Genomic DNA, 57671 nt, shown 5'->3' with positions numbered 1-57671 from the left:
GGCAGAGATGATTTAGTGGATATCAATGGTTTTTCATCAATCATGACAAAAGGAGCCAACGCTTGAAATTTCATCAAAAAAGCACTTTCTATTTCATCTAATTTACCCATCATTTTACAACCGCGTTTAAAGACTACTACGCCATCACTAGTATCAATGACACTAATATTGTGGTCCGCAAAAAAAGGTAAGATAGAATTAGTGGTGATGCTGTATTGCATTCTGTCTTTTGGAATTTCAACTAAAACAGGATTATCGGTTTTTGATGTATAACCAAAAAAGGAAGCTTTTAGGGAATCTTGTTCAACACAATAGGTTTTATCAATATAAATTGAATCGGCATTAAGAAGATAAGGGAAGATAAGAGAAAAGAAAAAGAAGATGGAGCGGGAAACGAGGTTCGAACTCGCGACCCCAACCTTGGCAAGGTTGTGCTCTACCACTGAGCTATTCCCGCAAAACGGACGGAATTTTAGCAAAAAAAACCCTTTATGTCAATCTTTATAGCAACAATTGTAGCACAAATAGATTTCAAAGGGCTTAGGATGCGTTATTAAACTTTGAAAATATTGATCTCTTTTTCCAATTCCGCCGTTGCAAAATTTAAATTATTGGAGACACCCATCAAATTATCAGCAACTTGCTTGTTTTCATGTGCAAGCCCCGTTGCCTCTTCGACGCCATTGGTGAGTTGATCGATCTCTTTTGAAATACTAATGGCTTTTTCATACGCTATGTTAGTGATTTCAAGACTTTTTGATGTCTTCACTTTGGTCTCATTGGCCATTGAAGAAATTTTAATCGCATTTTCATTCAAATCAATGACTTTTTGACTGTTGTCTTTAATGTTTTCACTTGCACTAGAGACACTTTGAACGACGACACTAATGGTCACGTCAATTTCAGAAAGAGATTTTTGCGTGCGTTCAGCTAGTTTTCGCACTTCATCGGCAACCACAGCAAATCCTCGTCCGTGTTCACCCGCACGTGCTGCCTCAATCGCAGCGTTTAATGCAAGTAAATTTGTTTGATCAGCAATATCTTTAATCATCTCAAGCACAGACTTAATTTGTGTTGTTTGTTCTGCTAAATCATGCATTTTAGAAGATATATTCTGTTCTTCTTGGCTAACACGATTAATACTTTCAACGATTTCATCGAGCGTTTCAATCATAACATCTAACATCGCATAATCTTCTTTCATATACGTTGCTGACGTTTCAGAGATATCGCGTGATTCTTGCAATTCACGATTAATTTTGGAGGTAAGTGTTTTAACATTATCGACAATGCGATCTTGCTCTTCTGCAACACTGGTAATTTTATGTGAAAAGCTTTGCATGCTTTTATTGATTTCGGAGTTAGAAGCCATCGTTACTTTTGCTTTAATTAACGCCTGTTGCAGTGTAGAAAGAAGAGAATTCAAATTCTCACTAATATGCCCAATTTCATCATTATTTACAATGACAATGGGGCGATTGAGTGCTAAATCTTGGGTAATCAATGAGAGATGTTCACCAATTCGTCTGATGCGATTCACAATATAGCGGCTAATCGCAAGCAATAGGCTTGACGTAATCATCAAAATGAGTAAGGAAACAACAATAACGATATAAAGATTATTGTGAAGCTTTGCGCTAATTTCAACACTTATATCTTTCACCCGCTTAGTGGTAAACTTGGAAATATTGGCAAAGCGCTCGGAAATATATTTGCAATCTGCTTCAATTTCAACTGCCATATCGCCAATATCTTCACGATTATCTTTTACGTAAAGCTCATGGATGCGCTTGAGTTTAGGAGCAATTTTTTGAGTATAACGTTCATATGCCTCATTAAGATTTTGTTTCAAGACAGGTTCATCGTAAAAATCACTTTTAAGCGCCTTTGCAAAAAATTCATTCATCTGTTTTTCAATAATAGGCAGACGTTCTTTGGCTTGACCTGTGGGAAGGAATTCACTGGTAACATGAATAAGGTCATTTAAAATCATCTCGAAGTTTGTACGAGCCAATGTAATTTCACTATCGGGAACAACATTTTTTTCATAAATGGTTTCAAGCGAATTTTTACCAATGATGCTTGAATTGATGCTTATGTAAGAAAGGATGACTAATCCTAAAACAGTCACAATGGAGATAATTAGAAGCTTGGTCGAAATCTTTACATTACCGAACATAACCTACCTTTATAGTTGCAATTGTCATATTTTGGGTCACCATACTATCTAAAATCATATAAAAGGTCAAGTTTTTTGAACTATTTGTGAAAAAAGAAATAAATCCTCATAGTCTATCATTTAAAGTAATAGAATGTTGATTCGTTCTCCCATCTCAACCTTCTGCGTTCCTTCATCGCTAATCCAAAGCGCATTGCTGTCTTTTAATGGTTTTATCATCCCTGATCCATATTTATTTTTGCCAAAAACCTGAAATTTTCCTTCGTGATAAAAACCTAAAACAAAATTCACACGACCTGATTTTACGCTGAATTCTTCCTGATTTATAGCACTAATTGCTTCATAATTAAACTTTTTTTGACCTTGTAGTTTTTTTAATAATGGCACTAAAAAAACAAATGCATTGACATAAGCTGCCAATGGATTTCCAGGCATAGATGCAACAATGGTATTGCCCATTTGCCCCATCATAGTTGGCTTGCCTGGTTTAATATTGATACCATGAAATTGTGCGCTAAAACCATTTGAAAGCAAGGCTCGCTCTACAAAGTCTGCTTCTCCCATACTTACTCCGCCACTGGTGACTAAGACGTCATATTGTTTCATTTGGGCAAAATAGTTGGTTGCGGCTTCTAAATTATCGGGGATAACGCCGCAATACGCTGCTTCAAAACCGTATTCTGCAAATAAAGATATGAGCGCTAAGGCATTAATATCATAAATTTCATCTTCACTGGCAACATCCCATGGCGATTTGAGCTCATCTCCTGTTGAAAAAACAGCAATATGGAGTTTTTTATACACTTGCACCATGCTAATACCTTGCGATGCAAGAATAGCAATTTCACGTGAGCCAAGAACATCTCCCGCAGATAATAAAACTGTACCGACTTTTTCTTCTTCACCCTTAAGGCGTAACGCATTGCCAGATCTAAGAGAGGAGGGGAGCTGAATAGTGTGTGTGTCATAAGAGACACACTCTTCAAAAGGGATAACCGTATCCGCATCATTAGGAACTTTTGCGCCTGTCATTATTTTGTAGCAGTCATGTTCGCCTAGGCAAGGCTCAATAATATCGCCTGCTAAAATTGTTGTTTTAATCTTTAATGTTTCTAAATTTGGCGCGTATTTAAATGCAAAACCATCGAGTGCCGCATTATTATACGAAGGGAGATTCTTTTTACATGTAATATCAGCGCACAAGGTTCTTCCAAGTGCGTGGAAGATGCTCACCCATTCAGAGTGAGGCTTTTGTATCACTAGATTTAATGTTCTTTGTACGGCTTCGTTAAAACTGACGCTTGTCTCTTTTGGCATTATCTATTCCTCTAATCGTTCTATTTTCGCACCTAATTTTGAAAATTTACCTTCTAAATCTTCATAACCTCTATCAAGATGATAAATACGATGAATTTTCGTAACTCCCTCTGCTACAAGCGCCGCTAAAATGAGTGCAGAACTTGCGCGAAGGTCGGTTGCCATAACATCAGCGGCATTGAGTTTCATTTTACCTTCTACGGTTGCACTGTGTCCTTTCAGTTTGATACTAGCGCCCATACGCCCAAGCTCACTCACATGCATAAAACGATTTTCAAAAAGTCGTTCATCAATAATACTCGTGCCTTTTGCTTGCGTGCATAATGCCATAAATTGCGCTTGTAAATCGGTAGGAAAACCAGGGTATTCTGATGTTTCGATATCAGAAGGTAAAATTTTCTCCGCAGGATGTAAGGTAAGGCTATTTTCAGTCTCATCAATTTTAAAGCCCATCTGTTCAAGCTTGAGAATGACGGCATCTAGATGCCTTGGATAGACGTTTTTGAGCGTAATTTTTGATTTGGTGATAGCGCCTGCACATAAGTAGGTTCCAGCTTCAATACGATCTGGAATCACACGAAAATCATGGATGTCAAGCAGTTTTCCTCCACTTCCTTCAATGATGAGTTTTGAAGTTCCAACACCATCTATTTTGACACCAGCTTCGAGCAATACTTCACAGACTTGAACGACTTCAGGCTCTTTTGCCACATTCACCAATGTCGTCGTCCCATGCGCAAGAGCCGCCGCCATAATGATATTTTCACTGCCTGTGACGGTCACTTTATCAAAAATAATGGTCGCACCTTTTAAGCCTTTAGGAGCTCTTGCTAAAACATAGCCTTGCTTGATTTCAATTTCCGCTCCCATTTGCTCCAATGCTTTTAAATGCAAATCAATCGGGCGCTGACCAATGGCACAACCACCGGGCAGTGAGACTTCACAATGTCCAAAACGTGCGAGCAATGGTCCTAAGGTTAAGATAGACGCACGCATTTTACGAACAATGTCATAATTCGCACATGCTGAATTGACTGTAGTTGCATCGACTTGAACGACATTTTTATTGGTAAAAGCAAATGTTGCGCCCAGATTGGATAAAAGTTGTAAAAGGGTTTTAACGTCTGCAACTTCAGGAATATTGGATATGGTTAATTTTCGTTTTGAAAGAAGTGTCAGTGCTAAAAGAGGAAGAGCAGCATTCTTAGCCCCTGAAATAGAGACCGAGCCACTTAATTTTTGTTTTCCTTGAATAGCCAAATAATACATCATTTTAGAGTTCCTTGTAAAAGATGCATCTATTGTAGTCAAAAAATGATTAAATTTTCTATGAATTCTGGTAGAATTAGAATTGATATGATTGTGAGGGAATCCAATGGTTTTAGAACAGTTTTTGCTCGAAACACGGTATTTGACAATTGCGCATCTTTATTTTTCTGAAAAAAAATTAACGCTTTTTGACTCAATAAAAGAGGAACATTCACATTTTTCTACGTACGACCTCACTCAAAATACACATTCTATTCCTGCAACCGATATTTTATTTATTGAAATTGGCGATAGTTCCAAAGAAAAACTCAAATTACTCCTAGGGATTTTTACAAGACATAAACCTATTATGGCGTATATTTTTGCGGACGATGTCGAAAATAGGCTTTTGCTAAAGTTTGCGTTGCATTTTGGTAGTGCCGATGTTTTGCCACTCAAAAATGACGAAGCGTTACTCTTTTCTATCTTCACTAAAAACGCCAATAAACTGGATGAAAAACTCTATACCTTTCAAAAGATAGAACTTGAAAAAAAGATAGAGCATTTTTTTCCGTTTCTTGTTTTCCAAGGAGAGACGCTTACGTATGCCAATGGGCAGGCAAAAAAGCTCTATGAAACCAATAATCTCAGCGAGATACAACGTAAAATTAATCGTGATGAAGAGTTAGGTGAAGCCTTGCGTGCAAATGAAGATGCAGAGGGAAGTGTTGTTATTGAAAATGCGGCCAAAGAACGCGATGTATACTTATGCATTATCAAATCCTTTCCTAAAAGCAATGAAAAGATTGTTACCTTAATTAACTACGATCCCGAAAGTGAACAAAAAAATTGTTCTACTATTTTGAACCGTTTTGATTTTGTCGATAGACTTAAAGACCGTCTTGCCCAGCAAAGTGTCACCAATGCGGCTATTTCGCTTATTTTAGTCAATATATCCAACCTTGATAAACTCAGCAAAACCTTTACGAGTTCAACACTTTATGAAGCCTTTAAAAATTTGATTTCACATCTGTTTCAACTCAGAGAAGAGGGGCAAGAGATTGTTCAGTGGAGTCCAAACCTTTACATCGTTTTAGGTGAGAACAAGACGTTTGAGCATACCTGCGAGCAAACACGCCATATTCAACAAGAGCTCATCAACGCAACCATCCATGAAAAAATCACGCCTATCATTCTCTCATCAGCATTTCAAGTTGAATCAAGTGATTTAAATGAAGTCATTGATTACATCGAAAAGATAAATGCGAAAAATCTCTTACCTAATGACATTGAAAAAATCAAATATTATGAGTTAGAATACCTAGATAACGTCATTGAAGAGAGAGAACAAATCGCTTATTTGATGCACAATTGTGTCAATAATAAAATTCCTATCAAGCTCTTAAATATCTACAAAGGTCTTTGTATCAATACCAATTCATACATTCTGAAGATGAGTGATGACAGCTACTACCTCAATTGTGAAAACCTTCAAGGCTATGCAATGCAACTTGAAGGAGAAACCGTGCTTCAAGCACCCAATTTCCCAAAAGACATTAAAGCAATTGTCTCTTTAGTGGATATCAAACGCTCTTTGGTTATCATCAAAAACCTCTCATTTATGAGCAACAGTGCCAATAGTAGGCAACATACGCGTGTTCAAACCAGCATACGCACACCCGTTCTCATTAAATACGCGCATCGTTCTTCCGCACAAGGGGATATTCTTGATATATCGGTGAATTCCATCGCCATTAAGGTCAATAAAAATTTTAGAGAAGAAGAGATATTAAACCAGCATATCAGGCTGAATTTTTCACTTCCGAATGAAGAGGGCGAGCATGGATATGTCATTATGGATATTGCAGCCAAAGTCACGTCGCTCATCCAAAAAGAGGACTACACCAAAGTGGTGGTCTTACTCGATAATTTACCGAAGCCTTACGATGATTATCTGCTTCGTTACATGTATAACCGTCAAAAAGAGCTCATCGCTGAAATCAAACGGGCTACCAAAGCCTACAATTAATGAACCAACGCTACTTTTAACGCTGGTTCATTTTCATACTTAAAGTTCTTCCGCTTCAAAAACCCAAGAAGGATGAACCAACTCCTCTTGCGCTTTAATCAGTAAAATTTCTCTTGAGTGTGCATCTTCTGTTTTTTTCAGCAGACCGTAAACCGAAGAAGCCGCTTTAGCAAGCGCAGTTTTAGCACACTGTGTTTGTAGATAATGGACAAAAAAGAGTGCGGCTATGGCATCGCCTGCACCATTAAGCTCCACACTAAGCTTTGGCGTGCGAACTCTCCAAAATGCTCCTTTTTCAGCAACAACCAAGTCTAAAGCATCTTCGGGCGTTTCATCAAGATGCACAGATGTCACTAAAACGATGCGAGGACCTTTTTGGTGCACGGTTTTGATAGCTTCTTTAAACGCTTCTTTTGTAAATGCTTTTTGATGAGATAGGTACTCTAATTCAAAATGATTTGGGGTGATAATATCAGCTACGCTGAGAGCGTGTTCTACCATAAATTCTGGAATACCAGGGCGTACGAAAATACCACGTCCCACATCGCCAATGACAGGGTCACAACAATAAAGCGCTTTTGGATTGGCCTTTTTCACCTGTTCCACAGCACCTAAAATCGCATAACCCAAATCGGGTGAGCCCATATAGCCAGAAACAACACCGTCACAACGACTTAACACGTCTCGTTGCACAAGGCCTTCTAACAATTCGTCAATAAAACAGCCATCAAACACGCGTCCTTTCCATGAACCATACCCTGTATGATTTGAAAACTGAACGGTGTGCAAAGGCCAGACCTCAACACCCAAGCGTTGCATCGCAAAAGTCGCGGAGGCATTACCGACGTGACCGAATACAACGTGAGATTGGATGGATAAAATATTCATAATAAAATGCCTTTTAAAAAATTCGAAGTATTGTAACAAATATAGAGTAAATAGTATCCGATTTTTTGGGTGAAATTTTAGCGTTTTTGGAATTTACATGTAAAAAAATCAAACCGATGATGTGAGATGTTTTTTTACATGTAATGCTTCACTAAAGATGGTTAATGATACTCGCGTTATACGCCACGCCAAAGCCATTGTCGATATTCACAACACTGACACCACTCGCACACGAATTGAGCATCGAAAGCAGTGCGGCAACACCGCCAAAACTCGCACCATACCCCACACTCGTTGGTACGGCAATGACGGGTTTATCGACCAAGCCTCCCACAACGCTAGCCAGTGCGCCCTCCATTCCAGCAATCACAATGACCACTTTGGCATTTTGGATAACTTCTAAATGTGCAAACAGACGATGAATACCCGCCACCCCCACATCAACAATTTTTTTAACATCATTGCCTAAAATCTTTGCTGTCTCATACGCTTCTTCAACCACGTACAAATCAGACGTTCCCGCTGCAAGAATGGCAATGTAGCTAGAAGGAGGGCTTAACACCTCTTTTTCAATCGTAATGGTACGACCTAATTCATTGTACCTAGCTTCAGGATAGAGGCGATGTATAGCCTCATACGCTTCTAAAGAGGCTCTTGTGACTAAAATATTATTCTCTTTTTCAAGCAGTTTTTGCGTAATTTGCACAATTTGCTCTGTCGTTTTACGCTCTCCGTAAATCACTTCTGGATAGCCAACTCTTAAGGAGCGATGATGGTCTATTTTAGCAAATTCCATATCTTCAAAGGGGTAGTGTTTTATCTTTAAAAGTGCCTCTTTAATGCTCAATTCTCCACCTTTGACGGCTTCAAGGAGCTTTTCAAATGAATGAACACACATAGCGACTTCCTTAAACGTTTTGTTTTGATTCGTTCAACGAATCGTGTCGATACGCTTCTAAATCTAAGGTTACATGTAAAAACCCCAACGATTTGAAGTGCGCACATATCGCTTCTAATCGAACATCGTGAATGAAATGTGTTTTACATGTAAAAGGCATCTCAATCCTTGCAACAGCGTTATCATAACGCACTCTCATATCAGAATACCCCTCATCAATCAAATACGCCTCCGCAAGGCTAACCATCTCTAGCGCTTTTTCACTGATGGGTTTTTCGTAAGGAAACCGTGTTAATAAACACGCATAAGAGGGTTTATCCCATGTGCTAAGCCCCAACTCTTTCGAGAGCTGGCGAATTTCACTTTTGGTCAGTTCCGCCTCTACTAAAGGGGATTGAATGTGTAACTCCTGCAATGCCACACGACCCGGACGATACTCTTTTAAATCATCCGCATTACTCCCATCGGCTACGTTGAAAAAACCTTGTTGGCTAGCAGAGTCTAAGAGTGCAGAAAATAAAGAGTGCTTGCACACATAGCAGCGATTTTGTGGGTTAGTACGCAATGCATCTAACCATGCTTTTTCAATCACTTCACACGGCGCACCTATCTCACGAGCAATACTCAGGGCATCTTCCCTCTCCCAATGCGCGATATACGGGGTTGAGATAAACAGCGCTTTGGCATTTTCCTGTAACACATCATGCGCAACTTTAAGTAAAAAACTACTATCCACACCTCCAGAGAAGGCAATGACCATTTTTTGATACGAGGCTAGACGCTCTTTTAAGCGTTCATATTTTTTATAAATCATGATAGGTTCTCATTAAATGGGTAATGGCTTCATACACGTTTGCAATCGGAACATTATGGGTGAGAGCAGCGCGTTTGCACTCTTCGTATTCGGCTTTGTATTTCAGCATTTTTCCATTGTGAAAGGCACACTTAACTCGAATAGGTCCATAAACACTTTGCACGGTTACGATGCGACGCTCTAACGCAATTTTCTCAACAGGATAGCTTCTAAGCCCAATGGAAGTGGTTTCATGCAAGATAATATCAATAGCTTCTTGCTTTTTTTCAAGACTCACCAAAACACTCAGTTTCACGCCTAAACGATTTTTTTTTGTCGTAATAGCGGTGGTATAGACATCTTTTACGCCTGCATCAAAGAGTTTTTCTTGCGCATACGCCAGTATTTCAGGGCTCATGTCGTCTATATTGGTCTCCAATACGCACTCTTCTTGCTTTTGCATTGCATTGTCTTCGCCTAAAAACACTCTTAAGACATTGGGAATCTCAAACGTTTTATGCCCGATGCCATACCCAATTTTTTCAACAACCATCGATGGCTTTTCGCAAAATGCATTGACATTGGCTTTTAATATAGCCGCTCCCGTAGGTGTTGTTGTCTCAAAAGGCACGCGATTCAGCGTGATGGGTACATGTGTGAGTATTTCCATCGTAGCAGGAGCGGGGACGGGTAACGTACCATGCGCACACTGTACAAAGCCACCACCCAGTTCGATTTGAGAGGCAACAATTTTTTTTACATGTAAAGCCTCTAAACAAATCGCAGCGCCCACAATATCAACAATAGAATCCACGGCACCCACTTCATGAAAGGCTACTTCATAGGGTTCTTTTCCATGTATTTTTCCCTCAGCTTTGGCTATTAACCAAAACATAGCGATGCTTTTTTCTTTTACCACGTTGCTTAATGCACTTTTTTGAATCAATGCTTCAATGCTTTGAAAGGTACGATGCTCTCCATGAACATGTTCATGATGTGGATGTGTCTGCCAAGGCTTCTGATGTTCAGACGTAAGATTGACATGAACACTCGTGCCGCTTATGCCCATTTTTGTTGCGTGCTCAATGACCAAATCAAATTCGTCATCCAACGATAATTTTGAGAGTTCGTGCCTTAGATGCGCCTCTTCTACACCTAAATCCAGTAAAGCGCCTAAATTCATATCGCCGCTAATACCACTAAAGCAGTCATAATAGAGAACTCTCATCCGTAATCCTTATTTATTTGCCAATTTGGGAACCGTAATAGAGCCAAAAGGAAGCACAATAATACGAGCCTCTTTTCCTTTTTCTTTGATGGCTTCATCCAAGGCTACATGTAAATCGTGGTAAGGCTTTAAATGCACCGCTTTTAACTCTTCATCACTCAGTTCACTGACCGCCCAGCTTTGTGCCCAAAGGTTTATTTCAGCCATTTTTGCCGCTTTATGGTAACCGAGTTTATAACCGCATTTGATTTTATCTAATACCGCTTGAGCCGATGGCGCTGAACTCATCAGTTTAAAAAATCCCTCTTCGCCGATACCCGTACGGCATTTTGCGACCATAATGAGAATGCCGTTTTCTTTCAATGCCAATTTGCCATTATCCAAAGCTTTTTGAGACTGATAAAGGTCAATATCCATCGGATAGGGAGCTACGGAAATCACAATATCCGCTTTTTCAAGGATATTCACGCAAAAGACTTCATCGGCTTTATCAATCGCCGCATAAAAAGAGTCACTTAAATCACCTGCGCTCACAGCACAAATATCATGGTCACTGTCCAGTACAGTCATAATCGCAAACACGTCAATATGACCTAATACACTCATCGCATCCATCATATCTTCATGTACAGGATTGCCTTTTAAAGAGAGTGCTTGCGCATTGGGGTGCAAGGCTAAAAGATGGTTTTGCTGAATGGTCTCAAAGGCAGCAACACCCGGTAAAAATGCTTTTCGTCCACCGGTGTAGCCTGCGAAATAGTGCGGTTCAACAGAGCCAATAGCACACACTTTTTTTGCTTCTGCTACGATTTTATTGAGGTACATCTCCGTGCCATTAGTGGATTTTCCAAGATAGACCATCGCATCGTTGCGAGAGTCATGACTCCAGAGGCGATTTTTTACATGTAAATCTTCGTATATCTCTTTACCCAAAATAAAATGCCACTCTTCCTCGCTGGGCGCTCTATGGCATCCCGTCGCAACAATAAAATAGATATCTTTGTCTTTAATTTTAGGATAGATACGCGCTAAAACTTTTCGCGTAGGAGTAGGGCGCGTGCCATCATTCACAATAAAAACGATACGTTCATTGGTATCGCAAAATGTATCAAAACTCTCTTTTCCAAGCGGATGCGCTAATGCGTCATCAATAGCGCGGTTATAATCAATTTTAACAACACTGTTGGGGCTGTACACACCCACTAACTGTTCATCACAAATATCCAAGTCAAATTTTTCCTCTTTTCCATACCCAACACTTACTTTCATACATTATCCTTTATCACCGTTAAAAATAAAAAAAAAGAACTAACCAAAATGTTTTCCAATAAAATACCATATATGTGATATTTTATCACCGTTATACTCTTTTAACATTTAATTGACCAACTCCAAAACACACAAAACTAAAAATTGATGATTTTTTTGAGAAAGAACACGAAAGAGGTGAAAAAACACCTCTTTCACAGGATAGCAATTTAATAAATTCTATTCAAATACTTCGTATTGAGCACGACCAATTTTATAAAGATCAGCACCGTAAGTATCGTTAATAACTGTCAAAGGAAAATCAACGACTTCAAGTCTACGAATTGCTTCAGGTCCAAGTTCTGGATACGCAATGACTTCTGCACTTTTAATTTGACGTGCCAAAAGTGCACCAGCACCACCCGTTGCGCCAAAATAAATCGCTTTAGATTTCGCACAAGCATCCACAACGTCTTGGTTACGTTTACCTTTACCAATCATACCTTTAAGACCTTGTTCATTAATCAAACGAGGAGAGTAAGAGTCCATTCTGTAAGAGGTTGTAGGGCCCGCACTACCGATTGGGTCACCTGGTTTTGGAGGCGTTGGTCCAACAAAATAAATAACCGCACCTTTCATATCAAATGGTAATGCTTTACCTTCATCAAGAAGATCAACTAATTTTTTATGCGCGGCATCACGTGCTGTATAAACAACGCCCGTTAAATAAACAATATCGCCTGCTTTAAGTGGTGTTACATCTGCTTCGCTAAGTGGTGCTGTTAAATGATAAGTTTTACTCATAATCTTCTCCTTATAACTTGATATGCATGTGTCTAGAACTATGGCATTGAACGTTTACACTCACTGGTAAACTTGCAATATGGCATGGATTTTTCTCAATATGAACACCCAAAACCGTATTGGTTCCACCCATACCCATAGCACCGATACCTAAGTTGTTAAGAAGGTGCATTAACTCTTCTTCCATTGATTCCAATGTTGGATCTGGATTTTTACTTCCTAGTTCTCTAAAAAGTGCATGTTTAGAAGAGATAACCGCTTTTTCAAAGGTTCCACCAATACCGACACCAACGGTTAATGGAGGACATGGATTTGGACCCGCATCTGAAATAACTTGTTTAACGTATTCGATAATACCTTTTCTACCTTTTGCAGGAGGGAAAACAGTCGCACGTGAGACGTTTTCAGAACCGCCACCTTTTGCTGCGTATTCAATATCGAGCACATCGCCTTCTACAAGGTCAAAATGAATGATTGCTGGAAGGTTATAACCCACTTCGTCTTTAAGATTTGCACGTGTGTCCCAATGACAGGTTGATGCTCTTAAATAACCCTCTTTGTACCCTTGTTCTGTTCCTTCATTGATTGCTTTTTTTAAGCTACCGCCCACCACTTTAAGGTCTTCGCCTACTTTCACAAAAAACACGGCTAAACCAGTGTCTTGACAAAGAGGTCTTGCTTCATTTGCCGCTATATCAGCATTTTCTAAAAGCTGTTTCAATACTTGTTTACATACTTCACTTTTTTCAGTGTTGTATGCAGTTTGCAATGCCTGATAAGCATCTTTAGGTAGATTGGTAGCACTGTAAAGGATCATATCCTTAACACTTTTGACGATGTCTTCGTACTTAATTTCTCTCATTTTTCCTCTCCGAAAAAGTTTATTTTTGGTTAGAACTGACGTTATAGCTTCACCCTAAGCTATAACATCAACTCTATTCTACCTAAATTCAAGGTAGAGGTGCGTTGTTGAGTTTACATTTAAAAGGAGGGCACCTCTACAAATCTTTACATGTAAAGATTTGTAAAAGTGTACACCCCACAAGGGGATGTACTTTCAAACATTATAGGTAAATAAATACACCTAAGATGAGAGCAGCGAGGTAAAGTGCACCGAAGATTGCACCTAAGAACCACCATCTACCTTGAGAGATATAACCTGCACCATACCAAAGTGGAGAAGGACCTGTACCATATGGAGTAATAATACCCATGATACCAAGGCTACCACCTAGAAGGATCATAAATGCTGGGATTTGCTCTGGAGCGATAAATTTCACTGCGATAACAACAAAGATAGGAATCAATGCAGTTACGTGTGCTGTAACGCTGGCAAAGAAGTAGTGAAGGACAAAGAATACAACAATCATAGAAATCATCATTGCCATTGGAGAAAGACCAGACAATGAAGTTTCTGCCATTTTACCAATCCATGCCAAAATACCAACATCTTTAAGACCGCTTGCAAGTGCAACTAAAGTAGAGAACCATACGAGTACGTTCCAAGCGCCTTTGTTACTAATAACATCATCCCAAGAGATAACTTTTGTAAGAACCATCAAAGAGACAACAACGATAGCAGCCGTTGTACCATTCACATTAAGTTCTTTACCAAAAATCCAAAGAATAAGTGCAAGAAGAGCAAAAAGACCCATCAAGATTTCTTTAAACGTAATCGCACCCATTTTTTTAAGTTCTGCAGCAGCCCAAGCTGGAGCTTCTGGTGAACTTTTTTGGGTTGGTGGATAAAGCACATACGCTAACCATGGAGTGATTAAGAAAAGTGGCACCATAATTGGAAGCATCATTTTTGCCCAAGTACCCCATTCGATTGTAATACCGGCACCTTTGCTGATAAGATCAACCGCTAATACGTTTGGAGCAAGTGCTGTAATGAACATTGAGCTTGTAACTGTTGTTGCAGCAATCGCTACCCAACAGAGGTATGAGCCAAGTTTACGTGGTTCATTTTCTGGAGTTGATCCGAAGATAAGTGGAATGTTAATCGCGATTGGATAAATCGTACCACCACTTCTAGCTGTGTTTGATGGCATAAATGGCGCAAGAACAAGGTCAGCAAATGCAACAGCATAGCCAAGGCCTAATGAACTTTTACCCATATATTTAATCATGATAAGAGAAATTCTTTTACCAAGACCTGTTTTTTGATAACCCATCGCAAACATAAATGCTGCAAAGATCAGCCAAATGGTAGCGTTTGAAAAACCAGAAAGTGCCCACTTGATGTTCGCACCTGATGTTTTACCGACTAAGCCTAAAAGGGCAGCCAATGAAACACCAATTAAACCAACTAACGCAGCTGGAACTGGCTCAATAATTAGACCGACAACGACGGCTAAAAAGATTGCCATAAAGTGCCAAGCGACAGCACTCAATCCCTCAGGAGCAGGGATAAACCAAACGACTAACAAGACCAACACTGGAATCAGCATATTGATTGCTTGTTTCGACATTGCAAACCTCCATAAAAATAAATTTTACTCAACATCTCATAATTAAGACTGATGTAATTATATGGCGACGAAAGAGATATAAATGAGACTTTTTTGATAGAATTACAAAAAAACTTCATCGGAAACTTATGAAAATATTAAAATTTATAATTGTATTGATTTTTTACAGCTCTTTTTTATATAGCAATGAGATTTTGCTGCTTCAGTCCTATAACAAAGGTCTAAAATGGACGGATGGAATTTCTCATGGAATAGAAGATGTTATGAAAAAGCATCCTGAGTATGAACTCACCACAGAATATATGGATAGCAAAAAAATTGAATCTGAAAACTATTTTGATGAATTACTCGATTTATATAAGAAAAAATTTCGCCATCGAAGCTATAAAGCAATCATCGCTGCCGATAATTACGCATTTGATTTCGTCTCCAAATACCACCGTGAGCTTTTCCCCAATACGCCTGTCGTTTTTTGTGGTGTGGAAAACTTTAATAAAAAAGAAATTACCCCCTATCTTAAACAGTATGTAACGGGTGTTGTGGAGTATAAAGACATACGCAAAAATCTCGAACTTATCTATCAGCTCTTTCCTGGATTAAAAATGGTTTATATTATTAGCGATGATGCATACTCCTCTTTGGCGATTAAAGATCAGATTATCAATGAGTCCAATTACTTTAAAGATAAATTTCGTGTTGTCTTTGACAATAAGATAGATTTCAATACAATTGACGATAAAATTGCCAAGCTTCCAAAACACAGTGCCATTTTATTTACAAGTTTTTATCGCGATATGTATGGCGCTTATGTTCCTTACCATCGCGTCCAAGCTTTCTTTCAACGTTCACCGTATCCCGTTTTCGCACTGAATAATATACATGTAGGAGAAGGCGTTATTGGTGGGTATATGGTCAATCCTTATGAGCAAGGTACGTTAGCGGCTAAAAAGGCATTTGAGATTATCAATGGGAAAAAGCCTTCATCGGTTCCTATTAGTATTCCAGCTAATAACTACTTTTTTGACAACCTTGTCTTAAAAAAATTTGGCATCTCCTTAGGTGATGTACCTAATCCTTCAGATATTGTCAATGGCGTTGATAGCTTTTATGAAAAACATCGAAAATTTGTTGAAAATGCCTTTGCGTTGATGCCTTTATTGCTTTTGCTTACGACGATTTTAGTACTAAACGTCATTAAACGTATCTCTCTCGAAAAAGAGCTGTTACGTCAAAGTAAACTTGATTATGTTTTATTGAACAATATTCAAAGTGCTATTTTTTGGAAAGCAAATGATGGCAAAATTTTGGGCTGTAATGAACTTTTATGCCATATCTTAGATCGTGATAAGTTTGATCTCATCGGTAAGCATATTAACGAAGTAATGCCAGATATGTGTGAGCAAATCCAAGAAGTACCGCTTAATGCTTCCAATAGTACTGAAATAGAAGTCCAATTTCCATTTCAAGAAAAAAAAGTTTTCGCAGTACGTAGGACCTATTATACCGATGAGAACAACCAAGAAACGGGTGTTGTTACCATTTTAACGGATATTACGGAAAAACGAAAAATAGACACTGAACATAAACGCCACGAACAATTTGTCATCCAACGTTCTAAACAATCCGAAGTCGGAGAGATGATAGCAAGCATTGCACACCAATGGAAAACACCGCTGGTTGAAATCTCTGCCATTGCACAAGAGCTGATTTATAAACGGCGTAAAAGGGTTTTAGCCGAAGAAGACACGCAAAAATTTGTCGATGACATTATGACGCAGGTTAAATACATGTCAAATACGATTGATGATTTTAGACAATTTATCAAACCCTCTTCAAAACAAGCAGCTTTTAATGTACAAGAGGCATTGACGACACTTCTTAATGTGGTCAATCACAATCTTAAGTATAACTATATTACAATCAAAATTGATCAAAAAAGCGATGATCAACTCTTAGCTTTTGGTTACCCAAATGAATTTAAACAATGTATTTTAAACATCATTAATAATGCAAAAGATAGTATTCTAAAGCGACGAGAAACCACTACCACAGAGGGCGTGATTGATATCAATCTTCGAAGCGATGATTCCATGATTTATCTGGATATTGGCGATGATGGTTGTGGCATTGAAAAAGACTCACTTGAATCCATTTTTAATCCTTTTATGAGTACCAAAGAGCATGGCGATGGATTTGGGTTGTATATGGCACGTTTGATTATTGAAGATAAAATGAATGGTAAAATTATTGCGAAAGAAAGAGAGCAGGGTGCTCAAATATGTATTAAAATTAAAAAAGTCAAAGGAACTGTATGAAAATATTGCTCTTAGAAGACAATGAACGTTTAGCAAACCTTATCGTTGAAGCATTGGAAGAGAAAAAATACCATATTGACCTTTTTGATAACGGTAAAATGGCTCTTGATGCGATTGACAATGGGTATGATTGTTTCATTTTGGACATTAACGTCCCTGGAATTGATGGGCTGAGTCTTCTAAAAGAGATACGGGTAATGGATGCAGCGACACCTGCGATTATTATCAGTGCCAATGTTGAGCTTGAAACCATCCAAGAAGCGTATTGCAAAGGATGTGACGAATACCTCAAAAAACCTTTTTACATGTATGAACTCGAAACAAAAATTGAGAGGCTGTGTAAACCTAAAGCACCTGTCATTCTTTTACCTGAAAAGTTTACCTATTCGATTGAGCATGAAAAATTGGTCGATGGACAGGGAGAAGAAGTGAAACTGGCTAAAAAAGAGATTTTACTCCTCAATCTTTTTACCAAAAATCTCGATAAGAACATCTCATTTGAGCGTATTGAGCAGTATGTATGGGGTGGAGAACTGACAACAACGGAGAACATCAGGGCTCTTGTGAAGCGTCTACGTAAAAAATTGCCGTACAATACGATTGAAAACCAAGGTGGTATCGGATACCGACTCAATTATGAACATTAAAGCCACTTTCTTTACGTCGCGTGAACAGTTGCTTTATCTTTTAGCAGCGGCTGTTCCCATCGCATTTACTGCGTGGAACTCTCTTTTAAATAACTTTGTCGTTGAAGTAGCGCATTTTGATGGTGAAAAGATTGGTTTATTGCAAAGTTTGCGTGAAGTTCCAGGGCTTTTAGCGTTTACCATTGTGTTTGTTTTGTTGATTTTTACGCAACAAAAAGCGGCCTATCTCTCACTGATTTTATTGGGCTTGGGAACGCTTCTTACGGGATTTTTTCCTTCAACATTAGGGCTTTACATTACAACATTGATTATGTCCACAGGGTTTCACTATTTAGAAACCTTACACAGCTCACTCTCACTGCAATGGATTGATAAGCAAACAGCCCCGTCGTTTTTAGGAAGACTCTCTGCACTTCGCTCTTTCATGGGACTTGGAATTTTAGCGCTCCTATATGTTTTAATGCAGTTCTTCAATGTTGGCTACAAAAGTATCTATCTGCTCAGTGGTGGCGTCACTATTTTGATTGCATTGATTATTTGGGCGAATTTCCCACAATTCAAAGACGATGTTTTACAAGAAACGAAACTTTTTTTGCGAAAAAAATATTGGCTTTTTTATGTTTTAACGTTTTTAGCGGGTGCGAGAAGGCAGATTGTCGTCGTTTTTGCTGGCTTTTTATTGGTAGAGCGTTTTGGTTTTAGCGTTGAAAACATGGTATTGCTCTTTATCGTCAATACTATTTTAAATATGATTTGCGCTCCATATGTCGGGAAATTAATTGAACGTTTTGGTGAAAATCTCTCTTTAAAAATTGAATATCTTTCCATAGTTCTCATTTTTGTCCTCTATGGTTTGGTACAATCTCTTCCAATGGCAGTTAGTCTTTATATCATTGACAATCTCTTTTTTACCATAGCGATTGCGTTAAAGACTTATTTTCAAAAAATTGCAGACCCAAAAGATATCGCTGTCACTTCTGGGGTTGGCTTTGCGATCAACCATATCTCAGCAGTACTGCTTCCTTTTACATTAGGCATCATCTGGATATATTCTACCAGTGCCGTCTTTTTTATAGGAGCATTTTTAGCCTGCATCTCTTTTGTACTGACATTTTTTATTCCCAAAGGAGTGTTACATGACATTACTCATTAATGCCGATTTTTTACAGCTTGATTATCATAGCGACCCTAAAGCGTATGAACCATCAAAATTTTTTGAAGAAGAAGGGAGTGAAAAATTTGATGCGTATTCCGCTAATCAAATGCTCATTATGCTCAATCAAATAGGGCTTGATATGAGTTTAGATGACTACTCCCTTAAAAAGCTTGAGATTTTTTTACGCACGGAATTACCTTTTTTTACAGTGAATCGCAGATTGGTACGAAAATGGGTCACCGAGAATTTTTTATATTAATATCATATTAGGTCGTTATAATTATGGTATTAAAGATGAGGAAATTATGAAAAAAATCTATTTAATCAGACATGCAAAATCCAGTTGGAAAGATGAAACGTTAGATGATTTTTCCAGACCTTTGAATGGTCGGGGTAAAAGAGATGTTGAATTTATGGGAAAACGACTCGCGCTTTTTCATGTAGAGCCCGATGCCATTTTTTCGAGTACGGCAAAACGCGCCGAAAAGACAGCGAAAGCTTTGGCGAAATCCATAGCGTTTGATAGAAAGAAAATTGTTTATACCGACGCACTGTACGAAAGTACCTTTGAACACTATCTTGAGCTACTTCATGGAATGGATGATGCGTATGAATCCATTTTTTTGATTGCACACAATCCAACCATTACAGAAGTAGGCGAGCGTTTAAGTGGTGCAATTTTGAGCAATATTCCAACATGTGCTATTGTGTGTATATCGTTTGATGTTGAGCATTTTAGTGAGATTACAGAAGAGAGCGGGCATATCCTCTTTTTTGATTACCCGAAAAAACACCTCAAAGATTAAAGACGTTTACGCATATATAAAATAACACCGGCCATGAGCGTTGCACATGCGCCTAGTCCGCCCATCACCATCCACGAGCCCGTAGCAAACGTTGATAAAGGTAAATTTTGGGTATTCATCCCAAAATAACCTACAATGAGATTCAGCGGTAGAAAAATTGCAGAAAGAATCGTTAAGAGATAAATCATTTTATTCATACTTTCATTATTGCGACTGGTGTAAAAATTATAGAGGTTTCCTAATTTATCAATTGCTAATAAAACAGACCGATTGGTACGGCTTAAATGCTCATGAATATCCCTAAAATGAATCGCTAAAAAATCCTCTTCTTTCAAATACGTCTGAATAAATGTCTCTAAAACTTCGGTTGCAAGACTAAGCATACGGTTTATTCGACTCAAATCTTTTTTATACGTCAGCCAATAACGCATAAATGAATTTAACGAACTGTTTTCATACAGCTGTTCTTCCATCCAATCAATGCTTTCATGCAGACTCGCAACCATTTTCATCGTTGTATTGGTTTTTTCATTTAAAAGCTCATACACGTTTTCCATGGTTTTAAAATCAACAAACGTGTGCGTATTTTTATCAAAATAGTAATAGCTTTGCGCATCAAAAACAAATGCATATGAGTCAATAATCAGCTCTTTGTCTTTTGAAGGAAGGGTGAGTATTAAAATATCGTACAACTCTTCTTGAACAAACATCGAAGGATGCATTGGGTTTTTAATATCTAAAAGGTGAAATGGGTCAATTTGGTCAAAAAGATGTTGCATGTTATATCCCATCCATTGTATCGGCTGCTATTTTTAAGCGTTCTTTATCAAAGTGTGTATAAATGCGTGAGGTATTTAAATCAGCATGCCCTAATGCTTCTTGCACTAAAATCAAATCTCTATTTTTTTGATACAGCAAAGTCGCAAACGTATGACGCAACATATGCGCTCCATTTTTTTCTTTCCGAATCCCAGCTGTAAGTAAAATTTTATCCATCACATAACTCACATAGGCTTGCGTGAGAGCTTTTCCTGTTCGACTTTGAAACAACAGAGCAGAATCTGCACTGCGATACTGCATCCATTCGTTTAAATCCTGCTCAATATGCTCAGATTTAATCATCGCTGTGCGAGGTTTATTGCCTTTTCCACGAACTTGAAAGATAAAATACTCACCTTCACGTACCATATCTTTGACTTTAAGCCCCAGCGCTTCACTGACACGAATGCCTGTATAGATAATCATCTTAATGAGTAATCTATTTTTTGCCTGCGCATAAGGCTTAAACTCCGTCTCGTCAATCGCTTTAAAAAAACGCGATAGCTCCTCTTTGTACATGTGTGCTGGAAGTTTTTCGCCTTTGCTACCCGTTAAGCCACCCCAGTTTTTCAGCTCAATGCGAAACTGATGCGAGGTGCCTTTTTCATCTTCATTTTGTTTGTCGATAAATTTAAAAAAAGCTAAAATTGCTATACGGTAGTTTTTCTTCGTCGCATCAGAAAGTGAACCCGTTTGAGAAGCGAGAAATTCACTGAGTAACTCCTCATCAATCTCTTTAAGCGATGCAAGCCCCATAGGTGTTGCGTAATAGAAAAATTTTTCCAAAGGGTTGATAAAGAGATTAATCCCAATCAGCCCAATATTGCGTGCTTCTTTGGCAATCTGTTTTAACTCTTCCATGCTGTGAGTGCCTTGATTGAGCGAACCGATGATGGATGAGAGTTTGGCGTTTTCTTCAACATGACGGTTTGAAAGTGATGTGAGTTTGTACTTGATAAATTTATCCAGCCAGAAGAGAAGACTTTGTTCAAAACTCTCTTTCACATCAACTTTGTATCGCATCATTGACCTCGTTTAGCGTAAAACTCTTTTTTAAATGCCGCAAATTCACCTTTTAAAATGGATTCACGCATTTGAGCCATTAAATGAAGATAATAGTGCAAATTATGAATCGAAGCCAATCTAAAATAGGTCAGCTCTTTCGCACGGAAAAGATGGTGCAAATAGCCCCTTGAATAGTTTTTACATGTAAAACAATCGCACTCAGGATCAAGTGGAGCATCATCTCGTTGAAACTTCGCATTTTTGATGCTGATTTTACCAAAAGAGGTAAAGAGTGAACCGTTGCGCGCATTGCGTGTTGGCATTACACAATCAAACATGTCTACTCCGCGTTCCACATTTTCAACCAAATCTTCAGGTGTTCCAACCCCCATTAAATAACGTGGTTTATCTTTAGGCATCAAAGGGGTTACAAACTCAACCGTTTCATACATTTCACTGTTTGCTTCACCGACACTAAGCCCGCCAATGGCAAAGCCATCAAAGTCCAAAGCACAAAGCTCATTGGCACTGATGCGACGAAACTCTTTATCGGTACCACCTTGAATAATGGCAAAAATATTTTGGTGAACGCCAATGCCTTCACGCTGTTTTTGACGATGGTACGTAATCGCTCTTTGTGCCCAATCGGTTGTGCGTTTGATGGAAAGCGCTATACGTTCTTTGGTTGCAGGAAGCGCCACTAAATCATCTAATATCATCATAATATCGGAATTGAGGTTATACTGAATATCCAAGACCTTTTCAGGCGTAAAGTAGTGCATTGAACCATCAATATGACTTTTAAAGCTGATGCCATTGCTGTCGGCCTTTGAGATGTCGCTAAGGCTAAATGCTTGAAATCCACCGCTATCCGTTAAAAAACTGTAAGGAAATTTGGTAAAACCATGCAATCCTCCAAAGTGTTTGACAACTTCAGAACCCGGACGAAGGTAGAGATGATACGTATTGCCTAAAATAATCTTAGCACCCACTTCTTCCACAAGGTCTCTTGCATCCAAACTTTTAACACTTCCTACTGTTCCCACAGGCATAAAAATAGGTGTTTGAATCGTACTGTGCGCTGTTTTGATGGTACAAGCACGAGCTAATCCATCGGTTTTATCTATCTGAAATTCCATATAAGTTATAATATCCTCTCATTAAAGTACGCCTTTGAAGCAAAGCTTCTAAGACTACGTTATCACTGGGTTCTCTTCGGCAGAGCGCCCGCGCACCCTTGGTGCTCATTATTTTGGGAGCTCGTATGAAAAAAATCCTTATTATCGCTGATGGCATTCTAGCAAAACAATTTTTAGAAAAGGTTATGGAAACAGAAGCGGGCGAAAATAGCTATACCATCATTACCTATAAAGAAGAGACTCTCCCTAAAAAACGTCCTGAAAATTTTAAATTTTTTGAGTTTGACCCGACCAGCTTTGAAAAGCTCTCTGTCGTTTTGAATGAACAATTTTTCCAAATCATGATTTTACTCTCCAATGAACTCGATGTCACCGCCACGTATAAAAACATTCGCCGCCTTGATAACAAAGTGCGCATTGTTTTGATGGACAGATGGGGATTACAACTCGATGACAAGCGTCTTTTAATGCTTGATTCCAGAGAAATTTTGGCATCTCGTTTTACCGACCATTTACCAAATATGCCCATTATTGCGCAAAACATCGGTCTTGGTATCGGCGAAATCATGGAAGTCTCCGTTCCTGTGGGAAGTTCGTATGCGTATCGTCACTTGGCTTCTATTGAGCAAAGTAAATGGAAAATTGCCGCAATTTACCGCTCAAATACGCTCTTACTGCCACGTCCAACGCTGATGCTGTTGCCTAATGACCTCTTGCTTCTTGTGGGTGACCCAAAAGTGTTACACAGTGTTTTTAAAAGCATTAAACGTGAATTAGGACAATTTCCATCTCCTTTTGGAAGCAGCATTTACTGTCTGGTTGATATGCTCGATATGAGTGAAAATGAAGTGGATGAACTCGTCAATGACGCATTATTATTGCATTCAAAACTGAACAGCAACAAATTACATGTAAAAGTCATCAACCCCACGTATTCCAAGGTCTTGGAGAAGCTTAAGAGCTATCATAACTACCATATCAACGTAATGATTGATTATTTTGAAAACCATCCTCGCAAAGCTTTACGCGATGATACGGAAAATATGGACATTGGTCTTATCGTGGTCATGAACCGCTTTTTTCAAAAAAATAGACGTGCGCTGTATAAAACAAAACTGCCTGTTTTCAAGATGGGGAAACGTGGTTTTTCGAGCCTCAACGAAGGTATTGTCCTCAGTAGCGATGCCCATGACATCGAACAAGAATCATCTGTTATCTTTGATGTGGCAACCCAACTTGCGTTAGATTTAAAACTCTACTCTTACAATCCAGACCATCCAAGCACAAAAAACAGTTTGATTGAGCATTTTGACAATCTCTCTAAAATCTTTGGTCGTGAGGTGGATATTGTTCAAAGCGATAAAAATCCTCTGATTAAGCTCAAAAACAGAGACAATATCCTTCAATTTTTGCCGTTTAGCCCTAAAATTTTAGAGTCCAATTTCCTCTCAATTTTTTCAACGGACATGGAAAAGCTACACTTTAAGTTAGCCAATAGTTATCAGTTGTTTATCCCAATCAATGCATAATTAAGTGCTTTTTGAGTATTATAAGAACAAAAAACTGATGGATACTCTATGCAAGTGAATGTTGTTTTAAACCAAACGATTTCAAAAGATTATGTTGTGTATATCGACGAGTTAGAAAAGCTCGTTTTTGATACCAAAGTCATGGTTGTGACAAACACAACCGTTGCAGATTTGCACTTAAAAGCGTTTCTTGCGCGCATCCAAGCTAAAGAGCTTCACACGGTCATCTTAGAAGATGGCGAAATATATAAAAATTTCGACAGTTTAAATCAAATTCTCAACGCCTGTTTTGAGCATCGCCTGGATAGAAAATCTCTTCTCATTGCATTTGGCGGTGGTGTCATTGGTGACATGACAGGCTTTGCCGCATCTATTTACCAACGAGGCATTGGCTTCATTCAAGTACCCACGACGCTTCTTTCACAAGTCGATGCCAGTGTCGGTGGCAAAACAGGCATCAATAACAGCTATGGAAAAAACCTCATCGGTACCTTCTGGCAACCCAACGCCGTTTATTGTGAGAGCGCCTTTTTAAAAACCCTTCCAAAACGCGAATTTGCCGCAGGCGTAGCCGAAATCATTAAAATGGCTGTCACCTTTGATGCGGAATTTTTTGCATGGTTAGAACAACACGATTTACACCAAAATGAACATCTAAAAGTAGCCATTCAAAAAAGTGTGATGACCAAAGCGGCTGTTGTTTCTCAAGATGAAACAGAGCAGGGCATACGAGCCGTCTTAAACTATGGACACACGTTTGCGCACGTCATTGAAAATCAAACCAAATACAGTACCTATTTGCACGGTGAAGCCGTTGCCATTGGTATCGTTATGGCCAATACACTTGCGTGTAAACTAGGACTTATGCAAGAAGATGATGTGCAACGAATTAAGTCACTTCTAGAAAAATACGAACTTCCCACGACCTATGCCATTCCTTCGGTAGAAGTGTTTTACGAAGCCTTTTACCTCGATAAAAAAAGTGCAAATGCCAAAATAAAATTTATTTTAGCCAAGGGTATTGGTGGATTTGAAATGCGAAGCGACCTCTCAAAAGAGGTGGTTTTAGAGGCGTTAAGGGAAATGCATGCTTAAAATTTTGTTGAGTTCTCTTTTTATTTTCGCACATCTGTTATTTGCAGAAACTAACGCAACCACAATTGATGAAACAGCACGAATTGATGCGCTTAAACAAAAAATCACCACCATTGATGAGACTATTAAAGACAATCTCTGGTTTAAACGCTACGACAATTATCTGACCTATCAAAAATTGATAGAAGAGCTGACCACCGTCGATAGCGAAGTTAAAAAATTTAAAACCACAAAAGACAAAGCTTCCATTGAACGTTATGAAAAATTGCTCAGTAAACAAGCATCCCTTGAAAAACAGATAGAGCTGTTACAAGAGTTCAAAAACTCTCCGTTTTCACGTTTAGCAGAGCCCATAGAATTAGACGCTCAACCTAAAATCACCAATCCTTTAGCCATCATTTCAGCACTCTCTTATGTCAAAAAAATCAAGCAAGAAAGTTCTGATTATAAAACGCGTATAGATAGGCTGGATACTCTTATCTTAAAACTCAAAGAAAAGATTTCTCTTTTAGAAGCTTTGGCGCAGATTGAGCCTTCTATTATCCAAGAAGACCTCATCTATGAGGCACAAAAAGAGCTAAATGCCTTTATCTCCGCACAAGAGATTGCCACGACGAGCTACACGCTGTATATCAAAAAAGTGGAAGAAGCTACAACGCGTGTAACACAAGATATTACCCTTCAAATCAAGCGAGCGTTTAACATCGGCATCTTTGTGGTGGTGGTGATTATCTTTACGCTGTTGCTCAAATTTGCGGCGAAGCGGTATATCAAAGACAATGAACGTTTTTACCTTGCCAATAAAATTCTCAATTTTATCAATATCACGATTATTCTCTTAATTTTGCTTTTTGCTTATTTGGAAAATGTCTCATACCTTGTTACGGTTTTAGGTTTTGCTTCTGCGGGTATTGCGATTGCGATGAAAGACTGGTTTATGAGCATTTTAGGGTGGATGGTCATTGTATTTGGAGGAAGTTTTCATGTGGGTGACCGTGTGAAAGTGCGCAAAGATGGACTTTCGTATGTCGGTGACATCATCGATATCTCCTTGCTTCGAATGACCATTTTTGAAGACATTACCCTCACTACTTACACGGAAAACAGACGTTCCGGTAGGGTGGTTTTCATTCCCAATAACTATATTTTTACGACACTTATTTCAAACTATACCCACGGAACATTGCGCACGGTTTGGGATGGAATCGATATTTTTATCACCTTTGATTCTAACCATAAAAAGGCGATACATATTATCCGTGAAATTACCAAAAAATATGCCAAAGGCTATACGGACATTGCACGAAAACAGCTCAATCTACTACGCAATCAATACAGCCTGAAAAACACCAATGTTGAACCTCGCATCTACTCCTTTATCGAACCACAAGGGATGTGTATTAGCACATGGTATATGACCAATTCTTACGCGGCACTAACCCTTAGAAGTACGATTTCAAGCGAGATTATTGATGCTATCAACAAAGAAGAGGACATCAAAATAGCGTATCCAACACAAAATATTAATTTAGGTTCTCAAAAAAAAACGATGGTTCCTGAATATGAATCTCATTCAAAGAGCAGTGATGAAAAAAGTCTTTTTTAAAACCTTTGGGTGTCGTACCAACATCTATGATACACAAGTCATGATGGCCAATCTCAAAGACTTTGAAGTCACCGAAAATGAAACCGAAGCCGATATTGTGGTTGTCAATTCATGCACCGTCACCAATGGCGCCGACACGGGTGTGAGAAGCTACATCAACCATGCCACCAAACAAGGAGCTCGAGTCATCGTTGCCGGATGCGGTGCGATGAGTAAAGGAGCGGACCTTTTTGCCAAACAAAAAGTCTTCGGTGTTATGGGGCATTCGGAAAAAGAGCATATCAACGCTCTTTTACTCCAAAGCACACCTTTTTTTGAAATGGGTGATTTAACATCGTTGGATGAAACCATCGTGCAAGAGTACACGGGTAAAACCAAAGCTTTTATCAAAATCCAAGAAGGGTGCAATTTTCGATGTTCCTACTGCATCATTCCGTATGTGAGAGGCAATGCCAGAAGCCAAGAAGAGACGAAAATCATCGAACAAGTGGAAAAACTAGCTCTCAATGGCTATGGTGAATTTGTTTTAACAGGAACAAACATCGGCAGTTACGGCAAAGACAAAGGAAGCTCCCTAGGCAAACTCGTTCAACGCTTAGGCGCTATCAGAGGCGTAAGACGCATTCGTTTGGGAAGCATTGAGCCGGTTCAAATCGATGAGAGTTTTCGAGAAATTTTAGATGAGCCATGGTTAGAACGCCATTTACACATCGCCTTACAACATACTTCTGAGACGATGCTCGAACTGATGCGAAGACGCAATAACGTCAAACGTGATTTGGAACTCTTTCATGAACTAAGTGCCAAAGGCTTTGCATTAGGAACCGATTTTATTACAGGACACCCAGGAGAGAGTGAAGCCGTTTGGGAAGAAGCCTACAGGACGTTAGAGCTGTTTCCACTCACACATATTCACGCTTTTACCTATTCTAAACGTGATGGCACGCCTTCTGCTACGATGAAACCCGAAGTCAAAGGTGACATTGCCAAAGAGCGTCTTAAAAGTATTGAAGCCCTCGTGGAAACCAAAAACCGCCTTTTTAGAGAAAAAAATCAAACACAGCCTTTACAGGTTTTGGTTGAAGAGTACAAAGACAACCATTTTATCGGTTACGACCAATTTTTTAATAAAGTCATCATTGAAAGCGAGCGCGACTTACTTAAAGAGTGGGTGACACTCCCGCATTATACGGTTTTAAAGGAGAACAATCATGCACGTTTTTAAATCGCAAAAACTGATGTTAGCCGTTATGGCATTTAGTATATTTGCCGTTTTGCTTATGTTTGGCTATTTGCGTATATCTCCTAAAAGCATTGACTTGCCAACGTACCATGCCCTTTTACAAAGCGGAACGATTCAAAAAGCCAAAGTCGAAGGAAACGAAGTCTTTTTATATGGACTCAACGAGCAATTTGTCATCATTAAAGATGGCATTGATGTCGGAGAACTTCTGAAAAAAGTACCGATTGAAGTTCAAACAAACAATCCGATGGTGGAAGATTTGCTGATGCTAGCACTACTCATCAGCGCCTTGTTTGCTTTGTTGTTTTACGCGCGTAAAAAACGTATGGAAGATGCCAAAAAAGAGAATGAAGCCACCCAAAAAGCGTATGCCGCGTATGATCCTTTTATGAGCAGTGTCATCCGTCCTGTGCGAGCGCAAGTGAGCTTTCGCGATGTTGCAGGTATTCACGATGTCAAAGAAGAGTTAGAAGAGATTGTCGATTTTCTGAAAAACCCAGCAAAATATAAACGCTATGGTATCCGACTACCTAAAGGTGTTTTGCTTGTAGGCCCTCCGGGTGTGGGCAAAACGATGATCGCCAAAGCCGTTGCCGGTGAAGCGAGCGTGCCATTTTTTTACCAAAGCGGTGCGACGTTTGTGCAAATCTATGTGGGAATGGGCGCTAAAAGAGTAAAAGAACTCTTTTCACAAGCCAAAGCCAATGCCCCTTCCATCATTTTTATCGATGAGATTGATGCCGTAGGAAAAGCACGCGGTGGTATGCGCAACGATGAGAGAGAATCTACGCTCAATCAACTGCTCACGGAGATGGACGGATTTGAAGACAGCAGTGGCGTTATCGTCATCGCCGCAACCAATAAAATAGACATCATTGATGAAGCGCTTCTTCGCTCAGGTCGTTTTGACAGACGTATTTTTATCTCCTTACCCGATAAAAATGACCGCATCGAAATCCTCAAATCCTACTTGCGCAATAAACCCTGCGAGGTCAGTTTAGAAGAACTTGCCCTTATGAGCGTTGGTTTTAGCGGCGCTGCTTTGGCAACCTTTGTCAATGAAGCGGCGATTAATGCGTTAAGGAGAGAATCAACCGTTATCGAGCTAGGAGATTTTATCGCCGTGCGCCAAAAAGTGTTGTTGGGTAAGAAAAAAGTGCTTAGTTTCTCCAACGAAGAGAAAAAAGTACAAGCGCTCTACCAAGCGGCAAAAGCGTTGTGTGCCTATTGGTTTGAAATAGAGTTCGATAAAATCACTATCGTTAATGACCGTCTTAAAGACATAGACCGTGAAATCGAGTCCAAAACGCAAATGCTCTCAAAAATCAAAGTCTATCTTGCGGGGATGGTCGCAACCAAACTCAAATACAATGAAAAATTTTCCAATGCCACAGAAGATTTAAGCCGCGCAACCGAAATCGCCAAAGAGATGGTCGAAGTCTATGGCATGGGCGAAAAACTCATCCCTTACGACAACGATGTCCTCATCATCTTGGAAAATGCACACAAAGAGTTGGAGCATTTTTTAGAAGGCATGCATACGTTACTTGAAAAAATTGCCGATGAGCTTTATACGGTAGAGAGTATCTCAAAACCTCGATTGAAAGCCTTGATTGATGAAGTACTTTAGCGGTTTTTCATTAGCAAACGAACAAGAGCTTTTTGCGCCATATCTTATTGTAAGCGATTTTAACGTCGCTGGATTTAGTTATGGCGCGATTAAAGCACTCGAATACGCTTTTACATGTAAAGAGCGCATCGACACCCTGCAACTCTTCTCTCCCGCCTTTTTTGAGGATCGTGATTCAAGATTTAAAAAGCTCCAAACACTCTCTTTCACCAAAAACAGCACCGCGTATTGTGAAGCATTCCTGAACAATGTCGCCACACCTTCAACCACCGATATGACTCCATATTTCCAACAAGGAAGCGCTGAAGAGCTGTACGAGCTTTTACACTATGTTTGGAATGCGCAAAAACTCCAAGCGCTGTGTGAACGAGGCGTTAAAATAGAAGTCTATTTAGGCGAATGCGACGCCATTATCAACGCTTTTACATGTAAAGATTTTTTCGTGCCATTTGCGAGCGTGTATTATTTCAAAAGAGTAGGGCATATTCTTCAATGATGCACCCTTTAGATGAAACAGCGCTTTTCAATCATCTCAAAAATCCAACCCGTGCTTTTTTAATTCTTTTGCACACCACACACTGTTCCCAATGTAAAATAGCCCACGCAAGGTTAGAGCGCGTGATGCAAAACACTCTGCTTGAAGTCGATTTTTTTACATGTAATCTTGATGTTGCTCCTTTGGTGGCTGAACATTTTAACATTCGCTCGGTTCCCGTCTGTCTGTCGTACGATTCAAAAGGCGAGCAACAAAGAGTTGAACACGGCCTAAAATCCGAAGCAGTGTATGAAAGCATGGCACTAGGAGTCAATGTCAAAAAAGGGAATCCAAAAGCACGGTTACTGGGGTTTTAGCTTTTACATATCAAGAAAGATAACCGTTTAAGAACCTTTTTTCTACTTCCTTTCTTATAAAAATAAAAATGTGACACTCATCTAATCAAATTAACAAAGAGAGGATAGATTTTTTTGCACAAGCAATGCGTTTGGCAATGTCTTTTCCCTCTTTATCCATAAAATCAATTTGAATTTTGTAAATCAAATCATCGCCTATATAAAAACTGAAGACCAAATATCCCGCATAGAGTTTTGCCTCTTTAGTTTTTTTTCCTGGGTCTAAAGGGTCATTTTCGTAAATCAGCACATCTAAATGAGGTGCATTATAAGATAATGTATCTCCAAACTCTTTAATCAGTGCAGCATGTACTTCATTGATATCTAAAGCATCAAAAAGTTTTGAAGGAGAATAGTGTGATTTTTGTGTTTGAAGTTTTAAGAGTACGCTTTGTGAACGAATGCATTCTTGAAGAAAAGGTATCTGTTCTTGAGTATAAATACGCTCAAACACAACCACTTCTTTTTGACAGGCAAGGCGCGTAGAGCGACAACTACTTTTTGTAGCTTCAGTATAGATAGCATATCCCAACGCTAACACGATACTTATTCCGAATATAAAACCAAATTTTTTAAACATTTTCAAAAGCCTTTATTATGAACATATGTTTAAAAAATTATACATCCATAATGCACATATGTCAATAATAACCTTTTTAAATAATTAATATTTTTACATATTAATATTTGATATTTTCTTGACATTATGCACATATGTGTATTATAATGCCAAAACCTTATAAGGAAATAGGAAATTTCATGGCTAGAAAGCTAAAAGAAAGAGTCGTCAGTCACCCTCCATTGTTTACGACTTTTAAACCAGCAGGCGTGGTAGGTACTAAATTAGAAACAGTCGTACTAGAACTCGATGAATATGAAGCAATTCGCTTGGCGGATTATGAAGGTCTTGAGCATGAGCAAGCCTCTGAGGCCATGGGCATCTCACGTTCAACGTTCACCAGACTCGTAGATCGTGCCCGTAAAAAAATGGCCACGATGCTCATTAATGGATTAAAGCTTACGATCAATGGCGGAAGCGTTCATTTTAAAGAAAATCTCTATCGCTGTGAGGAGTGTCATCATCTTTTTAGAGCGAGTTTGCATGAAGAAAGTGAAGAGTGCCCGTTGTGTCATTCAAAACAGTTGGTTAATTTTGCCAGAGGGTTTGGACATGGAAGATGCTGTCATGAAAGAGGGGAAAAAGTGCAACTAAAGGGTCTTAAAAACCCTAAGAATCATTCGTGATTATACGATAATTAAATGAATAAATAGGAGTTCGCAATGAACGGAAGAAAAAATAGTAATGCATGCGGTCATCTAATGGGACAAGGCAGAGAAAAAGGTATGCACAAGAATGAAAACGCAACGTATAGTGGGCGTAATCATGGAGGTGCTTTTGGAAGAGGTGGTTTTTGTGTTTGTACAAAATGTGGTGAGAAAGTTCCTCACGAACGAGGAATTAAATGCACCACGCGAAAATGTCCAACATGCGGTCATACACTAGTAAGAGAAGAGTTGTTAGTAAAAAAAGAAAGCGCGGTTCACGTATGAAAATTGCCATTGCCAGTGGCAAAGGTGGAACGGGGAAAACAACCCTTTCCACCAATCTTGCCACTTTTTTAGGAGAGCACGAATCTGTCGTGCTCGTTGATTTGGATGTGGAAGAGCCAAATTCCAACCTCTTTTTAAACGGAGAGCTTTTACGCAAAGAAGATAAAATGAAGATGATTCCTCGTTGGGATAGCACTTCGTGCACGCTGTGTGCGGATTGTGTTCAAAACTGCAATTTCAATGCGCTGCTTTGCATCGCCAATGAAATTTTAGTCTTCCCCAATCTCTGCCACAGTTGCTACGCCTGTTCGGAACTTTGCCCGACAGGTTCACTGCCGATGGAGGCTCAAAAAATGGGCGAACTCACCCACTTTTTAGCAGGCGATATAGAGTGTGTGGAGGGGCGTTTAAACATCGGGGAAGAGCAGGCTGTTTCTTTAATCGCACAAACCAAAAAATACGTTGATGCCCACTTTGATGATGAGACCATCAAGATTTTTGATGCGCCTCCAGGAACCTCTTGCCCTGTGATTGAGGCGATTAAAGATGCAGATTTTGTTATTTTGGTGACAGAGCCTACCCCTTTTGGTTTGCACGATTTAACGCTTGCGGTTGAGACCACTCGCATCTTAAAGAAAAATTTTGGCGTGGTCATTAACCGCCATGGTATGGGAAATCAAGACGTTGAAACCTACTGTTATAATGAAAACATCCCTATTTTAGGGAAAATCCCTCACCTCGTTGAAGCAGCAAAGCTCTACTCGGAAGGGAAACTTATCTACAAAGAGATTTCAACATTTAGGGCTGAAATTCAAAACATTGCTTTACATGTAAGCGCCCGTTTTCAAGGAGTCATGTCATGAAAGAGATAGTCGTCATTTCAGGCAAAGGCGGTACGGGCAAAACTTCCATTACCGCAGCCCTTGCTAGTTTAGCCAAAGAGTCATGCGTGGTGGTGGATTGCGATGTGGACGCTGCGGATATGCACCTCTTGCTCCAACCCAATTTCGCACACAAAGAGGATTTTTACAGTGGTGTTTTAGCGCATATTGACCCCGATAGCTGTCGAAATTGCGGACAATGTGCAAAGGTCTGTCGCTTTGATGCGATTGTGTTGGAACATGGTCGCTACGTGGTCGATGAACTCTCCTGTGAGGGGTGTGGCTACTGCGAAAAAGTGTGCCGTCCAAAAGCGATTTCGATGAACGAGCGTTTGGCGGGGGCATGGTTTGCCTCTTCTACCAAATACGGAAGCGATATGGTACACGCAAAGCTGGGTATTGGAGCGGAGAATTCAGGAAAACTGGTTGCCAAAGTCAAAAAAGAGGGCAAGGCGATTGCGTTGGCAAAAAACAAAGCCTTCATGATTGTCGATGGCTCTCCTGGTATCGGTTGTCCCGTGGTCTCTTCTTTAAGTGGGGCGAACTTTGCACTTTTGGTAACAGAGCCCACTCTTTCAGGACTTCATGATTTAAAACGGGTTTATGAAGTGGTGAAAAAGTTTCGCATTAAAGCGGGATGTATCATCAACAAAGCTGACTTGAACCCTAAAGTGTGCGAAGAAATTGAGACTTTTCTAAGGGAAGAATCCATCTTGCATGCAAAGAGTATTCCCTACAACAAAGCCTTTACACAAGCAATGGTGGAAGCAAAAACCATCAGCGAATACCATGATGAGCCTTTGAAAAAGTTACTCGAAGAGAGTTTTCAAACCATCAAAAATACCCTAGGAGTATAAAATGAAAATAGCTTTTACAACCAAAGAACCCTCATGGGATTCGATGATGGAAGCACGTTTTGGACGTGCGGAGTATGTGTTGATTTACGATGAACAAAGCGGTCAAATCGTCTTGCATGATAACCGTGAAATCGTCAATCAAGAACACGGTGCTGGTCCCAAAATGGCAAAAGCGATGGCAGATTTGGGTGTGGATGTCATCATCACAGGCAATGGACCAGGAGAAAACGCTCGTGCGGTACTTGCACAAATAAAAACAGTTATTTACATCGGGGCAGGTGAGTTAAGTGTCGCTGAGGCGTACAAAGCGTACCAAAATAATACGCTTGAAGTATTTTAAGAGTGTTTTTGCAAAATAAAGTTACACAAAAGTATAATTTTAAAAAAGGCAAAGAGTAAGGGAAACATTAAAGAAACAATAGGGCAGCAACAACCTCTTCATTTCTTATTTGTTTCCTCAATCCACCAACACAATTCCCAACCCCTCGAGCAAACTCAGCGCTTCAAAACGGCTGAAAATAGCGCCTTTTAGATGGTTGGTGCGTATGTCGATGTTGGTATTGGAAGCGTTGGTAAAATTGGCGTTTTCCAGATGTGTTTTGTCAAAGAGTGCGCCTTTGAAGTCGGTTGCGGTAAAGTTGGCATTTAAAAGTTGGGCAGAACGAAAATCAACCTCTCTGGCACGGCACTCTTTCATCACAAGCCCTTGCATCAAAAGACCAAAAAAGTTGCTATCGTCTAAAATGCACTCGGTAAATTTTAACGGCAGAGGATTGAGCAGGCTTTTCCAGTTTGCCATACACCAGTCGATGCCGTTCATTTTACAGGAGAGAAAATCGGTATTGCTTATCTTGGTGTCGGTGAGTTTCATGACGCTAAGGTTGCAGTTTTCAAAATGGCAGTCGATGAACCGACACGCGTAAAAAAACGTTTCGCTAAAATCGCACGAGACAAACGTACACTCTTCAAATTCCGCTTTATTGAAACGCATTTTGTGCAATGAAATGCCTTCAAATCGTTCGGCGAAACAGTCTAAATTATCGGTTATTTTTATCGTATTCATTGACACTCCAGACGCATTCTTGGTCATATTGACCACGTTTACATGTAAAAAGTTTATCTGATTCTTGATTAAACATTTGCGGGGTGCATTTTAATTTTTTAAGTCGCTTCGCGTTATTATTTTGACAGACTGTTTAAAGGAGGGGATGATGGAACTGTTGGAAAAGATAAGCGATGCGATACTCAAACACCTGAGTGAATTAGAAGCCATCTTACACGATGTCGATATCAACAAGCTAGCGACCAAAACAAACACACAAAATCGAACCATCAAACAAATCGTCGGTCATCTGTGCGATTCGGCATCGAACAATACCCACCGAATGATTCATTTACAGTACCAAAACAGCCCATTAATCTTTCCTGATTATGCCAATCTTGGTGTCAATGATATCTGGATAAGAATTCAAAGTTATAACACCTACGATTGGGAAGCGTTGCAAGCACTGCTTCATGCCACAACCAAACATGTCGCGCATGTTATCAAAAACGTCGATAGCTCAAAATTGCGTAATGAATGGATAAGCGCACTCAAAGAGCCTGTGACATTGGAGGCAATGATTGTTGATTATCCGAGGCATTTTAAACTCCACCGTGATGAAATCGTTGATTTGATTTCGCAATAAAAGGAATAAACCATGCCTCAACGCCTAGACATCTCACAATTAGGCTCGTCCGTTATTCGCACGATTGCTCAACACGTAAGCGACATTCACGCTCCTGAGATACAAGCACTGATTGATGATATGATTTTTACATGTAATGAATCAAAAGGGATGGGTATCGCCGCGCCGCAAGTGGGACACGCTGTTTGCATTCTCATTATGGCTTCAGCGCCCAATAAACGCTACCCTTATGCGCCGATGATGGAACCGCACGCGCTTATCAATCCTCGTGTTCTCTCTGTTTCCGAAGAGAGCGCGAAAGATTGGGAAGGGTGTCTCAGTTTGCCGGGTATTCGTGCGCGCGTTCCTAGGCATACGCACATTGAAGTGAGTTATTTTGATAGAGAAGGCAACCAACAGCATGCCATCTTCAAAGATTTTCTAGCGCGCCTTTTTCAACACGAATATGACCATCTTATCGGAACAGTGTTTTTAGATAGAATCGAAAGCACAAAAGATGTTGTGATGGAAAAAGAGTATCAACGTTTGATGCATGAAAAAGAAGAGCTAGAAGCACTGCAATCACGTTGATTTATTTTTACATGTAAAAGCATTTCCAGCCCCAGAGTAGTCGTAAAATGTCATCCTTCTCGTCGCGAAATGTCATTTCAAACCGACGGTTTTCTTTGTATACTACGGTAAATTTTCAAAGGAGACCTCATGTCATTTTATACGTTCATACTCGCTTTTCACATCGTATCTATTGCGACATGGATGCTTATGCTTATTTATGTCCCCAAACTATTTTTATATCATCACAATCATATGGCGTCACACGATATACTCACACTTCAAGCCTCAAATCTCTATAAAGTCGGCACAGCTGCGATGGTCTTGTCTATCGTTTTTGGTCTTAGTATGCTTTATTTGAATCCTTATTTATTGAAAAGTGGAGGGTGGTTGCATTTAAAACTTCTTTTGGTCGCATTGTTAGTAGGGTACCATTTTCAATGCCGAAAAATGATATCTCAACTGCAAAAAGGCAATTTGCTTTATACATCCGCTTTTTTGCGTATTTTCCGCATCTTTCCAGAAATTGTGACGTCAATTATTATCATTTTATCCATTACAAAACTATTTTAAGGCTCATTTTTCTCTTGACATCAAAATATGAAAAGAGTAGAATTTCTCAAAAATAAATGACTGACGGTCATTCATTAAAGGAATTCTATGGCACGTATCATAGACAAAGAAGAGAAACGACTGGACATTGCACGCGCTTCTATCGATCTTTTTACGAGCAAAGGCATTGCTCAAACAAGTATTGATGAGATAGCAAAAAGTGCAGGCGTTGCAAAGGGAACCATCTATCTTTATTTTAAAAACAAAGAGGAGATTATCTTTGCCATTTGGGATATGCTTTCCCAGCAGCACGATGAAGCATATCAACAACGAATCAGACCTGAGATGAGCGCAAAAGAAAAAATCTTGGAATATTTTAACTTTAGCGAGTGCGATAAAGAATACAATAGAGAACAGATGCTGACACTCTATCAACATTTTGTCAGTACCCTGCTTGTTGATCAATCAGGACTTTATACTTCATATTTTGAACGTTTTATCCAAGAAGATTATGATTTCATCTCTGCATGCCTTAAAGAGGGCGTTGAGAGAGGTGAATTTGTGATTCCTGATGTTGATTTGCTGACATATTCCATTATTATGCTTTTCAAAGGAATATTGATTCGAGCCAAAGCTGGCAATATGGGCTTTTATGAAGCACAAGGCACACTCACACAGCACATCCTTTTTCTACTCAAACAATTTAAAAGGAAAGAATCATGAAACACGTAGGATTTATCTGTCTCTTTCCGCTTCTGCTCAGTGCTGGAAATTTGACTGACTTACTCGAGCTTGCGAGTAAGAACAAATCGGTTGAAGCATCAAACTACACATTAGATGCGGCTAAAGCAAAAGAGTCGTCTATCAAGTCTGGCTATCTTCCAAGCATTACACTGGGTGGTAATGCCACGTACAATGAAATAGAAACCATGCTAGCACCTGAAAAAAGCCGAACAGGCTATGCAAAAGCCTCTTTTACGATTTACGATGGCGGTAAGAGGGAAGCACTTTTTGAGCAACAACAAGCCTTGGTCAATAGTGCGACCTATTCACTCTCTTCCACAAAAAACAACGTCTCACTCAATGTGATTTATGGCTATTACAGCTATCTAAGTACACTCGCATCAAAAGAAGCGACCTTACAAAAACTTGAACAACTCAATGCGGAACGCTATCGCTTGGAAAAATTTCTCCAAGTCGGCGGTGCAACAGGCGATGAAGTTCAAAAAATCATCTCAAGTATAGAACAAACCAAAGTAGACTTGCTCAATCTTGATAATACACTCAACAACACGCTCAATACTTTAGAGTATCTCACCGGTACACGAGTGAACGTAGAAGCAGGTTCTACCATCCGTTTACAAGAAGAGGGAAGTCATGACGCTACGCGTTTAGATATTCTGGCGTTGGAAGAAAGTGTTCGCAGCAGTGAAGCGGAAGCAAAAGCTGCCAAATCACCGTTTCTGCCAACCGTGACATTGGAAGATACCTATTCAAGATTTAAGTACCAATATGCAAATCATATGTACGACACGGATCAAGATTATCAAAATACGGTTCAACTTGGATTTCAATGGAAAATTTTTGATTTTGGCTCAACAGCCTCATCGTATGAATCCGCGCGTTATGCCTATCTTTCCAAAAACAGTGAATTGGCGTATGAAAAAAACAAAGCCAGTGCCAGTTTAAAAAGCGCTCAAAATAGCTACAAAAGCGCACTAGCAAAAATAGAAGCTTCCGAAGCAAGACTCAAAGCCTCTGACATGACCTATGAACTGGTTAAAAAGAAATTTCAACAAGGCATTGTCAATAACGTCTCGTATTTAGACGCCTTAAGTGACAAATACAACGCCCAATCAGGGCTTCAAGCTGCACGTTACGATGCAGAATACCAAAAAGCCGTCCTTCTTTATGAGATGGGCAAAGAGATAAAAGGAGCTATCCAATGAAAAAAATAGTGTTATCATGTTTACTACTACTCACACATGTCTTTGCAGATGATGTGTACGCTACGTTTGATGTCATCAGCGAAAAAAGCTCCGAACTCGGTCTTTCTGTTTCTGGTGTGGTTGGCACAATGTATGTCAATGTAGGAGATCGTGTTAAAAAGGGCGATTTGTTATTGGCTTTAAATAACGCCCAAGAAAAAAATGAATATGAAAGTGCACGAAAACAAGCGGAACATGCAACAAAAACCTACAATCGCTACGCAGCCATTGCCGATGTCATAGACAAAGAAAAGATGGATAATTACTTGTATGATAGAGACATTGCACTTTTAAATGCAAAAAACAGAGAGATTATCTTTCAAAAAACGGAACTAAGAGCGCCTTATGATTTGGTGGTTACTAAGAAAAATACAGAGCTTGGCAATATCGTTTTGGGTTCTCAAACCAAACTGCTAACCGTAGAAAGCACACATGACATCAAATTGGTTTTAAAATTTGATGAGAAGTATTGGACGAAAGTCAAAGTAGGGCAAAAATTTGTCTATAAAGTCGATGGCAGTGATAAAACGTATGAAGGAACCATTTCAAAAGTCTATCCTACCGTTATAACAGCGACACGTGAGATGCAAGCAGAAGTTAAAACCAAAGATTTATTGCCAGGCCTTTTTGGCAATGGTACGATTATACTGGAATAATGCATGTATAAATTAGCCATTAATAGACCCATTACAACGTTAATGGGCGTTTTAACTTTTATCGTCTTTGGATTGATGGCATACAATACGATGCCAATCAATCTCTATCCTAATGTTGATTTTCCTGTTGTTACGATACAAACAACCTATAATGGCGCTGACCCGTCCACTGTTGAGACCAAAGTAACCGATAAGATTGAAGAAGCGGTCTCGGGTGTGGATGGTATCGACAAATTGATGTCTACTAGCTACGAGGGATTTAGTGTCGTAACCGTTCAATTTAAACTCAACAAAAACCTAAATGTTGCTACCAACGACGTTCGCGATAAAATTGGCGCGGTAAAACTTCCGATAGAAGTCGATAAACCTATTGTCAAGAAGTTAGGTGCTACAGGAGCGGTTGTTAGTCTTTTTATTGCCGATAAAGGTGATGATACCAAAGCGCTTATGCGTCTAGCGGATGAAAAACTCAAACCTCAGCTTCAACGTATCAAAGGCGTGGGTGAAATTAATATCGTAGGGTATCAAGACAGAGAAATTCGTATTTTCATTGACCCATTTTTACTAGGCAAATATGCTTTGAGCTCTTCTGAAGTCAGCAATATTATTGCAAAGCAGAATATCAAGCAAGGTGCCGGTAAGATGGTGGATAAAACACAAGAAATCATCATCAAAGCCGAAGGCGATGCCCAAGATATTGAAGCAGTTGGTGACATTTTGCTTAAACCAGGAGTCAGGCTCAAAGATGTTGCCGTCATCAAAGATGGACTAAGTGATGCTAAAAGTTTTTCTTCTTACAACGGACAACGTGGTGTTACTATAGAAGTCAAAAAGATTTCGGGTGAGAACTCCTTAAATATCATTAACGATGTTAAAAAAGCTCTTCCAAAACTGCAACTCTTAGCGGGAGAACACTTTGAGATTAAAGTGCTTCAAGATCAGTCTGAAAAAATTATGGTCAATATTGACAACGTTCGTTTCGACCTGATTTTCGGTGCTTTTTTAGCGATTGTCATCGTCTTCTCTTTTTTACGAAACGTTACGGCTACGGTTGTTTCTGCACTGGCTATTCCAACATCTGTTATCGGTACCTTTGCCATTATTAAAGCGCTAGGGTATGACCTCAATCGTCTGACACTGATTGGTTTAACGCTTGCCATTGGTATCTTTATTGACGATGCTATTGTTGTCATCGAAAATATTATGAAAAAGATGGAAGAGGGTAAACCTCCTTTTCAAGCCTCTTTTGAAGGTATTAGAGAAGTAGCCTTTTCGATTCTTGCGATTTCATCGGTTCTTTTAGCGGTTTTTATCCCCGTTGCATTTATGGATGGTATCGTTGGTATGTTCTTTAACTCGTTTGCGATGACGGTTGCGGCGGGTATTGTTATCTCGTATCTTGTTGCGGTTATGTTTATTCCAAGTGTTGGAGCGAGGGTTTTAAGTGCAAAAGAGAGCAAGTTTTACTATGCAACGGAGCCTATTTTAAAAGCCATAGATAAAAGCTATGTCGCGATTTTAAAACCAATTTTGCGTTTTAAAACCATCACTATTATCGCCACCATAGCCGTTCTTGTTTTTTCAACCACGCTCAAAGTAGGCATGAGCTTTTTACCGATGCAAGATAACAGCGAATTTCAAATCGCAATCAAAGCGCCTGTGGGCATTAACCTTGAGACAATGAAAGCAAAAGTTGCGCCGATGGATGCCTTGCTTAAAGAAGATAAAAATATTGAGTATTCTATTGTGTCTATCGGCTATGATTCAGCGCAAGAGATTCATAAAGCAAAAATCTATGCGAAACTCAAACCGGTTAAAGAACGTGAAGAAAACCAAGAACATATCATTCAACGCTATCGTGATGTTTTCAAAAGCTATAAAGATATGGTCATTACGGTGGCAAAAGTAGATGATTTTGATACAGGTGGCACAACGGCACCCGTTCAAGTGGTCATTACAGGAGATAGCCTAGAACATCTTGATACCGCTTCAGTGAAACTCATGGATATGCTAAAACAAACACAAGGTATTGTTGATGTGGACCGCGATTATGAAAGCGGCAAACCTGAAGTTAAAATTTCCGTTTTACGCGAAAATGCTCAAAGAGTAGGAGTCAGCGTCAAAGATATTATCGCTGTTTTAGGCTCAGCCTATTCTAGTGATAGTGCTGTCTCTTATTTTGAAGATAATGGCAGACAATTTGACATTACGGTTCGTTATAACGATAAATTTAGACAATCCCTTGAAGACCTCAAAAAACTAAAAGTACGTAACAGTAGTGGTGATTTTGTCGCTCTTGAAGGACTCATTGAAATGAATGAAGGTACGGGTACGGCGTCTATTAACCGTTTTGATAGAGAGCGAAAAGTACTGGTCACCGCCGATATGTTTAACACGTCGCTTGATAAAATCATCGCCATTATCAATTCAAAAATCAACGATATTTTGCCGCAAGGGTATCATTATCGCTATACCGGTGATGTTGAAAATATGCAAGATACCAATAAAGCATTTGGTGCAGCTGTCTTACTTGCCGTTATTTTGATTTACCTTATCTTAGCAGCGCTGTACGAATCGGTCATTCAGCCTTTTATTATTATGATTTCAATGCCACTTTCATTTACGGGTGTTATGATAGCCCTTTATTTAAGTGGGAACTCTTTTAGCCTCTTTGTTATGATTGGTATCATCTTGCTTTTAGGAATGGTGGGTAAAAACGCCATTTTGGTTGTGGATTTTGCAAACAGAGCCGTGAAAGAGGGCAAAAGTATTGATGATGCGCTTTTAGAAGCTGGAGAAAAACGTCTTCGTCCTATCTTGATGACTACATTTGCGATGATAGGCGCTATGGCACCTCTTGCTTTTGGACATGGAGCAGGACATGAAGCGAACTCTCCAATGGCACTTGCGATTATCGGAGGTCTTCTTAGTTCGACCATCCTCACACTGCTTGTCGTTCCAGCCATTTATAAGTTTATGTATCCGTTGGATGCATGGTTACGAAAATGGTATGAAAAAGGCTTAGTAGAATAAACGCAGTTTACATGTAAAGAAGAGAGCCTAGCTCTCTTCTTATTTATTTCTCTTTCTATCTTTTTTAGCTTGTTTTGCTTTGGCTTTCGCTTTGGCTTTTCTAGCATCACTTAGTTTTGCTTTATCTGAATTAACAGCTCCCACATTACTCTGTTTTTCATGCAAAGGTGTTGCTGGCATATATTTTTGTTGTGATGCAAGTGCTGCTAATTTATAACCATTTTCCATTTTAACGCTGTTGTTGAGTAATCCACCCATAATTTTTCTAGTCCTTTAAATAATTTATTATCGTGCCCATTGGGCAATTTGTGCAATATCTTCTGGCGTTGTTTGACAACATCCACCAATTAAATTAGCCCCTTTTTGATACCACATGTATGCCATTTTACCATAGGTTGCGTTGTTTGACACACCATCCCATGTTTTACTAAGCGCATTATAGGTCGCTCCGCCATTAGGATAGACGATGATTGGCTTTTTACTAACAGCTCGTATCTCATCAATGAGCGATTCTATATACTGCGGTGCCGTACAGTTGATACCCATTGCAGCGACTTGCTCATGCGAATCAAGCCATTTTGCACAAGTCTGAATGCGCTCGCCGCTATTAATGTGTTTTCCATCTCGTGCACTAAAACTCACCCATGCGTAGGTATTTGGAAATGTCTCCAACAGTGTTACAATCGCTTGCGCCTCAATAAGACACGGAATCGTTTCGCACGCGAGTATATCAGGTTTTACTTCGAGCAAAACGGAAAGTCTTTTGCGATGAAACTGCATCAATGCTTCCAAACTGAGTCCATAATTGCCTCTAAATTCTGAACCATCCGCCAAGTATGCACCGTACGGTCCAATGGAAGCTGCAACCAATGGCTTTAAACGATTATGATGTACGGCTTCATTCGCCCAAAAGGTATCGCGTGTTTTTTGGGCAATGGTAATGGCAGATTGAATAAGCGCTTTGGCTTCAATTTCCGATAAACCACGTTTCATAAAGCCTTCAAACGTCGCTTGATAACTCGCCGTCGTGATAAAATCAGCACCTGCTTTGAGGTAATCTGCATGTACCTCTGCAATCGCTTCAGGTTTTTCCATCAAAAATTTAGCTGACCATAAGGCATCGTTGATGTCATACCCTTTGCGTTCTAATTCTGTACCAAAAGCACCGTCAATTACACCAACTTTTTGATGTGAGAGGAGAGTTTCAATGGGATTCATGAGCTACTCAAAAAGATAAATTTGCGGCAAGATACACTATTTGTTCGCACATGTCAAGTTAGCCGTTAAAAAATACCTTCATTTCAACCATCTTTCATTACAATAATAGAAATTTTTACATGTAAAAGGAACAAGATGCCCGAAAATCTTCTTTCCATCCAACAATATGCGGTTAAAAATAAACTCAGTACTTTTGCTGTTATCAAGCTGGTCAATTCAGGCAAGCTCAAAACGGTTAAAAAAGAGGTCGATGGGAATGAACAAGAATTTATCATAGATGAAAGTGCGCCTATTGAGCACATATCTCAACCACACCCTCACACATCGGAACAAACACGTGCAGTGAACTACGAAGCAGAATTTCATAAGCTTTTAGCCAAATACATTGAATTGCAAGAAAAATATACCCAATTAATCGAAGAAAAATACCATGCCACAAAATAACGCTCGACTGATAGGTTTCATGCATGCATGATGTCATCACAACAAAAATTTCATGCCCTTATTGTTGGGAAGAATTTAGCATTCAAATTGACCCGAGTATGGAAGCAGGAGAGAGCTATGTTGAAGATTGTTACGTCTGTTGCCGTCCTATTGAAATTGTTGTCGTTAAAATAGACGACGAATATGCACAAATGCGCGTTTTTAAAATCGAAGGAAATGAATATTAAGGAGTACAACGATGTACCCCTTATGCATCTTATTTGGCGTGCGAGCCATCGCAAAAAGGCAAATTAGCGGACTGTTTACAGGTGCACAGATGATATTCTTTCGTAGCATTCACACTAAATTTACGAGGAGCTTTGCCTGATCCTTTGTGTGCTCCATTACAAAAAACGCCATCTTGACCTTTTCCGCAATTACAAAAATAGTACTCTTTCCCTTCCTCTAATACAACGGCTTTGGGTGTAAATCCTGACATAATGTATCCTTTATGATTCAATTGTATTGATCAAAAAATCTAATAAACATCGTAATACGAATGAGTAACAATGTCAATGCTTTTTAAATTTATTGGACAATAATGCAATAAAACAATCTAAAAGTACCATCATTAAAAGTACACGCAACGTTTTACATGTAAAAGAAGAAGAGGGCATTCCATTTTCAAAATGCCCAAGAGTGTTAATGATTTAAGATGTGCAGTGTTTTTTCATAAACGCTTAGTTTTCCAAGCTCGACGTTAAGATCATCGGTTAAACGCGATTGTGAACGAAGCTCGCTTGAAATCACATGGCTTTTTTCCGCTAAGTTTGCCATATCGGAAGAGAGGGCATTGCTTTTGGACGATACTTCTAAGAGTCCACTACTCACGCCACCCATGGTCTTGCTAATGCTCTCAACTGCTTGAATAATAGTACTGACAGAAACGTTTGTTTCAGAAAGACTTTTTTGCGTACGTTCAGCAAGTTTTCGTACTTCATCGGCAACCACGGCAAATCCTCGCCCATGTTCACCCGCACGTGCCGCTTCGATAGCCGCATTAAGCGCTAAAAGATTTGTTTGCTCTGCGATATCAGAGATAACACTCAAAACCATACGAATATCGCGTACATTGTTGGTGAGGTTTTCTACTTCAATGGAAAGACTAGCATTGTCGGCACTGCCTTTTTCCATGCTCGATGAGAAGAGGGTAAATTCATCTTCCACATGACTCAGATGTGTTTCAATCGCATCAATCGCGCTCACGGCATGCTGAAGCGTTCCTCCTATCGTCTGAAGTACCGGCATGCTTTGTTTCATTTGCTCAAGCATTGCTTTATTGATATTGTTAATCATGGTTTGTCGATTGATTTTTCGAGAGAGAAAATAGCTTTTAAATCCCGCATATTTTTGTACAAAATGGTCTATATAATCGCCTTCAAAAACATCGTTTTCTTCGACACGAAAAAAGAAAATCGCCGTCAATGTTTGGTTGATATTGACCCCCAAAAGCTCACCAAATGTTGAAAAACCAACCACAGGAATGCCCTCAAAAGATTTCAGATGATTGATGTCATTGGCATTACACAATCGCCTTAAGATACAATCATTAAAGATAGCGCCCAAAGCTTTTCGCGGTTTATTTTTCTTAAATATTTCAAAATCTTGACTGGTCGTTTGAACAAAATCTGTTTTTTCAAGTAAAACAAGCTCTTCACCCGCTTCTAAATCACAATAAAAATGCAGCATGTTATTTGCTATATCAACCGAAGCGATAGAACGAATATAAATTTCACCATCAATTTCGATACCAAAGGTATAACGAGCGAGCTTAGCATCAAGCTCATTAGCAGCACATCCAAAATAGCTTGTCAGTGCTTCGATGACATTTAAATTCATATTGGTTTTACGGTCTAAAAAAGCGCTGACTGTACGAGCGATAGGATTTGCGGCTAAAACCGTAAACGATGTCGTCGTTTTTTTGAAATTTTGGCTTTTGAAAATACTAAAGCGATAATGCGGTGCAAACTTTAAAAACGTAATGACAGCATGATGGCGCAACGTCTGCGAACCATTGAAAATATAGGTATTTTTAAAATCAAGCTTGCCACCGGCGCTACCGCCGACTAAAAGACAGGGAATATTGCCTACTTGATAGACTGCTTCCATGAAAAAGCTTTCACTAGCACTCAGTCCATCAATCAGTGTATAACCAAACGTATTTTGATACTCCAATTTAAAAGGAACATGTATTTTCTTAATCTCTTCAGCAATAGCGGCGATACGCTGTGGCGCCGTCTTTGCGCTCGTTGCCATATCTTCACTTTTAAGAGGAATGGACGCTACATAAACATCACTAATGATTTCATGCGAAAAAAGAATCAGAACAATATTGTCACCTTCGCCCGCATTGGCAACAGAATACAAAGAAGGAAGAGGGCTTTTCCCATCTAAACTACACAATTCCCCTGCCGTTGTTGAAAGAATAAGGGTTGTATCTGAAGGTAGCGCTTGCTTGAGCTTTGATGAAACCGCGTTAAAATCAAGTGCCGGTGATATAAAGCCAAAGACAACTTTGGGTTTAAAAGATAAATTGGTACAGGAGGTTGCAATCATGTTTTCTTGCAATGTTAATGTCATAATGGCTGAATTTTCATCTGCATTGAAAGAGCCATTAAAACCGGGAGATTCATTGTGGTGTTTTGAAGAGCGAAAAAAACTTAGCATCGATTCTTCCTTTTTAGTAAATAATATAAATAACCAACCAAAACTTTAAATACTTTAGTTAATCAATTTTATATAAAGTTCATAGCGTGAAAATAGCCTCCATACCAATTGTCTAACTACCTTTCATGCTAACGCACACACCATAAAGACGAACTTAAAGCCACATTCGAGAAACATTGCACTCCAACAAAAGCTATAAGAAAGTAACATGATATTTATCATATTTTGTATGCACAGTGGAAAAGATGGTAACACATTACTCTAATTATTGAAAACTGTAATTTTCAAAGTTATACTAATAGGCATCGCCCTAGTTAAAATTAATAAGACGCAGTCATTCTATTGTAAAAGTATATTTAGTATACAATTTCTCATTTTTATATTTATCATTATAAAAATTAAGCTAATAAAGAATAATATTCTGCCTTTATATCATATAAAATAATCAGAATTATATTATTTTTCTCAAAGCGGGGGCTATATAATTGAGTTAAAATGAGTACCTCTGAGCAATGAAACTTTACATCACTTAGTGTATTATTTTGCTTCAACACTCACTTTTTCACTCTATTCCTCACTCAGCAGCAGACGTTAATTGGCTTATACATAAAAGTCAATATGCCTCCATTTTTTGCCTTTTACACAAGATTTTTACAAGGATTTCAATGGCTTTTCGTATTCGATTTATATTTGCCCTCCTTTGCCTTCTTGGAAACAAATATGCAATTTTTGCATATTCAATTACTGATGCTATCAATCAGCGCGAACAATTTGAAAAACAAAAAGAGGTTTTTGAAAAACTTGACAAACGCCAGGATGAAAATATTATACGCTACAATGTTGAAAAACCAGAACTCTTGCCCAAACAAGATGAACAATGCTTTTTGATAAAAACCATCAAAGATGAAGGTATCACCCTCCTCTCTCAGGATGAAAAACTAGCTCTCTACAATCAGTATCAAGGTAAATGTAATTCGATTACTGATTTATCTAATTTGGCACGACAACTAACAGCTCTATACGTTGAGAAAGGGTATATTACATCACAAGTGTACATTAAACCTCAAAATATCTCCTTAGGTGAAGTGATGCTCTATGCTGTAGAGGGGAAAATAGCACGCATCACTCCTGATGAACTCTATATCAATAATGCGTTTATGGGACAAAAAGACGATTATCTCAATCTACGTGATTTAGAAGATGCTGTTGAGACGATGAATCGACTATCCAGCAATCACGCTAAAATGGATCTGGTTCCCAGCTCTGAGGTGGGTTACACCGATGTCAGTATTGAAAACAATACGACAAATCGTATCAATGGTAGTATTGGCATTAATAATTTTGGAACTAAAAAAACAGGCGATAAACAAGGTAGCCTTGCATTAAATGTCGATAACCCTTTAGGTATTAATGACCAATTTGTTGTCAATCTTAATAGCACCGATAAACATTTTCAAAATGAAAATTCTATCGGTGATGGTTATGAATACTCTTTTCCTATAGGACGTTTATTAACAACACTTAGTTATAGAAAAAGCACATATGAACAATATGTCTATGGAGGAATTAATCAATACGCCTCTAATGGCGATACAAAAACGTACACTCTATCCTTGAATTACAAACTTTTTCATAATGAATCTCATCGTATAACGATTGGCTCTTCAGTATCACAGTATCAAACCAAAAATTATTTAAGCAAAACACTCATTGAAACAGCAAGCTATGACCTTTCCAAAGTGGGAGCGATGATAGATTATATGTATCAAACAGTAGATTTTTACACTTATATCGCTTTGAATTATACACAAGGTACGGATTGGTTCAATGCACACAATCCAACAGCCTTGAATGAAAAATATTCTCTTTATACGATTGATGCATCAATGGTTAAACGCCTTGATGCTTTTCAGTATTCTCTAAGTGGACATTACCAACACTCAAATGACCAACTTTTTAGTACCAATCAAATTAGCATTGGTGGACATTATAGTGTTCGTGGATACCAAAAAGAAGGCCTGAATGGAAATACAGGTTTTTATGTACGCAACGAATTCTCTTATACGCCACACGTTAAATTTTTAGAATATTTTGATCAAACCTATTTCATTGCATTGGATTATGGTGAAATCAAGAAAGAAGAAGATACCAACGGTGGTAAATTATTCAGCGATACCATTGGAGTAAAGCTCAAACAAGGTGATTTTGATATGACACTTTATTATGCAATGCCTCTTTTAAAACGAGATGTAAGCGTTTCTCAAACATTTGTTGGCGTATCTGCCAATTATCGGTTTTAATTCATTATAAACAATGCAACATATGCAAAGGAAATACATGACAAATAGACAAGTAGTATCCGTTATTGTCAGCATCATTTTAACACTCAATCAAACACTAATTGCAGCTGAACTTACAGTAGATGTTAAAGCACCTAAAAGTAACCAAGCAGAACTTCTTAAAGCTCCAAACGGTGTGCCTATCGTCAATATCGTCACCCCTAATTCACAGGGACTTTCGCACAATAAATTTTCTAATTTTAATGTCGATCAACAAGGGCTTATTCTTAATAATGCAAAATCTGTTGCCAATACTCAGTTAGCAGGATACATTTCTTACAATCCAAATCTCACAGGCGATGCAGCCAAACTCATTCTCAATGAAATAACTGGCACAAGTAAAACATTACTACGAGGCTATACCGAAGTAGCAGGTCAAGCGGCTGATGTTATTATCGCCAACCCTAATGGTATCAGCATCAACGGTGGAGGGTTTATCAACACTCCTAATGCAACACTGACAACAGGCGTGCCAATGATGAATGGTAATCTTCTTCAAGGATTTAATATAAGTAGTGGCAATATTGTTCTAGAAGGAGATGGTTTTAATGCCCATAATATTGCAAGAGTGAATCTTTATGCAAAAGCTTTAGAACTCAACGCAAAACTTTATGCCGATGAACTAAATGTTGTCACAGGAGAAAATACGATTACATTAAACGGCACAGTCACTTCAAAAAATAAAAGCGGCTTAGGTGTGGCGCTTGATTCGACGCTTTTAGGTGGCATTTATGCCAATACCATAACGCTTAGAAGTACCGATAAAGGTATCGGTGTCAATCTTCCGCCTGAAGTTTTAGCACAAAATTCTTTAGAACTCAGTGCCGATGGTGACATCATCGCTTCAAAAGTCGTTGCAGGTAGCACATTAAAACTTGCATCACAAAGTGCGAATGTGAACCTAAATGATGATATGACGGCTAATATCGTTGAGATTTCAGCAGGTAAAAAACTTTCCATTGCAACCGACAAAGTCATTGAAGCAACCTCGGATATGACTGTCGTAGCAGAAAACATCGATAACCAAGGTGAGCTCAACGCCCTTTCTGGAGCAGGAAAAAGTAGCATCATTGCTACACAAAATATCAATAATGAAGGACTTATCGGTGGTTATAAGATGGATGTAAAAGCCAATAGTATCGATAATACTGGGGCTTTTTATTCAAAAAACAATTTGGACATTACTGCTATAAATCTTGATAATTCAGGTGTTATTCGTAGCAATAAAGTCATAAATCTGCTCATTGAAAATGCGCTTACCAATCGAGCAGATGGCGTTATCTACAGTGACGATAGTTTAAATATTGCCGCCAATAATGCCAAAGATAAAATCAATACGGTTATAAATTATGGACTCATTCAATCAAATTCAAACATGGACATCACAGCTAAAACGCTCAATAACATAGCGAATGCTCCCGTTATCAATACACTTTCTTCAACAGAAACAAAAACTGTCTCACAAGGAAGTGCCTATGATTATGATATTGTAACGACTTCTGTAAAAACAAATATTGTTGATGTGCCAACAGACCCTGCGCTAATCATTGCTTCTGGCAATATTAATCTTGATCTTGGAGTGTTAAATAATACATACTCTCTTATCGCATCTGATGGCAATATTATCCTAAATGCAACGCTCGCAAACAATATTGGAAAGGTTCTTGTCACAACAACCGATACAATAACTCAAGTATATCGTTATCAAAAAAAATGTAAAAAAACAGCTGGTGTCAAACATGGTTGCCATTCTATTGCAGCGTATAGAGGAACTTTGACGCAAAGCAAGACAACTAGAAATCCACTTGCAAATTATGGTATTCAAGCTAAAAAAAGTATTTCTGGCAATATTGTCACCCTGAATAATATCAGCGATCAGTTAGGCACATTAGATAACCAACAGATTCAAACAAAGCTAACCACAATTGATAGTATTGAAAATAATACTGCAAGCTTGCAGAAACTGACAACGTCTTTATCAAGCTCTAATGAAAATGCTATCGATATTGCCGCAGACACGCAAACACTCGATTCGATGATTCGTAATCTTTCCACGCTAGATGATTTAACTACTTTTAAAAATGATATAAGTTCTTTAAGAACAGGTTTTCAAGAAACACTTGATGAACAAAAGGCAACACTATCATCATTGATATCCGTTGTTTCATCTATAAAAACATTGAATGGCATTGTACACGATACAAGCTCCTTAGAATCAACGATAGCTACTTTAAAAAACAATATTACATTAGGAGAGACGTATCTGACTAATTTTGAGACACTTTCAAACTCACTTACGGTTGTCGCCGATGCAACGGCAAAAAAACAAAATATTATCGATGCCAACTCAGCCATCAATGATCTCTTTACGCAAAATGCGCAAATACTCAGTACTTTAGATGTGACGCCACTCACAACAGGTCTTGAAAGTGCTGCTGACTCGTTACGTTCTGAAGTAAATGTTGCGCTTAGTTTACAAAGTAGTGTTGAATATAAAATCATTTCTTCCAATGAAGGCTTATACCAAACAAATACGCACACGCCGCTTTCTCAAACGCAAGCGGTGAATTACACAGCTAACAGCAGTACAATTATAGACAATATAACGCTCCCAAAAGGTAAATATGGCACATTCTTGGTCAATAAAGCCAAAGACCATCCTTATCTCATCGAAGCAAATCCCCTTTATACCAACTACAACACGTTTATCAGTTCCGATTATATGCTCAAAAAACTTGACTATCGTCCTGAAAAGACACTCAAACGCCTAGGCGATGCCATGTATGAAACACAACTTGTCAGCAATAGTGTTACGAGACTCAGCGGTAATCGTTATCTTGATGGCTATGGTTCTGAACTGGCTCAATTTCAAGGATTAATGGATAATGCACTTAGTCTACAAACTTCATTAGACCTACAAGTAGGCATCTCACTTTCTCAAGACCAAATTTCACGCCTTAATAAAAATATCGTCTGGATGGTTGAAAAAATGGTCGATGGTGAGAAAGTACTGGTTCCAGAAGTTTACCTTGCAAGCACTAATATAAATAGCGATGGTGCTAAAATTGCAGCAGGAGAGATTAATTTGGTGATTAAAGATACATTACTCAATGACGGATTAATCGCCTCAGCCGGGACGCTTCAAGTTTCTACAGGCTCTAAACTCACCAATAAAAATGGCACTATTACCTCTGGAGGAGCGATGTCTCTTGCATCGGGTGGTGAACTTGAAAATCTAAGTGGCACCATCCAATCTGGTGGCGATATGAGTTTAAGTGCCCAAAGCATTAGCAGTACTGCACTCACCCAAGATAAAACGTATCATTACGGACAAGGCTACCAAACTGTTACTGAAAAAGGCAAAGCATCAGAGTTTACCTCTGGTGGCAACCTTGTGATGCAAACACAAAATGACATCAACCTTGTCAATACCAACGTGCAAGCCACCAATGACATCGTGCTCTCTTCAAGTGAAGGCAACGTCAATCTTACAGCGCTTGCAACTCAAGAATCGTACGACTTTCGTTTAAATAAAGGTTACAACAAAGGCGAATCACTTACTAACGCTTCTTCGTCACTTCAAGGAAAAAATATCACGCTTAATGCGAATCAAGTCAATGTTACGGCATCCGACATTACCGCTTCGCAAGATGTAGTTTTAGCAGGTAAAGATGGTGTCAATATTTTAGCTACAAATGATTCAACCTATCAAGACACAAAGATTCAAACATCCAGTGGTTTTATGGGTAAAAAAACCCAACAAGACACGATTTACAAAGAGAGTGTCGTTCAAAGCAAGCTCAATGCAAACAACATCCTTATCCAATCAAGCGACGCGAGTGTTAATTTAGAAGCAGCTAATTTAGTTGCAAAAGATAACATCGTCGTCGATGCGAAACAAGACATCAACGTGCTTACTAAACAGTACCGTGAAGGTGAAATGCACTACACTACAAAATCTTCATGGGGAGGACTCAGTAAAAGTGCCTCAATGAACAGAGTAGATGCCCTAAATGCCAAAGAAGCACAACTTAGAACCGAAGCGTTGAATATCATCATGAAATCAGGCAATGACATCAAAGTTATCGGCTCTAACATTGACGCGGCTTCCGATTTACAACTTCAAGCCGCCAATGAAGTGCTTATTGCTGCCGCACAAGAGTTTAGTCAAAGTGAACAGTGGAGTAAAAAAAGCAGTTTCAATTTAGGCAATTTGATTACATCATTAGCAACACTTGGGCTTGCAAAAACAGGGCCTATCTACGAGATGGAATATAAAAAAGACGATACAACAGCTGTCTCTGCCAAATCTTCTAACATCAACAGTGGCAATAATATCGTCATAGAGAGTGGAAATGCGAAAGTCGTTGGCTCCAACCTTACTGCTGAGAAAGACATTAAAGCAACTACTAATACAGGCTCCATAGATGTACTCTCCGCTGAAGAGAATGCAAAAACTTCTAGTGAATATAAAAAAATGGAGATAAGTTTAGGCAGTATTCTAGAAGCGGCAAAAAATCTTACTCCATCATTAGGCGATACCAAACTTAAACTCACCATAGCCGAAGCTACCTATGATGATACAGCAAAAACTACCAATAGTCTAACCCATAAAAGCTCGTCTGTAACCAGTAAAAGCGGTGACATCGTGATGGATTCTAAAAAAGATATCACAGTGGACGGTTCAACCCTTGATGCGGCAAAAACGGTCAGTCTTAGTACTCAAGAAGGTGATGTCACCATCAAAGAGTCTATAGACACGTACAGCGAGAACAGTAAAGACAAACACGCCAGTGCAGAAATAAGCCTTACCGTGCAAAATGAATACGTCGAAGTCGCTTCCACCATAAAAGCCGCCGCGGATTCTGCAGAGCAACTTAAGAAGGTCAAAGATGACTATAGCAAGTACAAAGATGAAGTCAGCAAATTAGAGTCCACCCTCTCTGCTCTCAAAGCACGTTATAAAGCTAAAGAAGCAGGCATTGACATGACGGATATAGAAGACTTAACCGATCTCATCGATAATGTCAAAGACCAAGAAAAGTATTATGTTGCTGCCATTGCCGCAGCGGCAGTCGATCTAGCCTCTAAAAGTGCCGCCATTGCTACTCAAATTGCTGCCGCAGGTGCTAGCAGTGCTACGTATGGCTTTAGTGCAGGACTTTCACTCGATGTGAAAGGCTCACAGCTCATCAATGACGCGCTTTCCACCAAAAGCCTTCTCTCTTCCATCTATGGTAATGACATCCTTATACAAACCAATACGACTAAAGAGACCACAACTACTATCAGCGGTTCAAACGTGGTGGCTGAAGATAACCTAAACATTACAACCCATGATTTACATGTAAATGCTTCAACCGATACCACAAGTTCGAAACAAGACAGTAAAGACATCTCAGGTTCGGTTTCGATGACCATGTACGGTGGAGGCAGTGGTATGGGTGCCACACTTGGTTATGGACAAAGCCATGAGAGCAGTGATAGTACCACCAATACCAATTCCAATCTCCTTGCTAAAAACATCAATATCGAAACCACCAACGATGCTTCTTTTAAAGGTGCAACCGTAAAAGCAGATGACACACTCAATGTTAAAGTCGGAGGTGACTTAAGTGTTGAATCCCTACGTGACAGTAGTTCCTCTAACTCCAAAGGATTTAATGTCAGTGTGAGTGGTTCATTAGGGAATGATAAAGAGTACACTTCTGACTCAAAAGCTATACAAAATGAACGCAACAATACCCCAGGTGCAAGAATAGGAGATGGTCTTGGCAGTACAGGAGCGAGTTATGGAGCCAATGCAGGCAATAGTCAAAGTAAACAAACCGTTCTTACTTCTTTAACAGGCGATAAAGTCAATGTCGAAGTAGAAGGCAACACCAATGTCAAAGGTGCTCTCATTGCCGCAGGCGATACCAATGACCAAGGAGAGTTTAAAGACAACGGTAACCTAAACCTTAGTACGGGTACCCTCACCTTTACTAATTCTACCAATTCTCAGTATAGCTCCAGTAACGCTTACAGTGTTGGAACCAACATTGGTTATACGACAGGCAAAAATACACAAACTAATGTCGAAGAGACTACAGGAAAAGTAAACTCCTCTACCCTTTCCCTTTCTAATGAGATGGGTTATAGCAGTTCTAAAACCTTAGCTACAGTAGGACAAGGAAACCTAACAGTCAAAGATACGGAAAGCTCCGATGATCTTGAACGACTTAACCGCGATACCACAAAAGTGAACAAAGACCTCTACTCTGGCAATGCGGGTACTTCGGTCACGGCTACATTGGATCATAGGTTACTCACAGAAGATGGTAGAAAACAGATTGCTGAAGATGTGGAAAAAGCGAAACGTGTCGGCGAAGCCATCGGTGACGTTGCCACAAAAGATGCCTTTAAACTCACAGACACCTTTAATCATATCGGTGATGTGGACACCGACCTTGATGTGCAAAAAGAGTTTGCTCTTAAAAAAGGTGGTGAATACGTCGCTATCCTTGATGATAAAACAAGAACACTCTATACCCAAGCACAAAGAGATGAAGCCCTCAATGCTTATGCGCAAATCTATGCTTACCAATACGGGATCAGCATAGAATCCGCAAAATCAGCCACATTGGCTAAATTTGGTTCAACCTATACGAACGCCGAGGGAACAAATGCCAATGTTTACATCGATAACCAAAGCAATCAAGGAGCACTCGATACCGCAAATACAATGGGACATGAAGTAGCCCATGTCAGAATGAATGAAGGACAAACACGACCAAGAGAGACTAAAGAACTTCAAGAAGAGTATGCCGATACCTTTGGTAAATACTCAATGGATGGAATGGACTTTAGTTCTGAAACGTACAATAATACCAAACTCGATACCACCAAAGTATCTCAAGATGAGATCAAAAAACCTTCCGCAGCTGATGCTAAGACTTTAGATGACAATACCAAAGCCTATGAAGCCGATGCTAAAAAAGCGGCAAATGGTGATGGGAGAATGGATAATGAAGCATTTTGGAATTTATCGGACATTGAAAGAGCAAAAGTATTGCAAAATGGAACAGTACAAGATAAAATCAAAATTCTTATCGAAATAGGATTAAGCCAAGAAGAGATTAAAAAAACACTTGCCAATAGCGCTGATTTCAAAGCATTAACAAAAGATAGCGACAGCACATTTGAAGCAATCTATGCAGAGAAAAAAGAAGAAGTTGCCAATACAAATGCTAAAGTAGATGCCATTGTAACAGCACTTAATGTTGCAAGTATTGGTGTAATGTTCATCGATGGCGTCAGTGTCAAATTAACAGATATGGCTGCTAAAAAGCTCATTAAAGAAGCTATAGAAGAAGGATTGAAAATAAGTCCTGAAAAGATTGTATCGATAGCTAAAGTTGATGGTAAAATTGTGTGGTTGGAAAAGGGGTATCAATTATTTGATGAAACTGGTAAAGCTACCAAAGGTGCTGGGTTAGAGCATCTCCTACGTTCAGAACGTACTCAACAATTTTTGGACAAAGGTATTGCAAAGGCTGATATTCCAGAATTAATCATGAATGCAGTAACAAATGGCAAAATAATCGATACGGTAGGTTCTGGTAAAAACATAAGAAACGTTTATGAAATTGTTTTTAAAGGTAAAGTACAAAAAGTAGCTGTTGGTGTCAGTGAAAACGGTTATATTGTAACTGCGCATCCATATTAAAAGGACAAGAGAATGAAAAATATTATTTTGAATTTGGAATATTTGGGTGGTGCCTTATGGGAAATAGATCATAAAGGTTTGACACACTATATTGAATATGAGAAAAAATTAGATATATCAAATGCATTAAAAGAGAAAATATTTTATTTGCATAATGAAATTTTTATGTCATCATTTGACGATAGCTATCCCCCAGATAGTGGATTTCACACAATTGAAGAAGTACGATATTATTTATATTATGAGCTATATGTTGCAACATTATTGAGTAGTGAATACAAACAAGGAAAAGTGTTTCTTCATGGAAAAGGTGATGCTTTATGTTCTGTAGAAGAATATATTCAATATCTTTCGACCCTTACAGACGAAGATTTAAAAGTATGGCTAAGAGCTGATTTGCAATGAAAATACATTTTGATGAAATCTTTGAAATTCTTGAAGGTTTGTTTTTCATAATTATAGCTTTTTTAGTATGGTTAGGAGTATATATAGTTATCTTAAATTATGTATTTGA

49 protein-coding genes, 1 tRNA gene and 3 pseudogenes (1 of these 53 running past the window's edge) are annotated in these 57671 nt (G+C 39.0%); 30 read left to right on the top strand and 23 right to left on the bottom strand.

Annotation, left to right across the window (positions count from 1 at the left end):
- The 5 genes and pseudogenes from flgA to murA all read right to left on the bottom strand — a co-directional run.
- Positions 1–221, bottom strand: the start of a protein-coding gene (gene flgA / locus AC5SLP_RS07085; RefSeq protein WP_495254457.1) for a flagellar basal body P-ring formation chaperone FlgA. Its footprint begins 517 nt before the window's first position; the window shows 221 of its 738 coding nt (coding positions 1–221); it begins with the start codon at positions 219–221; the stop codon falls past the left edge of the window.
- Between the two features lie 161 nt (positions 222–382).
- A tRNA-Gly gene (locus tag AC5SLP_RS07080) sits at positions 383–457 on the bottom strand.
- A gap of 267 nt (positions 458–724) precedes the next feature.
- A pseudogene (locus AC5SLP_RS07075) lies at positions 725–1075 on the bottom strand (methyl-accepting chemotaxis protein); the annotation flags it as partial.
- Between the two features lie 1224 nt (positions 1076–2299).
- On the bottom strand, positions 2300–3496 hold the full coding sequence (locus AC5SLP_RS07070; protein ID WP_495254456.1) for a molybdopterin molybdotransferase MoeA: 1197 nt from the start codon (positions 3494–3496) through the stop codon (positions 2300–2302).
- A gap of 3 nt (positions 3497–3499) precedes the next feature.
- Positions 3500–4768 (bottom strand): UDP-N-acetylglucosamine 1-carboxyvinyltransferase, encoded by a 1269-nt coding sequence (gene murA, locus AC5SLP_RS07065; RefSeq protein WP_495254455.1) that lies wholly within the window; start codon positions 4766–4768, stop codon positions 3500–3502.
- A gap of 103 nt (positions 4769–4871) precedes the next feature.
- On the opposite strand from murA, the gene AC5SLP_RS07060 reads away from it, so the two are divergent.
- On the top strand, positions 4872–6773 hold the full coding sequence (locus AC5SLP_RS07060) for a PilZ domain-containing protein (RefSeq protein ID WP_495254454.1): 1902 nt from the start codon (positions 4872–4874) through the stop codon (positions 6771–6773).
- A 39-nt stretch (positions 6774–6812) separates the two neighbouring features.
- On the opposite strand, the gene pdxY is transcribed toward AC5SLP_RS07060, so the two are convergent.
- The 8 genes from pdxY to AC5SLP_RS07020 all read right to left on the bottom strand — a co-directional run bounded on the left by pdxY (position 6813) and on the right by AC5SLP_RS07020 (position 15106).
- Positions 6813–7661, bottom strand: coding sequence for a pyridoxal kinase PdxY (gene pdxY / locus AC5SLP_RS07055; protein ID WP_495254453.1), 849 nt, complete (start codon positions 7659–7661; stop codon positions 6813–6815).
- A 151-nt stretch (positions 7662–7812) separates the two neighbouring features.
- Positions 7813–8559 (bottom strand): nickel pincer cofactor biosynthesis protein LarB, encoded by a 747-nt coding sequence (larB, locus tag AC5SLP_RS07050; RefSeq protein ID WP_495254452.1) that lies wholly within the window; start codon positions 8557–8559, stop codon positions 7813–7815.
- A gap of 10 nt (positions 8560–8569) precedes the next feature.
- Positions 8570–9373 (bottom strand): ATP-dependent sacrificial sulfur transferase LarE, encoded by an 804-nt coding sequence (larE, locus tag AC5SLP_RS07045; RefSeq protein WP_495254451.1) that lies wholly within the window; start codon positions 9371–9373, stop codon positions 8570–8572.
- On the bottom strand, positions 9363–10580 hold the full coding sequence (larC, locus tag AC5SLP_RS07040) for a nickel pincer cofactor biosynthesis protein LarC (protein WP_495254450.1): 1218 nt from the start codon (positions 10578–10580) through the stop codon (positions 9363–9365). Before larC ends, larE begins: the two co-directional genes overlap by 11 nt.
- A gap of 9 nt (positions 10581–10589) precedes the next feature.
- Positions 10590–11849, bottom strand: coding sequence for a lactate racemase domain-containing protein (locus tag AC5SLP_RS07035; protein ID WP_495254449.1), 1260 nt, complete (start codon positions 11847–11849; stop codon positions 10590–10592).
- A gap of 219 nt (positions 11850–12068) precedes the next feature.
- On the bottom strand, positions 12069–12632 hold the full coding sequence (locus AC5SLP_RS07030) for a Fe-S-containing hydro-lyase (protein WP_495254448.1): 564 nt from the start codon (positions 12630–12632) through the stop codon (positions 12069–12071).
- Between the two features lie 10 nt (positions 12633–12642).
- Entirely contained in the window at positions 12643–13494 is an 852-nt protein-coding gene (locus tag AC5SLP_RS07025; protein ID WP_495254447.1) for a fumarate hydratase, read from the bottom strand.
- 202 nt (positions 13495–13696) lie between these two features.
- A complete protein-coding gene (locus tag AC5SLP_RS07020; RefSeq protein ID WP_495254446.1) occupies positions 13697–15106 on the bottom strand; it encodes a DASS family sodium-coupled anion symporter in 1410 nt (469 codons plus the stop codon).
- Positions 15107–15234: 128 nt separating this feature from the next.
- Between AC5SLP_RS07020 and AC5SLP_RS07015 the strand changes: the two genes are divergently transcribed.
- The 5 genes from AC5SLP_RS07015 to AC5SLP_RS06995 are packed head-to-tail and all read left to right on the top strand — an operon-like array spanning position 15235 to position 20030.
- Positions 15235–17421 (top strand): ABC transporter substrate binding protein, encoded by a 2187-nt coding sequence (locus AC5SLP_RS07015; RefSeq protein ID WP_495254445.1) that lies wholly within the window; start codon positions 15235–15237, stop codon positions 17419–17421.
- A complete protein-coding gene (locus AC5SLP_RS07010) occupies positions 17418–18068 on the top strand; it encodes a response regulator transcription factor (RefSeq protein ID WP_495254444.1) in 651 nt (216 codons plus the stop codon). The genes AC5SLP_RS07015 and AC5SLP_RS07010 overlap by 4 nt, the downstream gene beginning before the upstream one ends.
- On the top strand, positions 18058–19221 hold the full coding sequence (locus tag AC5SLP_RS07005; protein WP_495254443.1) for an MFS transporter: 1164 nt from the start codon (positions 18058–18060) through the stop codon (positions 19219–19221). Before AC5SLP_RS07010 ends, AC5SLP_RS07005 begins: the two co-directional genes overlap by 11 nt.
- Entirely contained in the window at positions 19205–19483 is a 279-nt protein-coding gene (locus tag AC5SLP_RS07000) for a hypothetical protein (protein WP_495254442.1), read from the top strand. Before AC5SLP_RS07005 ends, AC5SLP_RS07000 begins: the two co-directional genes overlap by 17 nt.
- Positions 19484–19529: 46 nt before the next feature.
- Positions 19530–20030 carry a SixA phosphatase family protein gene (locus AC5SLP_RS06995; RefSeq protein WP_495254441.1) on the top strand — a complete coding sequence of 167 codons (501 nt, stop codon included), beginning with the start codon at positions 19530–19532 and terminating at the stop codon, positions 20028–20030.
- On the opposite strand, the gene AC5SLP_RS06990 is transcribed toward AC5SLP_RS06995, so the two are convergent.
- Genes AC5SLP_RS06990 through tgt form a run of 3 tightly spaced genes read right to left on the bottom strand, consistent with a single transcriptional unit; the run spans position 20027 to position 22993 of the window.
- A complete protein-coding gene (locus AC5SLP_RS06990; RefSeq protein ID WP_495254440.1) occupies positions 20027–20809 on the bottom strand; it encodes a magnesium transporter CorA family protein in 783 nt (260 codons plus the stop codon). The genes AC5SLP_RS06995 and AC5SLP_RS06990 overlap by 4 nt on opposite strands.
- Before the next feature lies 1 nt (position 20810).
- Entirely contained in the window at positions 20811–21872 is a 1062-nt protein-coding gene (locus AC5SLP_RS06985) for a tyrosine-type recombinase/integrase (protein ID WP_495254603.1), read from the bottom strand.
- Positions 21872–22993, bottom strand: coding sequence for a tRNA guanosine(34) transglycosylase Tgt (gene tgt, locus AC5SLP_RS06980; protein WP_495254439.1), 1122 nt, complete (start codon positions 22991–22993; stop codon positions 21872–21874). Before tgt ends, AC5SLP_RS06985 begins: the two co-directional genes overlap by 1 nt.
- A 125-nt stretch (positions 22994–23118) precedes the next feature.
- Here tgt and AC5SLP_RS06975 point away from each other — a divergent pair, with 125 nt between their 5' ends.
- From AC5SLP_RS06975 to AC5SLP_RS06945, 7 genes are read left to right on the top strand one after another with little or no spacing between them, the layout of a single operon-like run.
- The gene (locus tag AC5SLP_RS06975) at positions 23119–24522 is read left to right on the top strand and encodes a COG3400 family protein (RefSeq protein ID WP_495254438.1); all 1404 of its coding nucleotides are present in this window, start codon (positions 23119–23121) and stop codon (positions 24520–24522) included.
- Positions 24523–24570: 48 nt separating this feature from the next.
- The gene (gene aroB / locus AC5SLP_RS06970) at positions 24571–25617 is read left to right on the top strand and encodes a 3-dehydroquinate synthase (RefSeq protein ID WP_495254437.1); all 1047 of its coding nucleotides are present in this window, start codon (positions 24571–24573) and stop codon (positions 25615–25617) included.
- The gene (locus AC5SLP_RS06965; RefSeq protein WP_495254436.1) at positions 25610–27223 is read left to right on the top strand and encodes a mechanosensitive ion channel family protein; all 1614 of its coding nucleotides are present in this window, start codon (positions 25610–25612) and stop codon (positions 27221–27223) included. Before aroB ends, AC5SLP_RS06965 begins: the two co-directional genes overlap by 8 nt.
- Complete coding sequence (mtaB, locus tag AC5SLP_RS06960) at positions 27204–28448, top strand: tRNA (N(6)-L-threonylcarbamoyladenosine(37)-C(2))-methylthiotransferase MtaB (RefSeq protein WP_495254435.1); 1245 nt, start codon at positions 27204–27206, stop codon at positions 28446–28448. The genes AC5SLP_RS06965 and mtaB overlap by 20 nt, the downstream gene beginning before the upstream one ends.
- The gene (locus AC5SLP_RS06955; RefSeq protein ID WP_495254434.1) at positions 28435–30096 is read left to right on the top strand and encodes an AAA family ATPase; all 1662 of its coding nucleotides are present in this window, start codon (positions 28435–28437) and stop codon (positions 30094–30096) included. The genes mtaB and AC5SLP_RS06955 overlap by 14 nt, the downstream gene beginning before the upstream one ends.
- Complete coding sequence (gene bioV, locus AC5SLP_RS06950; RefSeq protein WP_495254433.1) at positions 30083–30592, top strand: pimelyl-ACP methyl ester esterase BioV; 510 nt, start codon at positions 30083–30085, stop codon at positions 30590–30592. The genes AC5SLP_RS06955 and bioV overlap by 14 nt, the downstream gene beginning before the upstream one ends.
- Positions 30589–30948 carry a thioredoxin domain-containing protein gene (locus AC5SLP_RS06945; protein WP_495254432.1) on the top strand — a complete coding sequence of 120 codons (360 nt, stop codon included), beginning with the start codon at positions 30589–30591 and terminating at the stop codon, positions 30946–30948. The genes bioV and AC5SLP_RS06945 overlap by 4 nt, the downstream gene beginning before the upstream one ends.
- A gap of 85 nt (positions 30949–31033) precedes the next feature.
- On the opposite strand, the gene AC5SLP_RS06940 is transcribed toward AC5SLP_RS06945, so the two are convergent.
- Positions 31034–31567 (bottom strand): hypothetical protein, encoded by a 534-nt coding sequence (locus AC5SLP_RS06940; RefSeq protein ID WP_495254431.1) that lies wholly within the window; start codon positions 31565–31567, stop codon positions 31034–31036.
- A 179-nt stretch (positions 31568–31746) separates the two neighbouring features.
- Between AC5SLP_RS06940 and AC5SLP_RS06935 the strand changes: the two genes are divergently transcribed.
- Genes AC5SLP_RS06935 through AC5SLP_RS06915 form a run of 5 tightly spaced genes read left to right on the top strand, consistent with a single transcriptional unit; the run spans position 31747 to position 34616 of the window.
- Entirely contained in the window at positions 31747–32232 is a 486-nt protein-coding gene (locus tag AC5SLP_RS06935) for a DUF134 domain-containing protein (protein ID WP_495254430.1), read from the top strand.
- A 36-nt stretch (positions 32233–32268) separates the two neighbouring features.
- On the top strand, positions 32269–32538 hold the full coding sequence (locus AC5SLP_RS06930; RefSeq protein ID WP_495254429.1) for a hypothetical protein: 270 nt from the start codon (positions 32269–32271) through the stop codon (positions 32536–32538).
- Positions 32535–33401, top strand: a complete 867-nt coding sequence (locus AC5SLP_RS06925) for an ATP-binding protein (protein WP_495254428.1) — start codon at positions 32535–32537, stop codon at positions 33399–33401. The genes AC5SLP_RS06930 and AC5SLP_RS06925 overlap by 4 nt, the downstream gene beginning before the upstream one ends.
- Positions 33398–34276, top strand: a complete 879-nt coding sequence (locus tag AC5SLP_RS06920; protein WP_495254427.1) for an ATP-binding protein — start codon at positions 33398–33400, stop codon at positions 34274–34276. The genes AC5SLP_RS06925 and AC5SLP_RS06920 overlap by 4 nt, the downstream gene beginning before the upstream one ends.
- A gap of 1 nt (position 34277) precedes the next feature.
- On the top strand, positions 34278–34616 hold the full coding sequence (locus AC5SLP_RS06915) for a NifB/NifX family molybdenum-iron cluster-binding protein (protein WP_495254426.1): 339 nt from the start codon (positions 34278–34280) through the stop codon (positions 34614–34616).
- Between the two features lie 117 nt (positions 34617–34733).
- Here the strand turns inward: AC5SLP_RS06915 and AC5SLP_RS06910 are convergent, their stop codons facing one another.
- Positions 34734–35339 (bottom strand): pentapeptide repeat-containing protein, encoded by a 606-nt coding sequence (locus tag AC5SLP_RS06910; protein WP_495254425.1) that lies wholly within the window; start codon positions 35337–35339, stop codon positions 34734–34736.
- A gap of 148 nt (positions 35340–35487) precedes the next feature.
- Between AC5SLP_RS06910 and AC5SLP_RS06905 the strand changes: the two genes are divergently transcribed.
- The 7 genes from AC5SLP_RS06905 to AC5SLP_RS06875 all read left to right on the top strand — a co-directional run bounded on the left by AC5SLP_RS06905 (position 35488) and on the right by AC5SLP_RS06875 (position 42742).
- A complete protein-coding gene (locus AC5SLP_RS06905; protein WP_495254424.1) occupies positions 35488–35964 on the top strand; it encodes a hypothetical protein in 477 nt (158 codons plus the stop codon).
- A 12-nt stretch (positions 35965–35976) separates the two neighbouring features.
- Positions 35977–36534: a peptide deformylase gene (gene def, locus AC5SLP_RS06900; protein WP_495254423.1), complete on the top strand. Its 558-nt coding sequence runs from the start codon at positions 35977–35979 to the stop codon at positions 36532–36534.
- Between the two features lie 129 nt (positions 36535–36663).
- Positions 36664–37086 (top strand): CopD family protein, encoded by a 423-nt coding sequence (locus tag AC5SLP_RS06895; RefSeq protein WP_495254422.1) that lies wholly within the window; start codon positions 36664–36666, stop codon positions 37084–37086.
- Between the two features lie 87 nt (positions 37087–37173).
- Positions 37174–37788, top strand: a complete 615-nt coding sequence (locus tag AC5SLP_RS06890) for a TetR/AcrR family transcriptional regulator (protein ID WP_495254421.1) — start codon at positions 37174–37176, stop codon at positions 37786–37788.
- Entirely contained in the window at positions 37785–39014 is a 1230-nt protein-coding gene (locus AC5SLP_RS06885) for a TolC family protein (RefSeq protein ID WP_495254420.1), read from the top strand. Before AC5SLP_RS06890 ends, AC5SLP_RS06885 begins: the two co-directional genes overlap by 4 nt.
- Positions 39011–39709, top strand: a complete 699-nt coding sequence (locus AC5SLP_RS06880) for an efflux RND transporter periplasmic adaptor subunit (RefSeq protein ID WP_495254419.1) — start codon at positions 39011–39013, stop codon at positions 39707–39709. Before AC5SLP_RS06885 ends, AC5SLP_RS06880 begins: the two co-directional genes overlap by 4 nt.
- Before the next feature lie 3 nt (positions 39710–39712).
- Complete coding sequence (locus tag AC5SLP_RS06875) at positions 39713–42742, top strand: efflux RND transporter permease subunit (protein WP_495254418.1); 3030 nt, start codon at positions 39713–39715, stop codon at positions 42740–42742.
- Positions 42743–42781: 39 nt separating this feature from the next.
- On the opposite strand, the gene AC5SLP_RS06870 is transcribed toward AC5SLP_RS06875, so the two are convergent.
- Positions 42782–43000, bottom strand: coding sequence for a hypothetical protein (locus AC5SLP_RS06870; protein WP_495254417.1), 219 nt, complete (start codon positions 42998–43000; stop codon positions 42782–42784).
- 27 nt (positions 43001–43027) lie between these two features.
- A complete protein-coding gene (mmuM, locus tag AC5SLP_RS06865; RefSeq protein WP_495254416.1) occupies positions 43028–43960 on the bottom strand; it encodes a homocysteine S-methyltransferase in 933 nt (310 codons plus the stop codon).
- Between the two features lie 135 nt (positions 43961–44095).
- Between mmuM and AC5SLP_RS06860 the strand changes: the two genes are divergently transcribed.
- Both AC5SLP_RS06860 and AC5SLP_RS06855 read left to right on the top strand, forming a co-directional pair.
- On the top strand, positions 44096–44404 hold the full coding sequence (locus tag AC5SLP_RS06860) for a hypothetical protein (RefSeq protein ID WP_495254415.1): 309 nt from the start codon (positions 44096–44098) through the stop codon (positions 44402–44404).
- Positions 44405–44427: 23 nt separating this feature from the next.
- On the top strand, positions 44428–44631 hold the full coding sequence (locus tag AC5SLP_RS06855; protein WP_495254414.1) for a CPXCG motif-containing cysteine-rich protein: 204 nt from the start codon (positions 44428–44430) through the stop codon (positions 44629–44631).
- A 29-nt stretch (positions 44632–44660) separates the two neighbouring features.
- Here AC5SLP_RS06855 and AC5SLP_RS06850 read toward each other — a convergent pair whose 3' ends face one another.
- From AC5SLP_RS06850 to AC5SLP_RS06840, 3 genes and pseudogenes are all read right to left on the bottom strand, one after another.
- Positions 44661–44882, bottom strand: coding sequence for a CDGSH iron-sulfur domain-containing protein (locus tag AC5SLP_RS06850; protein ID WP_495254413.1), 222 nt, complete (start codon positions 44880–44882; stop codon positions 44661–44663).
- A gap of 203 nt (positions 44883–45085) precedes the next feature.
- Positions 45086–45496, bottom strand: a pseudogene (locus AC5SLP_RS06845) (methyl-accepting chemotaxis protein); the annotation flags it as partial.
- 408 nt (positions 45497–45904) lie between these two features.
- Positions 45905–46999, bottom strand: a pseudogene (locus AC5SLP_RS06840) (FIST signal transduction protein); the annotation flags it as partial.
- 776 nt (positions 47000–47775) lie between these two features.
- On the opposite strand from AC5SLP_RS06840, the gene AC5SLP_RS06835 reads away from it, so the two are divergent.
- Genes AC5SLP_RS06835 through AC5SLP_RS06825 form a run of 3 tightly spaced genes read left to right on the top strand, consistent with a single transcriptional unit; the run spans position 47776 to position 57562 of the window.
- Entirely contained in the window at positions 47776–49410 is a 1635-nt protein-coding gene (locus AC5SLP_RS06835; RefSeq protein WP_495254412.1) for a ShlB/FhaC/HecB family hemolysin secretion/activation protein, read from the top strand.
- A gap of 37 nt (positions 49411–49447) precedes the next feature.
- Positions 49448–57157, top strand: coding sequence for a two-partner secretion domain-containing protein (locus tag AC5SLP_RS06830; RefSeq protein WP_495254411.1), 7710 nt, complete (start codon positions 49448–49450; stop codon positions 57155–57157).
- A 12-nt stretch (positions 57158–57169) separates the two neighbouring features.
- Positions 57170–57562, top strand: coding sequence for a hypothetical protein (locus AC5SLP_RS06825; protein WP_495254410.1), 393 nt, complete (start codon positions 57170–57172; stop codon positions 57560–57562).
- Positions 57563–57671: the final 109 nt, after the last annotated feature.

This window comes from Sulfurospirillum sp. E15m, from assembly GCF_059415145.1.
Note: the sequence above shows the minus strand (reverse complement) of the source record. Positions and strands in the feature narration are given on the sequence as shown.

What these genes read in the sequence shown, in the direction of transcription:
- larC (WP_495254450.1), bottom strand. Translation starts at nt 10,580, where the DNA reads ATGAGAGTTCTCTATTATGACTGCTTTAGTGGTATTAGCGGCGATATG.
- AC5SLP_RS06835 (WP_495254412.1), top strand. Translation starts at nt 47,776, where the DNA reads ATGGCTTTTCGTATTCGATTTATATTTGCCCTCCTTTGCCTTCTTGGA.
- AC5SLP_RS06965 (WP_495254436.1), top strand. Translation starts at nt 25,610, where the DNA reads ATGCTTAAAATTTTGTTGAGTTCTCTTTTTATTTTCGCACATCTGTTA.
- AC5SLP_RS06995 (WP_495254441.1), top strand. Translation starts at nt 19,530, where the DNA reads ATGAAAAAAATCTATTTAATCAGACATGCAAAATCCAGTTGGAAAGAT.
- AC5SLP_RS06875 (WP_495254418.1), top strand. Translation starts at nt 39,713, where the DNA reads ATGTATAAATTAGCCATTAATAGACCCATTACAACGTTAATGGGCGTT.
- AC5SLP_RS07035 (WP_495254449.1), bottom strand. Translation starts at nt 11,849, where the DNA reads ATGAAAGTAAGTGTTGGGTATGGAAAAGAGGAAAAATTTGACTTGGAT.
- AC5SLP_RS06895 (WP_495254422.1), top strand. Translation starts at nt 36,664, where the DNA reads ATGTCATTTTATACGTTCATACTCGCTTTTCACATCGTATCTATTGCG.
- AC5SLP_RS07005 (WP_495254443.1), top strand. Translation starts at nt 18,058, where the DNA reads ATGAACATTAAAGCCACTTTCTTTACGTCGCGTGAACAGTTGCTTTAT.
- AC5SLP_RS06925 (WP_495254428.1), top strand. Translation starts at nt 32,535, where the DNA reads ATGAAAATTGCCATTGCCAGTGGCAAAGGTGGAACGGGGAAAACAACC.
- mmuM (WP_495254416.1), bottom strand. Translation starts at nt 43,960, where the DNA reads ATGAATCCCATTGAAACTCTCCTCTCACATCAAAAAGTTGGTGTAATT.
- def (WP_495254423.1), top strand. Translation starts at nt 35,977, where the DNA reads ATGCCTCAACGCCTAGACATCTCACAATTAGGCTCGTCCGTTATTCGC.
- pdxY (WP_495254453.1), bottom strand. Translation starts at nt 7,661, where the DNA reads ATGAATATTTTATCCATCCAATCTCACGTTGTATTCGGTCACGTCGGT.
- AC5SLP_RS06850 (WP_495254413.1), bottom strand. Translation starts at nt 44,882, where the DNA reads ATGTCAGGATTTACACCCAAAGCCGTTGTATTAGAGGAAGGGAAAGAG.
- larE (WP_495254451.1), bottom strand. Translation starts at nt 9,373, where the DNA reads ATGATTTATAAAAAATATGAACGCTTAAAAGAGCGTCTAGCCTCGTAT.
- AC5SLP_RS07030 (WP_495254448.1), bottom strand. Translation starts at nt 12,632, where the DNA reads ATGAGTAAAACTTATCATTTAACAGCACCACTTAGCGAAGCAGATGTA.
- AC5SLP_RS06945 (WP_495254432.1), top strand. Translation starts at nt 30,589, where the DNA reads ATGATGCACCCTTTAGATGAAACAGCGCTTTTCAATCATCTCAAAAAT.
- AC5SLP_RS07010 (WP_495254444.1), top strand. Translation starts at nt 17,418, where the DNA reads ATGAAAATATTGCTCTTAGAAGACAATGAACGTTTAGCAAACCTTATC.
- AC5SLP_RS06935 (WP_495254430.1), top strand. Translation starts at nt 31,747, where the DNA reads ATGGCTAGAAAGCTAAAAGAAAGAGTCGTCAGTCACCCTCCATTGTTT.
- AC5SLP_RS07060 (WP_495254454.1), top strand. Translation starts at nt 4,872, where the DNA reads ATGGTTTTAGAACAGTTTTTGCTCGAAACACGGTATTTGACAATTGCG.
- AC5SLP_RS06830 (WP_495254411.1), top strand. Translation starts at nt 49,448, where the DNA reads ATGACAAATAGACAAGTAGTATCCGTTATTGTCAGCATCATTTTAACA.
- AC5SLP_RS06940 (WP_495254431.1), bottom strand. Translation starts at nt 31,567, where the DNA reads ATGTTTAAAAAATTTGGTTTTATATTCGGAATAAGTATCGTGTTAGCG.
- AC5SLP_RS06990 (WP_495254440.1), bottom strand. Translation starts at nt 20,809, where the DNA reads ATGCAACATCTTTTTGACCAAATTGACCCATTTCACCTTTTAGATATT.
- AC5SLP_RS06930 (WP_495254429.1), top strand. Translation starts at nt 32,269, where the DNA reads ATGAACGGAAGAAAAAATAGTAATGCATGCGGTCATCTAATGGGACAA.
- AC5SLP_RS06825 (WP_495254410.1), top strand. Translation starts at nt 57,170, where the DNA reads ATGAAAAATATTATTTTGAATTTGGAATATTTGGGTGGTGCCTTATGG.
- AC5SLP_RS07070 (WP_495254456.1), bottom strand. Translation starts at nt 3,496, where the DNA reads ATGCCAAAAGAGACAAGCGTCAGTTTTAACGAAGCCGTACAAAGAACA.
- tgt (WP_495254439.1), bottom strand. Translation starts at nt 22,993, where the DNA reads ATGGAATTTCAGATAGATAAAACCGATGGATTAGCTCGTGCTTGTACC.
- AC5SLP_RS07000 (WP_495254442.1), top strand. Translation starts at nt 19,205, where the DNA reads ATGACATTACTCATTAATGCCGATTTTTTACAGCTTGATTATCATAGC.
- AC5SLP_RS07015 (WP_495254445.1), top strand. Translation starts at nt 15,235, where the DNA reads ATGAAAATATTAAAATTTATAATTGTATTGATTTTTTACAGCTCTTTT.
- mtaB (WP_495254435.1), top strand. Translation starts at nt 27,204, where the DNA reads ATGAAAAAAGTCTTTTTTAAAACCTTTGGGTGTCGTACCAACATCTAT.
- AC5SLP_RS06880 (WP_495254419.1), top strand. Translation starts at nt 39,011, where the DNA reads ATGAAAAAAATAGTGTTATCATGTTTACTACTACTCACACATGTCTTT.
- AC5SLP_RS06860 (WP_495254415.1), top strand. Translation starts at nt 44,096, where the DNA reads ATGCCCGAAAATCTTCTTTCCATCCAACAATATGCGGTTAAAAATAAA.
- AC5SLP_RS06885 (WP_495254420.1), top strand. Translation starts at nt 37,785, where the DNA reads ATGAAACACGTAGGATTTATCTGTCTCTTTCCGCTTCTGCTCAGTGCT.
- AC5SLP_RS06920 (WP_495254427.1), top strand. Translation starts at nt 33,398, where the DNA reads ATGAAAGAGATAGTCGTCATTTCAGGCAAAGGCGGTACGGGCAAAACT.
- larB (WP_495254452.1), bottom strand. Translation starts at nt 8,559, where the DNA reads ATGTGTGTTCATTCATTTGAAAAGCTCCTTGAAGCCGTCAAAGGTGGA.
- AC5SLP_RS06905 (WP_495254424.1), top strand. Translation starts at nt 35,488, where the DNA reads ATGGAACTGTTGGAAAAGATAAGCGATGCGATACTCAAACACCTGAGT.
- AC5SLP_RS07020 (WP_495254446.1), bottom strand. Translation starts at nt 15,106, where the DNA reads ATGTCGAAACAAGCAATCAATATGCTGATTCCAGTGTTGGTCTTGTTA.
- AC5SLP_RS06985 (WP_495254603.1), bottom strand. Translation starts at nt 21,872, where the DNA reads ATGCGATACAAAGTTGATGTGAAAGAGAGTTTTGAACAAAGTCTTCTC.
- AC5SLP_RS06890 (WP_495254421.1), top strand. Translation starts at nt 37,174, where the DNA reads ATGGCACGTATCATAGACAAAGAAGAGAAACGACTGGACATTGCACGC.
- AC5SLP_RS06955 (WP_495254434.1), top strand. Translation starts at nt 28,435, where the DNA reads ATGCACGTTTTTAAATCGCAAAAACTGATGTTAGCCGTTATGGCATTT.
- aroB (WP_495254437.1), top strand. Translation starts at nt 24,571, where the DNA reads ATGCAAGTGAATGTTGTTTTAAACCAAACGATTTCAAAAGATTATGTT.
- murA (WP_495254455.1), bottom strand. Translation starts at nt 4,768, where the DNA reads ATGATGTATTATTTGGCTATTCAAGGAAAACAAAAATTAAGTGGCTCG.
- AC5SLP_RS06975 (WP_495254438.1), top strand. Translation starts at nt 23,119, where the DNA reads ATGAAAAAAATCCTTATTATCGCTGATGGCATTCTAGCAAAACAATTT.
- AC5SLP_RS06915 (WP_495254426.1), top strand. Translation starts at nt 34,278, where the DNA reads ATGAAAATAGCTTTTACAACCAAAGAACCCTCATGGGATTCGATGATG.
- AC5SLP_RS06855 (WP_495254414.1), top strand. Translation starts at nt 44,428, where the DNA reads ATGCATGATGTCATCACAACAAAAATTTCATGCCCTTATTGTTGGGAA.
- bioV (WP_495254433.1), top strand. Translation starts at nt 30,083, where the DNA reads ATGAAGTACTTTAGCGGTTTTTCATTAGCAAACGAACAAGAGCTTTTT.
- AC5SLP_RS06910 (WP_495254425.1), bottom strand. Translation starts at nt 35,339, where the DNA reads ATGAATACGATAAAAATAACCGATAATTTAGACTGTTTCGCCGAACGA.
- AC5SLP_RS07025 (WP_495254447.1), bottom strand. Translation starts at nt 13,494, where the DNA reads ATGAGAGAAATTAAGTACGAAGACATCGTCAAAAGTGTTAAGGATATG.
- AC5SLP_RS06870 (WP_495254417.1), bottom strand. Translation starts at nt 43,000, where the DNA reads ATGGGTGGATTACTCAACAACAGCGTTAAAATGGAAAATGGTTATAAA.